Source organism: Nitritalea halalkaliphila LW7, from assembly GCF_000265075.1.
In the GTDB taxonomy this organism is placed as follows: Bacteria; Bacteroidota; Bacteroidia; order Cytophagales; family Cyclobacteriaceae; genus Nitritalea; species Nitritalea halalkaliphila.
In genome coordinates, this window is the sequence record NZ_AJYA01000031.1 from 1 (window position 1) to 51198 (window position 51198).

General features: G+C 46.2%; 47 protein-coding genes and 4 pseudogenes. 34 read left to right on the forward strand and 17 right to left on the reverse strand.

The window, feature by feature from the left end; translation table 11 throughout:
- Positions 1-236: 236 nt before the first annotated feature.
- From A3SI_RS11240 to feoB, 9 genes are all read left to right on the forward strand, one after another.
- Entirely contained in the window at positions 237-839 is a 603-nt protein-coding gene (locus tag A3SI_RS11240) for a hypothetical protein (protein ID WP_156810276.1), read from the forward strand.
- 305 nt (positions 840-1144) lie between these two features.
- Positions 1145-2860, forward strand: a complete 1716-nt coding sequence (locus A3SI_RS11250) for a TonB-dependent receptor (RefSeq protein WP_083836501.1) — start codon at positions 1145-1147, stop codon at positions 2858-2860.
- A gap of 135 nt (positions 2861-2995) precedes the next feature.
- Complete coding sequence (locus A3SI_RS11255) at positions 2996-3886, forward strand: outer membrane beta-barrel protein (protein ID WP_040670760.1); 891 nt, start codon at positions 2996-2998, stop codon at positions 3884-3886.
- 171 nt (positions 3887-4057) lie between these two features.
- Entirely contained in the window at positions 4058-5008 is a 951-nt protein-coding gene (locus A3SI_RS11260; RefSeq protein ID WP_009055945.1) for a leucine-rich repeat domain-containing protein, read from the forward strand.
- A 134-nt stretch (positions 5009-5142) separates the two neighbouring features.
- Complete coding sequence (locus tag A3SI_RS11265; RefSeq protein ID WP_009055947.1) at positions 5143-7935, forward strand: TonB-dependent receptor; 2793 nt, start codon at positions 5143-5145, stop codon at positions 7933-7935.
- Positions 7936-7975: 40 nt separating this feature from the next.
- The gene (locus A3SI_RS11270; protein WP_040670775.1) at positions 7976-9331 is read left to right on the forward strand and encodes a hypothetical protein; all 1356 of its coding nucleotides are present in this window, start codon (positions 7976-7978) and stop codon (positions 9329-9331) included.
- Between the two features lie 53 nt (positions 9332-9384).
- Positions 9385-10359 (forward strand): hypothetical protein, encoded by a 975-nt coding sequence (locus A3SI_RS11275; protein ID WP_156810277.1) that lies wholly within the window; start codon positions 9385-9387, stop codon positions 10357-10359.
- Between the two features lie 160 nt (positions 10360-10519).
- A complete protein-coding gene (locus tag A3SI_RS11280; protein ID WP_009055952.1) occupies positions 10520-10744 on the forward strand; it encodes a ferrous iron transport protein A in 225 nt (74 codons plus the stop codon).
- 191 nt (positions 10745-10935) lie between these two features.
- A complete protein-coding gene (gene feoB / locus A3SI_RS11285; protein WP_050977506.1) occupies positions 10936-13023 on the forward strand; it encodes a ferrous iron transport protein B in 2088 nt (695 codons plus the stop codon).
- Positions 13024-13200: 177 nt separating this feature from the next.
- Here feoB and A3SI_RS11290 read toward each other — a convergent pair whose 3' ends face one another.
- From A3SI_RS11290 to A3SI_RS11325, 10 genes and pseudogenes are all read right to left on the reverse strand, one after another.
- Positions 13201-14982: a sensor histidine kinase gene (locus A3SI_RS11290; RefSeq protein ID WP_009055955.1), complete on the reverse strand. Its 1782-nt coding sequence runs from the start codon at positions 14980-14982 to the stop codon at positions 13201-13203.
- A 23-nt stretch (positions 14983-15005) separates the two neighbouring features.
- On the reverse strand, positions 15006-16199 hold the full coding sequence (locus A3SI_RS11295) for a histidine kinase (protein WP_040670764.1): 1194 nt from the start codon (positions 16197-16199) through the stop codon (positions 15006-15008).
- Positions 16200-16248: 49 nt separating this feature from the next.
- Positions 16249-17337: a porin gene (locus tag A3SI_RS11300; RefSeq protein ID WP_009055959.1), complete on the reverse strand. Its 1089-nt coding sequence runs from the start codon at positions 17335-17337 to the stop codon at positions 16249-16251.
- The gene (gene kdpC, locus A3SI_RS11305) at positions 17334-17906 is read right to left on the reverse strand and encodes a potassium-transporting ATPase subunit KdpC (RefSeq protein WP_009055960.1); all 573 of its coding nucleotides are present in this window, start codon (positions 17904-17906) and stop codon (positions 17334-17336) included. The genes A3SI_RS11300 and kdpC overlap by 4 nt, the downstream gene beginning before the upstream one ends.
- Before the next feature lie 10 nt (positions 17907-17916).
- Positions 17917-19940 (reverse strand): annotated as a pseudogene (gene kdpB / locus A3SI_RS11310) (potassium-transporting ATPase subunit KdpB).
- Positions 19941-19954: 14 nt separating this feature from the next.
- Entirely contained in the window at positions 19955-21652 is a 1698-nt protein-coding gene (gene kdpA, locus A3SI_RS11315; protein WP_009055963.1) for a potassium-transporting ATPase subunit KdpA, read from the reverse strand.
- Positions 21653-21654: 2 nt separating this feature from the next.
- Positions 21655-21732, reverse strand: coding sequence for a potassium-transporting ATPase subunit F (locus tag A3SI_RS23265; protein ID WP_083836502.1), 78 nt, complete (start codon positions 21730-21732; stop codon positions 21655-21657).
- On the reverse strand, positions 21729-21914 hold the full coding sequence (locus A3SI_RS23565; RefSeq protein WP_449406409.1) for a hypothetical protein: 186 nt from the start codon (positions 21912-21914) through the stop codon (positions 21729-21731). The genes A3SI_RS23265 and A3SI_RS23565 overlap by 4 nt, the downstream gene beginning before the upstream one ends.
- A complete protein-coding gene (locus A3SI_RS11320; RefSeq protein ID WP_009055965.1) occupies positions 21880-22104 on the reverse strand; it encodes a hypothetical protein in 225 nt (74 codons plus the stop codon). The genes A3SI_RS23565 and A3SI_RS11320 overlap by 35 nt, the downstream gene beginning before the upstream one ends.
- 283 nt (positions 22105-22387) lie before the next feature.
- The gene (locus tag A3SI_RS11325; RefSeq protein ID WP_009055968.1) at positions 22388-23737 is read right to left on the reverse strand and encodes a sigma-54-dependent transcriptional regulator; all 1350 of its coding nucleotides are present in this window, start codon (positions 23735-23737) and stop codon (positions 22388-22390) included.
- 155 nt (positions 23738-23892) lie between these two features.
- Between A3SI_RS11325 and A3SI_RS11330 the strand changes: the two genes are divergently transcribed.
- Both A3SI_RS11330 and A3SI_RS19715 read left to right on the forward strand, forming a co-directional pair.
- A complete protein-coding gene (locus A3SI_RS11330) occupies positions 23893-24474 on the forward strand; it encodes a hypothetical protein (protein ID WP_009055971.1) in 582 nt (193 codons plus the stop codon).
- The gene (locus tag A3SI_RS19715) at positions 24384-24698 is read left to right on the forward strand and encodes a hypothetical protein (protein ID WP_202946858.1); all 315 of its coding nucleotides are present in this window, start codon (positions 24384-24386) and stop codon (positions 24696-24698) included. Before A3SI_RS11330 ends, A3SI_RS19715 begins: the two co-directional genes overlap by 91 nt.
- Before the next feature lie 80 nt (positions 24699-24778).
- On the opposite strand, the gene A3SI_RS11335 is transcribed toward A3SI_RS19715, so the two are convergent.
- Both A3SI_RS11335 and A3SI_RS11340 read right to left on the reverse strand, forming a co-directional pair.
- Entirely contained in the window at positions 24779-25981 is a 1203-nt protein-coding gene (locus A3SI_RS11335) for a DUF4221 family protein (RefSeq protein ID WP_009055975.1), read from the reverse strand.
- Positions 25982-26103: 122 nt separating this feature from the next.
- A complete protein-coding gene (locus tag A3SI_RS11340) occupies positions 26104-27333 on the reverse strand; it encodes a DUF4221 family protein (protein ID WP_009055977.1) in 1230 nt (409 codons plus the stop codon).
- Positions 27334-27737: 404 nt separating this feature from the next.
- Between A3SI_RS11340 and A3SI_RS11345 the strand changes: the two are divergent.
- The 10 genes and pseudogenes from A3SI_RS11345 to A3SI_RS11365 all read left to right on the forward strand — a co-directional run bounded on the left by A3SI_RS11345 (position 27738) and on the right by A3SI_RS11365 (position 35486).
- A pseudogene (locus tag A3SI_RS11345) lies at positions 27738-28931 on the forward strand (IS256 family transposase).
- Positions 28932-30021: 1090 nt separating this feature from the next.
- Positions 30022-30834: a GLPGLI family protein gene (locus A3SI_RS17565; RefSeq protein WP_009055983.1), complete on the forward strand. Its 813-nt coding sequence runs from the start codon at positions 30022-30024 to the stop codon at positions 30832-30834.
- Positions 30812-31483, forward strand: a complete 672-nt coding sequence (locus A3SI_RS19720) for a carboxypeptidase-like regulatory domain-containing protein (RefSeq protein ID WP_202946859.1) — start codon at positions 30812-30814, stop codon at positions 31481-31483. The genes A3SI_RS17565 and A3SI_RS19720 overlap by 23 nt, the downstream gene beginning before the upstream one ends.
- Complete coding sequence (locus A3SI_RS19725; protein ID WP_202946860.1) at positions 31444-31977, forward strand: hypothetical protein; 534 nt, start codon at positions 31444-31446, stop codon at positions 31975-31977. The genes A3SI_RS19720 and A3SI_RS19725 overlap by 40 nt, the downstream gene beginning before the upstream one ends.
- Positions 31978-32011: 34 nt before the next feature.
- A complete protein-coding gene (locus tag A3SI_RS19730; protein ID WP_202946861.1) occupies positions 32012-32725 on the forward strand; it encodes a hypothetical protein in 714 nt (237 codons plus the stop codon).
- Between the two features lie 485 nt (positions 32726-33210).
- Positions 33211-33480, forward strand: a complete 270-nt coding sequence (locus A3SI_RS23270; protein ID WP_394330372.1) for an outer membrane beta-barrel protein — start codon at positions 33211-33213, stop codon at positions 33478-33480.
- 354 nt (positions 33481-33834) lie between these two features.
- Entirely contained in the window at positions 33835-34074 is a 240-nt protein-coding gene (locus A3SI_RS23275; protein WP_394330373.1) for a GyrI-like domain-containing protein, read from the forward strand.
- Positions 34075-34139: 65 nt separating this feature from the next.
- Positions 34140-34211, forward strand: a pseudogene (locus A3SI_RS23570) (VOC family protein); the annotation flags it as partial.
- 36 nt (positions 34212-34247) lie between these two features.
- Positions 34248-34695, forward strand: a pseudogene (locus tag A3SI_RS20880) (transposase); the annotation flags it as partial.
- 77 nt (positions 34696-34772) lie between these two features.
- On the forward strand, positions 34773-35486 hold the full coding sequence (locus A3SI_RS11365) for a VTT domain-containing protein (RefSeq protein ID WP_009055989.1): 714 nt from the start codon (positions 34773-34775) through the stop codon (positions 35484-35486).
- A gap of 28 nt (positions 35487-35514) precedes the next feature.
- Here A3SI_RS11365 and A3SI_RS11370 read toward each other — a convergent pair whose 3' ends face one another.
- Both A3SI_RS11370 and A3SI_RS17570 read right to left on the reverse strand, forming a co-directional pair.
- Positions 35515-36219 carry a LytR/AlgR family response regulator transcription factor gene (locus A3SI_RS11370; protein ID WP_009055991.1) on the reverse strand — a complete coding sequence of 235 codons (705 nt, stop codon included), beginning with the start codon at positions 36217-36219 and terminating at the stop codon, positions 35515-35517.
- Positions 36216-37613 (reverse strand): sensor histidine kinase, encoded by a 1398-nt coding sequence (locus A3SI_RS17570; RefSeq protein ID WP_009055992.1) that lies wholly within the window; start codon positions 37611-37613, stop codon positions 36216-36218. Before A3SI_RS17570 ends, A3SI_RS11370 begins: the two co-directional genes overlap by 4 nt.
- Positions 37614-37620: 7 nt before the next feature.
- On the opposite strand from A3SI_RS17570, the gene A3SI_RS18955 reads away from it, so the two are divergent.
- The gene (locus tag A3SI_RS18955) at positions 37621-37776 is read left to right on the forward strand and encodes a hypothetical protein (protein WP_156810279.1); all 156 of its coding nucleotides are present in this window, start codon (positions 37621-37623) and stop codon (positions 37774-37776) included.
- A 175-nt stretch (positions 37777-37951) separates the two neighbouring features.
- A complete protein-coding gene (locus tag A3SI_RS11380; protein ID WP_009055994.1) occupies positions 37952-41071 on the forward strand; it encodes a TonB-dependent receptor in 3120 nt (1039 codons plus the stop codon).
- A 38-nt stretch (positions 41072-41109) separates the two neighbouring features.
- Here A3SI_RS11380 and A3SI_RS17575 read toward each other — a convergent pair whose 3' ends face one another.
- The 3 genes from A3SI_RS17575 to A3SI_RS18960 all read right to left on the reverse strand — a co-directional run bounded on the left by A3SI_RS17575 (position 41110) and on the right by A3SI_RS18960 (position 42703).
- Positions 41110-41301: a helix-turn-helix domain-containing protein gene (locus tag A3SI_RS17575; RefSeq protein WP_050977508.1), complete on the reverse strand. Its 192-nt coding sequence runs from the start codon at positions 41299-41301 to the stop codon at positions 41110-41112.
- A gap of 4 nt (positions 41302-41305) precedes the next feature.
- A complete protein-coding gene (locus tag A3SI_RS11385) occupies positions 41306-42439 on the reverse strand; it encodes a sigma-54-dependent transcriptional regulator (protein WP_050977509.1) in 1134 nt (377 codons plus the stop codon).
- 108 nt (positions 42440-42547) lie between these two features.
- Positions 42548-42703 carry a hypothetical protein gene (locus tag A3SI_RS18960; RefSeq protein ID WP_156810280.1) on the reverse strand — a complete coding sequence of 52 codons (156 nt, stop codon included), beginning with the start codon at positions 42701-42703 and terminating at the stop codon, positions 42548-42550.
- A gap of 454 nt (positions 42704-43157) precedes the next feature.
- Between A3SI_RS18960 and A3SI_RS11390 the strand changes: the two genes are divergently transcribed.
- The 11 genes from A3SI_RS11390 (at position 43158) to A3SI_RS11420 (ending at position 50400) form a co-directional block, all read left to right on the forward strand.
- Positions 43158-43526, forward strand: a complete 369-nt coding sequence (locus A3SI_RS11390; RefSeq protein ID WP_009055996.1) for a hypothetical protein — start codon at positions 43158-43160, stop codon at positions 43524-43526.
- A complete protein-coding gene (locus A3SI_RS11395; protein WP_050977510.1) occupies positions 43523-45139 on the forward strand; it encodes a PspC domain-containing protein in 1617 nt (538 codons plus the stop codon). The genes A3SI_RS11390 and A3SI_RS11395 overlap by 4 nt, the downstream gene beginning before the upstream one ends.
- The gene (locus A3SI_RS17580; protein WP_156810281.1) at positions 45057-45434 is read left to right on the forward strand and encodes a hypothetical protein; all 378 of its coding nucleotides are present in this window, start codon (positions 45057-45059) and stop codon (positions 45432-45434) included. The genes A3SI_RS11395 and A3SI_RS17580 overlap by 83 nt, the downstream gene beginning before the upstream one ends.
- Positions 45435-45541: 107 nt before the next feature.
- Positions 45542-45769, forward strand: coding sequence for an MBL fold metallo-hydrolase (locus tag A3SI_RS22740; RefSeq protein ID WP_316929176.1), 228 nt, complete (start codon positions 45542-45544; stop codon positions 45767-45769).
- Positions 45709-46206 (forward strand): MBL fold metallo-hydrolase, encoded by a 498-nt coding sequence (locus A3SI_RS22745; RefSeq protein ID WP_316929178.1) that lies wholly within the window; start codon positions 45709-45711, stop codon positions 46204-46206. Before A3SI_RS22740 ends, A3SI_RS22745 begins: the two co-directional genes overlap by 61 nt.
- An 81-nt stretch (positions 46207-46287) precedes the next feature.
- Complete coding sequence (locus A3SI_RS22750) at positions 46288-46941, forward strand: MBL fold metallo-hydrolase RNA specificity domain-containing protein (RefSeq protein WP_316929177.1); 654 nt, start codon at positions 46288-46290, stop codon at positions 46939-46941.
- 82 nt (positions 46942-47023) lie between these two features.
- Positions 47024-47608 (forward strand): RNA polymerase sigma factor, encoded by a 585-nt coding sequence (locus A3SI_RS11405; protein ID WP_009055997.1) that lies wholly within the window; start codon positions 47024-47026, stop codon positions 47606-47608.
- A gap of 69 nt (positions 47609-47677) precedes the next feature.
- Positions 47678-48409, forward strand: a complete 732-nt coding sequence (locus tag A3SI_RS11410; RefSeq protein WP_009055999.1) for a hypothetical protein — start codon at positions 47678-47680, stop codon at positions 48407-48409.
- 7 nt (positions 48410-48416) lie between these two features.
- Positions 48417-49091: a hypothetical protein gene (locus tag A3SI_RS11415; protein WP_156810282.1), complete on the forward strand. Its 675-nt coding sequence runs from the start codon at positions 48417-48419 to the stop codon at positions 49089-49091.
- Entirely contained in the window at positions 49064-49441 is a 378-nt protein-coding gene (locus tag A3SI_RS17585; protein WP_156810283.1) for a hypothetical protein, read from the forward strand. The genes A3SI_RS11415 and A3SI_RS17585 overlap by 28 nt, the downstream gene beginning before the upstream one ends.
- A gap of 56 nt (positions 49442-49497) precedes the next feature.
- Entirely contained in the window at positions 49498-50400 is a 903-nt protein-coding gene (locus A3SI_RS11420; RefSeq protein ID WP_040670773.1) for a DUF4097 family beta strand repeat-containing protein, read from the forward strand.
- Positions 50401-51198: the final 798 nt, after the last annotated feature.

The window sequence follows — 51198 nt, forward strand, 5'->3', positions numbered from 1 at the left end:
TCAGAAACGATTGCCGGGTTTTTTTTTCGTTAATTTTTAAATCTGCAACAATATTTTGTTTCAGTTTTTGTATTCGTAATGATACGTGTTTATCATTATTGAATTTTTAAATTTATCTGGATTTGCTGACCTTTGTGATGTGGATAAAGGCAAAAATTTGTCAGATTCACAGCACCCAAATAGCCTGCTCTCTGCCTCATTAGAGGTATTTTATTTCACCTAAACCAATTGAAATCATGAGAACAGTGTTAATTACCCTAATCAGCTGCTTTTTTGCAGCTTCAGCTGTCCAAGCCAGTACACAGCTAGAGAAAGAAGAAAAAAAGGATGCTGCTAAGGTGCACGTAAGTGCTACGGCAAGTGAAAATCAGCGCTTACGCCTTCTAGTAGCTCCCGTCTATCCGGCGCCTTACCGTGTTCGCATTTACGATCTGGAGGGTAAGTTGTTATGGAATGAAGTACATAGCAGCTCGCCAGGAAGGCTGCAGTATTATGATCTAAGTCAGACCAGCGTAAACGGGCTCCGCGTTCGTGTGACGCAAGAAAAGGAAGAGCTTTTCGATGAAAAACTAGTTTGGTCTGCAGAAACGATGCCAGCAGTGCTTGCGAAAGTGGATCGTGTCCAGCAGGATCGCGTACGCTTACTCGTTCAAAGTGCCGATAAGGAGTCCGTTAAAATCTCTATTTTAGAGGATAATCGGGTAGTTTTTACCGAAATGCTGCAAGATGCTGGTCAGCTGAAGCGCTATTATGACACGAAGGCGCTATCGGCCACTGCTACAGTGAGCGTGCTCGTGGAAAGCGAAAAAGGTTTCCGTCAGTTGTATGCCGTGCGCTAAGTGTCGAAAACGATTCAAACTAGCTTGATTTACATGTATTTTTTGCCCGTCTCCCTTTGGAGCGGGCTTTTTTCTGTCCCCACCCTTGTTTTTTTTAGCGGCCTCCTCCAACTCTCTTTTCGAAGATTATGTGGCATGGATTCCACGTTTTGAGGTTATTACTCCTCGCATTTTTAAAAAAAAATCCGCTTTCCACGTTTTCATGCCGTTCAGCAAGTTCTCGCATAGGAGGCGGATCATTTTCTTTAATTTTGAATTTAATCGAAAAAAAATTAATGCCATCTATCCATTGATTGGCTCTTTATATGAAAAAATTATCTTTTATAGCTGTCTTTTTTCTTTTGATGGGGTCTGCTTTTGCGCAGCAATTTAGCATCACAGGGAAAATTCAGGAAGTTGGCACAGCAGAGGGCGTTCCCTTCGCGAACCTGTTTTTACTGAAAACTAGTGACTCTACGCAGCTGCAGGGAGCGGTGAGTGATATCGATGGGAATTTCCGTTTTAATAATGTAAGTCAAGGGGAGTACTTGATTCGAATCCAGCTTTTAGGTTACATGAGCCAGGTTTTAGAGGTAGATGTGCAAGAAAATGTGCGCTTAGGCATCATTCCTTTGGCCGAGGAGGCCACCGATCTGTCTGAAGTCGTCGTGCAGGCCCGCAGACCTACGGGCACGGTGCGGGGAGATACGACCGCTTTTAATGCCGATGCATTTAAGACCATGCCTGACGCCTCTGCGCAGACACTTTTGGAGAAAATGCCGGGGATCGATCGGGATGGAGGCTCCCTACAGGCTCAAGGGGAGACGATCGCCCAGATTTTAGTGGATGGAAAACCTTTTTTCGGTACGGACGTGGCCGCCGCGCTGCAAAATTTGCCTGCTGAGGTCATTCAGAGCATCGAAATCTTTGATCAGCAAAGTGAGCTGTCGCAAATGACGGGCTTCGACGACGGGCAGCGCCTAAAGACCATTAATATCATCACCAAACCCGACCGGCGCAAGGGGCAGTTTGGGCGCGGCACTGCGGGCTATGGCAGCGATGAGCGCTACCTGTTAGGGGCGAGTGTGAATTTTTTCGATGAGGACCGCCGCTTTACGCTCACCGGTCTGAGTAATAACATTAACATTCAAAAGTATGCGGCGGATCCGAACACACAGAATGATGGCAATCCACAGCAGGGGATCATCACGACCAACTTGCTCGGGTTTAATTATTCGGATAGCTGGTCGGAGAAGTTAAAAGTGACCGCAAGCTATACCTTTACAGAGACGGAGAATTTCGGGCTGGAGAGCAGGTTTAGGGAGTTTGTGACCGAAGAGGATAATGATCAAACCTATGATGAAAATAGCCGAGATGTGCGGATAAGTCGGCGCCATCAGGCGGATATGCGACTGGAGTATCAGATAAATGAGCGGAATCGGCTCGTCTACATTCCGCGCTTTAGTGCGCGTTTTGAGAATGAAGACTCGGGTTTTGAGGGAATCACGAGAGGGAATATGGGGGTACCCCTGAATACCGTCGAAAACAGCCGCATCGGAAGGTTTAAGGACTTGACGACTTTCCACCGCATGTTTTACAGCCATAAATTCGCGAAAGAGGGCAGGACCTTATCGGCTCGCTTCCGCTTTCGCAAGTCCTTAAATGAGGATGAGTCGAACCGCGTGGCCGTGAATACCTTCTTTATGGAGAACATGAGCACGGAAGAGATTCTGGACCAGCTCATCACACGGGAGCGTGTGGGGACGATGTGGAATACACGCCTTTCCTTTACAGAGCCTCTGGGAGAGAACAGCTTACTCGCCCTCGAATATGGCGTGGGGAACCGCAAAGATGATTCTGAGCAGCTGCTTTTCGATATCCTCTCAGATATCGGCCCTGAGGAAGCCTTGCTCGATACTGCCTTAAGTAATGTGTTTTTTAGCAATTATTTTACACAGCAGTACCAGGCCGGCTACCAGTACAATACAGAAAAGCTTCGCTTTCAGACTGAGCTGCAGTCTTCAGGATGCACTCCTGAATAACGATCAGATTTTCCCCTCCCCGGAACTGATTAACCGCCGCTTCCAAAACGTACTGCCCAGCTTACGCTTCGAGTATCGCTTTACACCGAAAACGAATGTGCAGTTCGATTACGATACCTATACGAATGAGCACAGGTGGAGCAGTTACAGGCAGCCATCAACAATAATAACCCGCTCCAGCTGCGCACAGGAAATCCAGAGCTAGATCAGGCCTTTACCAATCGTATGCGGGTTCGCTTCCGCAGCAATAACCCGGATACGGACCGCAACTGGTTTCTCTTTGCGCAGGCGCGCTTCACGGATGACCTGATTACGAACAGTGTGCTGATCGCCGAGGAGCCGATTATCTTAGATGGTGGCGTGGTGCTGCAGCGGGGCAGTCAGCTGAATAAGCCGGTCAACTTAGACGGCTATCGTGAATTTCGTTCTTGGTTCAGCTACGGGTTCCCGGTGGACTTCATCAAGTCTAACTTGAGTCTGAACTCAGGTTTCAGTGCCATTCGTCGCCCAGGACAGATTAATGAGTTGATCGGATTTAATAATAGCTTGCGCTACAGTGCAGGGTTTTCCCTCAGCAGTAACATTAGCGAGCGCGTAGATTTTAATCTGTGGTCCCGTTCTTCTTTTAACCAAGTGGAAAACAATCTGAATCCGCGGCTAAATAATGATTTCTTTCAGCAGCGCACCCGTTTTAACTTTAACTGGATCATTTGGCAGGGTTTTATTTACCGTTTGGATGTGAACCATCAGATAAATCGCGGTTTAGCGCCGGGCTTTGATGCGGATTTTGTGTTGGTGAATATGAGTTTGGGGAAGAAAATCTTCAAAAACCAGCGGGGCGAGGTCAGTTTGATGGTTTATGACCTTTTCGGTCAAAACGCGAATGTGCGCCGAAATATTACGGAGACGTTTATCGAAGATGTGCAGTCGAATGTGCTGCAGCAGTATGTGATGCTGACGTTCACGTATAATTTGCGCCGTTTTTCGAAGGGCATGAGTGAAAGTGATTTAAAGGAGATGTTTTAGGGCCGTGAAAATAGGGCGGGCTGTTACTTTACTGTTACCTAGGGGTTATGCTTCCGCCAACCTTTTAGCGTATAGATTACCCTTTCTTTACGATAGGGAATAGGGCTTGTCTCCATTTTTTGACTTGTATAGTTTTGGGCATCATTAAAAACAGAACTAAACTAAACAAGTATGAAAAGCCCTGTTCTATCTAGGATTGGTGCGAACTCTTTTTTCGCCCTCTGTCTGTCTGCTCTTTTTCTTATGTCCTCGTGCAGTGATGAGGTAGATCCGATCGTGGAAGATGATCCAGAGCCGGAATTAGTAACGATCACTGATCCAGAACTACTCGACATCGTCCTGGAGACACTTAATCTTAACTCTGCAGCCGCTTTGAATGAGGAAAGTATCAAAGGACTTACCTCTTTAAATCTAAGTAATTCCGTAGTAGCTTCTTTTTCTGGTCTGGAAAAAGCAGAAAACTTAGAGGTCCTGCTTGGTAGAGGCTTAGACGTAGCAGATTATAGTCCACTTTCTGGTCTAGTAAACTTAGAAGAAATCGACTTACGTGATGCTGTACTGCCGACTAGTCTGGAGTGGTTAAGTGCGCTTGAAAATCTACGCGCTTTAGATGTACAAAATACGGCTGTAGCCGATATTTCCGCTCTTTCGGGCAAAACAAATCTGAAAGTGCTCAATCTCAGAGAAACAGATGTCACCGATATCAGTGCACTTGAAGGCATGGTACAGCTAGAGTTTTTGAACTTGAATCGTGCCGGTGGTGGAAATGGTATCGATAATCCTGAGGTAATCATTCCTTTCGAAAATCTCTATTACCTCAGCCTGCGTAACACCAATCTCGGAGACGAACTTTTCGCTGAGCTTATGGCAAATAAAACGCAGTTAGTAGAGTCTAATGTCCGTAACACGGGTATCACATCTGTGGCTCCATTAGTGGCACTGTTCGAAGCTGGCGCTTTTACAGAAGCACTTTCTACGCAGTATGGCAATAAAATTTCTTTGGATCTTCAAAATAATGCGATCACTGATCTTTGTCTGATTAATGCTTGGACAGGAAACTTTCCTGAAGGAGAGTTAGAGTGGTCCGCCGTGGCAGGTGATTTTGAGAACTGCGAAGAGTAGTTGAGTTTTAGTTAAAACCGATAGGTGTATGCTGCAAGGTACACCTATCGGTTTCCTTACCTTCTTTGATTATCCCATTTCTATCCCTAAACTGTACGTCGCGATTTCCCCAGCGGCGCTAATACCTTATTGCCTTGAAACGTTTATTTGGCTTTCTTATCGGCTACCTTTTTTTTGCGCTGGCCGCGCAAGGGCAAGCCGTCCATCCCGTGAAGGGCTTTGTTTTCGATGAAAATAAAGAGCCCATGATCGGAGCTGTAGTCCAACTTATGGCAAGCCCTCAGCTGCACGCTGCTATAGTCGGTTTAGATGGTTCTTTTCAGTTTTCAGCCATTCCAGCAGGCACTTATCGTTTAGAAGTAAGCTATCTCGGTTATAAAACGTATGAAGACCGTGTGACCATTTCGGAAAGCACGAAGCTAGCGAACATCCTTTTGGAGGCCGACAGCCAAACGCTTGGAGAGGTCGTCGTGTTAGGTGAGGCCAACAGAGGTTCGGAGGCACAGGCACGGAAGCTTGAACAGCAAGCGCTTAATACCATTAATGTGGTTTCTGCGAAATCCATAGAGCTTTCTCCAGATATTACTGTCGCGAATGTGGTGCAGCGTGTCTCAGGGCTTTCTATTGAGCGTAATGCCAGCGGTGATCCGCAGTATGCGATTGTGCGTGGAATGGATAAACGCTACAACTATACCTTAGTAAATGGTGTAAAAATTCCTTCTCCTGATAATCGCAACCGTTATGTGCCATTGGATATTTTTCCTGCGCAGATGTTGGAGCGCCTTGAGGTAGCAAAAAGTTTGACCGCAGACATGGAGGGAGATGCTATCGGTGGAAGTGTTAACATGGTCATGAAAAGCGCACCTGAAGAGTTCGAAGTGAATGCAGACTTTCAGATGGGCTATAATACGATTCATTTTAACCGCCCTTTTTACAGCTATGACCGAAGTACAGAGAATCGTTTGTCGCCAGGAGAGCGTTTCGGTTCACGCTATGAGGCCACTATGGCTGATTTTTCCACCCAAAACCTGCTGGTACAATCCAGCCAGCCGCTTCCGGATCTTTTTGGTGGGCTTACGATTGGCAACCGATTTTTAAATAACAAGTTAGGAATTATGGTGGGTGCCTCTGTCCAAAACTCTTTCCGAGGTGCCGACAGAGACTGGTACAAGATCGATGCAGATCCCCTGGGCACTGGCCGCCCTTCTTTATCCAGTTATCAAGAGCGGGAAACGTCCATTCAGCAGTTTCGGTTAGGCGTGCACAGCAAAATCGATTATCGGATTAATTCTGCCCATCAGCTAAGTTTGTATTATGGGGACTTCACCCTTAACGACTTTGAGGTCCGTGAAATGATCAGTAGTGATCGCGACATTTCTCCAGACAATGTGAATGCTACCTATTTGTACCAAACGCGCGTGCGTTCTACCTACAGTGGTATTCGAAACGCGACGCTACAGGGAACCCACGCTTTTTTCTACGATCGTCTGCTAGTCGACTGGTCGGCACTGATGTCTCGCGCGGACTTTGATCGCCCTGATAATGCTATATTCATCCGAAATGGAGGTGTAGAAAATGGTCGCATCATGCCACAAAACATTGAAAGAAGAAATCCGCGACGCTGGGAAAAGCATTACGATGAAGACATTACGGTGCATGTGAATCTGCGCTATAACTTCGCCTTAAGTGGACTAAAGGAAAGTTATGTGAAATTCGGTGGGATGTATCGTGATAAAGAACGGGGCGCTCTCTTTAACCGCTATCGCTTCGACCCTGATCCACCCCTACAGGTGGAAGGTGAGCAGTGGAATGATTTTTCGGAGGTACGCTGGCAGTTGCTTAATCCAACGGGAACATTGGGCCATGCCCTAAACTACAATGCCCTCGAGCAGATCGGAGCCTATTACCTATCTGCACATGGTACGGTAGGGCAAGTGGAGTTTCAGGGTGGCCTTCGCGTAGAACATACGAATCAGGGTTATGTGTCGCGGACGACCAATCAGTTTGAGATTTCGGAGCTTTTTCAGGTGTATACCGACTTCCTGCCGAGTGGTGGATTTAAGTGGAGACCTAAAGAGGATGTAAATGTGCGCGGTAGTTACTATAAGGCCATTAACAGGCCCGGTTATTTTGAAATCGTAGATGGTATTTCTGATGAGGATGATGAGTTTCCTTTTCGTGGAAACCCGAACGTAACACGGGCGATAGCAGATAACTTAGACTTACGCTACGAATATTTTCCACGAGCGAATGAGCAGTTCCTTTTTGGGGCCTTTTATAAGCGGATAGAGGACCCTATCGAGCTTTTACTTGTGCGACAAAACTCCTTGACCACAGGTCCCCGAAACTTAACACCCACGAATTCGGGCACGGCTACTAACTGGGGCTTGGAGATGGATTACAGTAAATTTTGGAATCAGTTTGGGCTCAGGATGAATTATACTTTTACACGTTCATCGCTTACCACGATGAAAAGTGAACGGGTACGTGAAAATCCTGAGGATCCTAGTTCTCAGTTAATTCTTCGTGAATCCTTTCAGACCCGCCCGCTGCAGGGGCAGGCTGATCATATCGGGAATCTTAGCTTGCTGTATAAAAATCAGAGAAGCGGCACGGACATCCAGTTGAGTGCAGTGTATACAGGTGAGCGGATCGAGATCGTATCCCCATGGTTAGGGCTGGACATTTGGTCACGGCCTTTTACCCAGCTAGACTTTTCTGCCGAGCAGCGGATCGGTTCTTGGGTGCTGTTCGTGAAAGCCAACAACCTACTGAATTCGCCTTACGAACTTTTCGTGAAAAAGCCCCGAAAGACAGAGCAGCTTAGCTTTCCTCTGCAAGATCGAGAAGGGCAGACGATCGTTCAGCGCGACTATTTCTGGCAGTCTTTCCGCCTCGGTGTCCGCTATAAATTCAATGCGCTATAAAATCAATATTCATAATCAATTCAATTCTATCATGCGAAACATGAAACGTAAACTAAACTTTATCTACATAGGTGTGCTAGCGCTTTTGCTGGCTTCCTGCGGCGATAATTCCTTTTTTGAGGACAACGATGATCCAAATTTAGGAGAAGAGACGAACGTTCCGGAGGGATTTATCGGGCTAGAAGGAGAAGTAAGTGGTACTTTAGGTCCAGATCAACAGTACTGGGTAACGGGTGATCTGTTTATTCGTGAGGGAGAAAGTCTTACCTTATTGGAAGGGACGACACTTATTATGGATGGAAATGGCCGTCCTGGAGGAAGCCCCGAAATTAATGTGGCAGGTAGCTTGTACAGCTATGGTACAGCCGAAAAACCAAATTATATCGGCGTAGAGGAAAGTAAGCGCTCCGTCGCAAATATTTTCCGTGGATTTTGGGGAGGGGTGATTGGCACCGACACTGCTAAAGACATGGTGTTCGAATATACCAGTATAGAATTCGCCGGTGCTCCAGCTGAGGCGGGTTCCTCTATCGTAGCCGAAGGGGAAATCGATGAAGGAGAGCCGCGCTATGCCGTTTATATGGTGAATCCTGAAGGTAATTTTATCATGTGGCATTCACGTATCGCGTACACCAAAGACGACGCTATCCGCTTAAATGGTGCCAAAACACTTATTGCCTACAGTGAATTTGCTTTTAACGGCGAGACAGGCGGAGAGTCAGTGAATACGAAAAGTGGTGTGGTAGGAGACTTCTGCTACAATATTTTTTATGGTATCGCAACAAACGGTTTGAAAGCGGCCAATTCAAAAGGGCGTCAGCCACAGTGTAACAACAATTATTATAACAATACCATCGTGAACTCAGGCTGGAGAAGGTCTCAAGCAGGTCGTGGAGGTTCTTTAAATTACGAAAATGGGGCTAGAGGTGAGGTGTTTAATAATTTAGTAGTCGATAGCCGTTATGGCTTGCGTCTTTTCCCACCAGATGATGAGCCCGATATGCCAAATATGCGCTGGGGAAATCATTATTATTATGGAAATAACGCAGAATCTGTCGAAGGTTTTCATCCGGAAAATGGTCTAATAGGAATGAACGTACCAGGTTATGAAGATGTAATTATTCCATCTTCCGATGTTTTCGGCGGAATTGGGGAAAATGACCCACTTTTTGTCGATTACAATGTAGGAAGCTTTACGCCAGCTAACTTTCGTGCGCTGAATGACGTCGGGTTTATCACGAATATGTTCGAGAAATTCAAGCTGAGCCCAGAAAGCCCTGCACTAACAGGAGGGAATACAGCATTTTCGCCGATCTTCAGCTCCTATGAGGTGAATGGCAAAACCTACACGACGCCACTGCCAAGTGAGTTTATGGGCGCTTTAGGTGCAAATTAAATCGTATTTAATATAAGCGGGTGCTTCCAAGTGGAGCACCCTTTTTTCTTATCATGAGTTGGAAAACAAGTAAAGCCCTTTTCTTAGCCAGCTGTCTGGCCGCTTGTGCAGCAGGTGAAGAGCCGGTGGCAGAAGCCTTTGACTGGGGAGCAGAAACACCCTTTGAGTTGGACTATACCCTGCCCTTAGGGCTAAATCGTGCGGAAGGACTCTTTGCGCCGGAAGGCGCGGCTATGGGAGAAAGTGACCTTATCGAAGCTTCAGGCATCGTCATGAGTAAGGCGAATCCCGGCTTTCTCTGGACACATGAGGACAAAGGCAACACGAATGAACTCTTTTTACTGGATGCCCAAACAGGGGAAACCGTGAAAAGTGTGCGCTTAGGTACCCTTTTTAATCGCGACTGGGAAGATATCGAGCTTGGCCCCGGACCTGATCCGAATAAACAGTATCTCTACGTCGGAGAGGTCGGAGATAATGATCGGGTGTATCGCGACTATAAGATTTACCGCTTAGAAGAGCCAGAGGTGCTGCTGGATGGATCCGCTGGCCCTCAGGTCATTTCGAATGAACAGATCGAAACTATCTTGTTTACCTATCCCGACCGGCGGCGTCATGATGTGGAAACCTTACTGCTGGACCCCTGGACCAAAGACCTTTTTCTGGTCACCAAGCGGGACTTTTTCTCTATGATCTATGTCTTGCCATACCCACAAGATACAGAGAATGCCCAAGAAGCCATTTTAGTGGGTTCTTTCCCTTTTACACGTGCTGTGGGCGGGAATATCTCCTTCGATGGCCGCGAGATGCTGCTTAAAACGTATGAACATGTCTTGTTTTGGCAGCGTGAGGAAGGGGAGACCATGCGTGAGCTCTTTCAGAAAACACCCCTTTTGGCTCCCTATAATCCTGTGGAACCTCAGGGAGAAGCCATCTGTTTCGATGCTGAAAAGGGGTATTTTACCCTTAGCGAGTTCAGTAATGCGATTACTCCTGTGCTCTACCACTATGAGCGCTTGCGACAGTAAGCGCTTATAATTTGTGTTCTTTTGCGCCACAGCGCAAAGGCCAAGCAAGTCCTGTGGCCCGGATTTTTACCCTCCCGTGAAATCCGGGCTTTTTTTCTAGGAGGGTGGGCGAACATTTCCCGAAGGCATGACGTTAAAATTACGTTTTAGCCTTTACTGCATGAGTTCTACCTTCCTTTCTGCTGCCGAAATGCCTCGGGAGCAAGAGTTCCGTATCAGTGCCCTGCATACTTCTCCTATTCAAGTGCAGCTTCAAGCCCTCGGCGTGCTCGTGGGCAAGCCCATTCGACTGCTCCAGCAGGCCCTTTCGGGGGTGCCATGGCCTTTCAGGTGGGAAGCTCACGCATCTGCATCCGAAAGGAAGAAGCAGCCACCATCGCCGTAGTTCCGCTCCGAGGCTAAAAAAAGGCACTAGCGGAGATGCCTGCGTTTGCTTTGGCGCTAGCCCAAACACCCACGTGAAGGGTCTGACCGCCCACCGTGTCGCTCCTGCTCTTATAAGTAAAATTCTGTACTCTTAAATAATAGTTCTAATGGCCCCACAGCCAACCCTCACCCGCACCCGTACTCGCTCTTATCGGAAATCCGAACGTCGGAAAATCCAGTCTGTTTAATGCGCTTACGGGCTTGTCCCAAAAGGTGGGCAACTATCCCGGTGTGACTGTGGATAAAATGGAGGGCCGGCTGAGCCTCGATGGGGAGACGCTGCGGCTGCTGGACTTGCCCGGAACGTACACGCTGCTGCCTAAGTCGGAAGATGAGTCGGTGGCCTTTCGGGTGCTTAGCGGGCTGGAGGAGCCGGTGGATGGGGTGCTCGTGGTGCTGGATGCCACCCAGCTGGATCGGGGGCTGCTGCTGGCCACGCAGGTGATGGATTTAGGGCTGCCAGTAGGGCTGCTGCTGACCATGAAAGATGTGGCGGAGCGCCAAAACATCCAGCTGAAAACCCATCTGCTTTATCAGCGCTTAGGATTGCCGGTGCTGCTCTGCGATGCGCGGAAAAAGGAGGGTATCGCGGGCGTGAAGGAGCTGCTGGCAGGGGAGGCCCTGCGCGCACAGGAAGCGGTGCAGCTGCCGCTGGAGCAACTGCTACCGACGGAGTTTTTGGCGGCTGTGCAAAGTAAATTTGGCCTTTCCAATCCCTATCAGGCCTACTTGTGGACCTTATTCGCTGCAGCTAATCCCCAGCTCGGTCGGGAGGATTTAGCCTGGCTGCAGGAGAAAATCGACATGTACCAACTGGATCCGGAGACGCTGCAGCAGGAAGAAATGCGCCATCGGGAGGCACAGGTTCAGGCGCTTTTAAGGGATGTGGTGGTGGAGGCAGCTCCGCAAGTGCAGGCTGCTGCGAGCCGCTGGGATCTGGATCGTCTACTCCTACATCCTTTCGGTGGCTACGCCGTATTTTTGGCGTTGATGCTACTCATTTTTCAGGCGATTTTCACCTGGGCGGAAGTGCCTATGGACTGGATCGATGCCGGCATGGCGGAGCTATCGGCCCTGCTGGCGGAGGCGCTGCCCGCAGGTGCGCTGACAGATTTACTGACGGAGGGGCTGCTTCCTGGCATCGCGGGGGTAGTGATTTTTATTCCCCAGATCGCCTTGCTCTTTGGGTTTTTGGCTTTTTTAGAGGACTCGGGCTACCTTTCCCGCGTGGTATTTCTGATGGATCGCTGGATGCGGCCACTGGGGCTGCACGGTAAAAGTGTGGTGCCTCTAATTTCGGGTATGGCCTGCGCGATTCCTGGCGTGATGGCTGCACGTAGCATCTCGAACCGCAAGGAGCGCCTTATTACCATGTTGGTAACCCCTTGGATGAGCTGTTCGGCACGCCTGCCCATTTACATCATTTTGATCGGACTCATCCTGCCGGACACGAGCTTTTTAGGCGTTCGGGTGCAGGCATTGGCCCTGCTGGGCATGTATGTCTTGGGGCTGGTAGCCACCCTGTTAGGGGCATGGGTGCTGCATCGCCTTTTGAAAACGGAGGAGAAAAGCTATTTATTAACCGAGCTTCCGCTGTACCGCTGGCCGCGTCCGGTGGCGGTGCTGCAGGCGATGGTGCAGAAATCCCGCGTTTTCGTGTGGCAGGCCGGGCGCGTTATTTTAAGTATTTCGATCGTCCTCTGGGTGCTGGCTAGCTATGGGCCTACGGCCAAAATGGAGGCATTAGAAGCGGAGCAGGAGCTACAGCTGGCCGCGGCGGAAGGCGAGGAGCAGGTGGAAGAGATTGAGCGTTACTTCGCCTCCCAGCGCCTAGAAAATTCCTATATGGGCATGCTGGGACAGTTTATCGAGCCTGCCATCCGCCCCCTTGGTTATGACTGGAAGATCGGCATCGCGCTCTTGACCTCCTTCGCGGCACGCGAAGTGTTCGTCGCCACGGTCGCTACCATTTACAGCGTGGGAGAGGACGTGGAGGATGTTCGCACCATCCGGGAAAAAATGGGCGAGGCGGTGCATCCCGACACAGGTGAAAAGGTCTACACGACGGCCACAGGTTGGTCGCTGATGCTCTTCTATGCCCTCGCGATGCAGTGTATGAGCACGCTGGCCGTGATGCGGCGTGAAACGAAAACCTGGAAGTGGCCGCTGCTGCAGGCACTGGTGATGACCGTGCTGGCCTATAGTGTGGCGGCCTGCACGTATGCACTTTTAGCTTAAGCAGGATAGGATGGGTGTACAAGAGATTATCGTTTTTCTCCTTTTTGCGGCGGTGCTGCTGCGGTTTGTGTGGAGGTTTTGGCCTCGGCCAAAGGGTACGAAGCCAGATTCCACGCCTGGTGCCTGTGGGAGCTGTGGCTGTGGGCAGAAACCGTAAAAGAGGGTAAATATTGAATACTACGCTTTTGGAAGCGTAAGCCAGAAGCGTGCTCCCTGGCCCTCTTGACTCGATACCCCAATCTGGCCATCCATGGCTTCAATAAATTCTTTGCTAATAGCTAAACCAAGCCCTGTCCCTCTTTTTTTCGATCCCGGTACTTGATAATATTTTTGAAAGAGCTGATCTTGATACTTATCAGGTATTCCTTTCCCATAGTCTTCCACCTCGATCAAAAAGGAGTGCTCAGGTTGTTCTGTGCAGCGCACTGAAATTCGGGTATCCTCGTACGAATACCGAATAGCATTCGATAATAGATTTATAATTACCCAAGTGACTTTATTTTCATCTCCATAAGCTTCTGCTTTTTTGGGAAGAGTTAGTTCAAGGCTTACATTTTTTTCGTCCAGTTGGCGCTGAAGTGCTTCTTGAGCAACTTGTATGCATGAGTGAATGGAAAATATCTCTTTTTCCAACAGTATTTTTCCAGACTCTGCCTGTGTGATGTCTAGAAGTTCACTCGTAATGGAGAGCAGTCTGTTTTTATCTTCTTCAAGTCCTTTTATTAGTTTACGCTGCTCTTCATTTAGCAGGCCTGTTTGCTGATGACGCAAGAGCTGAAGGCCAAGGCCTATGGATGCTATGGGTGTTTTAAGTTCATGCGAAACAGTGGCGATAAAAGCCGTTTTCGCCTTGTCTCGCTCATTAAATTGGGTAATATCTGTTAGCACGATAACACACCCTGCAAGCTGCACTTGCAGTGTGTTTTCCTGTGCTAGAGGAATCGGAATAATTTCCTGAGTAAATGTTTTTTCTTCTTGATTGATAATGATTTGAATCGTTTTTAAAGTCGTTTGACCATCAGTAAATGCGGCTATATCTCTTGCTACAGTAGCTAAAAAATCATTTTTAAGGGCCGTTTCTCGTATCGGAAGGTGCATGACCTCCTCTCTATTTACGTTAGCTATTTCGGCGGCGTATGCATTTAAAAAAATCAAGTGACCATTTTCATCCACTCCAATAACACCCTCATGCATCTGATTTATAATGGCCTCGATGCGTGTTTTTTCAGAATGAAGTTGGGCTATGGAACTGCTTTCATAGTCTTTTAGTTTTGATGCCATTACATTAAACGAATGGGCGATCTCTCCGATTTCGTCCTGCTGGTTTATGGTAAGCTGATGATTGTATTTTTTAGAAGTAATGGCTTTAATTCCTTCATTTAATTTCGTGAGCGGTTCAAAAATAATTTCAGGGAATCCAAAAATAAATAGAAAGCTCAAAAAGGACCCAGTTAGTCCTATAATCGCCATATAAAGCACGTTTCTCTCTGCAGTGGTATTGGCCCTCTCGTTTTTTCTTAATAATGTTTCAGCGTTGAGCGCATAAATCGTAGACGCAGTTTGTTGTATCGCGGCTATTTGTGCGATAATTTCTTCTAAGCTTCCTGTTTCCGTAAGAAGGCCAAGCCCTTTGACCTGCCTTTCTAGTGTTTCTGTTAGTTTATCCTCTCCAGGTTCGGTGATGTTATTGCGCTGAAGCGCAATGAGACCCTCCATTAGAGATAAATAGTCCTCCTGAGTGGAGGTTTTTGGGTTTTCAATAACCACTAAAGAGGCCGTTAACTCGTCTGCAGTTTCTTTCAGCCCTTGCATGTAGTTTAGGGTTCTGTAGTTGTCTTGTATGATGGCCCTAGAATCTGTGGCTAACTGTCGGATAAACAGACTTCCTAGACTTGAAAGCACTACGATAAGTAAAAATAAGAAGCCGAAAGAGAGGTATAGTTTTGTTTTTAAGGACATGAGGGTCTGCAGTAAGTTGAGAGTTAGGTGACTACGATAAGATCGATATCCGTGGTCGCAATATGCTGTAAGAGATTTTGAAAGTGGTTTTTACCTCGTAATTTTCGCCAAAGACTTTGATTGGGTTTACCGATCACGATATTCGTGACATTATGAAACTGTGCCGTTTCATAAAGTACATCTGCTATTTTAGTTTTTGTGCTGTAATAAATCTTCGCTCCATGCTCTTGCTGATGCATAGAACGTTGTTTTTCGATTTCATCCTGTGTACAGTGGCTCTCGTAAATGTAAATTTTAGCTCCAAGTGTACTGGCCAAATGGAGATTTTGTAGTAGCTTGGTTTCCTTTCTGCTGGCTAAACGTTCAGTTGACGTTTGAGGTGTACGTACATAGACCACGAGCCATTCTGCCCGGTAATTGCTGGCCAGACGTGAAGTTTTACGAATTACCTTTCTTGCTTTGACTTCGTCCGTGCTAATGCATGCCATGAACCGCTCGACGATACTTCCTTTTTCTCCTTGTACATGTTGAATTTTGTGTTCTAAATTTTTAGCTACTTCTAACAGCGCCAGCTCTCGGAGCTGTAATATTTTTTCTACTTGGAAAAAATGATTTAATGCTTGCTCAATTTTCTCTTTCTTGTAAATTTTTCCATGTTTAAGACGCTTTATCAAGTCCTCAGCGGGTAAATCGATGCTTACGATTTCATCTGCTTGCCTAAAAAATGTGTCAGGCACCCTTTCGTTTACTGCTACACCGCTTAATTGTTTTACTTTATCATAAAGACTTTCCACATGTTGGACATTACAGGCTGTGATAACGTGAATTCCAGCGTCTATTAATTCGAGCACATCTTCCCACCTTTTTTTGTTTCTACTACCGGGTATGTTGGTATGCGCCAGCTCATCTACTAAAACTATGGTGGGCCTCTGCTCCAGTATAAGGTCTAGATTCAGTTCTTGAAGCGTTTTTCCTTTATAAAAAACTTCTTTCAGCGGAATAACGGGAAGGTTATCTACTAGCTTAGCCGTTTCTACTCTGCCATGCGTTTCTATGTAGCCGATCCTTACGTCTTCCCCTGCCTGTAAGAGTTCATGGGCCTCCTGCAGCATGCGGTAACTTTTACCCACTCCCGCTACCATTCCAAGGTAGATTTTCAACCTTCCTTTTTTGGCCTTTTTTATTAGTTGTAAAAAGTAATCCGGTGTCGTTTTCATAGAAGAAAGGTAAAGCACTACCAGCAGCAGGTAGCGCTTTACAGTATAGTTACGGTATAGTAATGGCTAAAGACCCGATTATATGGGTATTGTTTCGAACCAGTTGATTGTTTTGTTCGAAGATGGGGCTTGCGTTATACAGCTGTCGGGCTTCCATTCGAAACAAGATGTTCTTTGTGATCATTCTGTCTAAGGTAAAAGACGCGCCGGTAGCGCGGATACCATCGGGTGAAATGCTTTCGATAATCACGCCCTCTTTGTCTTGGTAGTATTCCCCCCTAAGCGCTACAGCCCAGCGCTCATTTAGTTCCATACGTAAAATTCCTACTGGGGCTATCCATGTATCCATATTTCTCTCGGCTGCTACATTTTCCGCTGCAGCTTCTTGGAAACCGAAGTCAAACCCTAAGATGAGGTCTAGACGATTGGATAACTGGAAAATCCCATATAAATTATTAAAGTACCGCATACGACGTTCTTCTGTAGGAAAGTCATTCCCGACGAAAGTACTCCAATTTAATGTAAGTTTTTCACTTGGAGTATGTGTGATACGAGAACCGAAAGCAGGGGTGGTATTCCCATCAGGGCGCTGAATGCGCTGCCAACCGTTAAAAACACCAACTTCGAATTCCCAGCGTGTGTTAGGGGTATAGGTGAGCTTAGCTCCAGAAAGGAAATAGGGCGAGTTTTCTGCTAGTAAACTTCTCGTAAGCGTAAAATTTTCAGCAGAAATGGCTGATTCGAAGCCGATGTGCGAGGCGAAAATTCCCGCATCAATCCACAGTTTTCTTTCTTGATCTAAGGCGACTCCCGCATAAGCTTCGAAAACATTTTGAAGCAAGGGCTGCTCAGCGGCCATATTATACTGCGGGAAGGTACCGACCATAAGTCCAAGTCCTCCGCGGTAGTTTGCTCCTTCGAGATTCATTTGAATGAGTCCGAGGTTAAGATTTACTTCATTATGTCGCGAATGGTTGAATAGGAAGTCGGGACGTTCGTTTGTGAAAGGGCGATTGAAATCGAACCCATAATAAACATCTACAAAACCGCTTACGTTAATTTCAGGTCTTTTAGACTCTTGTGCGCTTAGTCTTAGCGATGCAAAGATGAGAAGCAGCAGTAGGGTTACTTTTTTCATGGGTTGGTAAGGGGATATTTTTGATCTAATTCGATATTAAGTTTAAGTACATGAATGGTCTCTTTTGGGCCGAATAGGCCCAAAAGTGCCCCCTGGGTATGCCTTTCCAGCATCTCCATAAGCGTGTTTTCTGAGATTCCTCTTGCCTTCGCGACTCTTTCTAGCTGGAAAATGGCTGCCTGCAAGGAGATGTGAGGATCCAGGCCGCTTCCGGAGCTAGTCACTAAATCCACGGGAATGTCGCTTGCTTTTTTCTCTGGGTGCTGTTCCAGCAAAAAGGCTATGCGACCTTTTACTTGTTCGTGAAACGCCTGGTTAGAGGGGCCAAAATTCGACCCTCCTGTATCTGCTCCATTGTAATCCACATCGGAGGGACGGCTCCAGAAGTAAGGAGCAGAGGTAAACGCTTGCGCGATATTTTCAAATCCTCTCAGTTCCCCATTGATGTAAAGTGGCTTCCCATTTGCCTGATGGGGGAGTAATTGGCCTATGGCCCAAATACTTAGGGGATAAAGTATTCCGAAGAGTACTAATGTAGTGACGATGAGTGTTAAGGTAGTACGTAGCATACCAGTAAGATTAAAGTAGTATAGAGACAGCTAAATCGATAAGTTTAATGCCTAAGAAAGGCAGAAGAATGCCGCCAAGTCCGTAAATGAGAAGATTACGGCTCAGCAAGGCAGAGGCTCCTATGGGCTTATAGGTAGAGCCACTTAGTGCCAGTGGAATCAGCGCAGGAATAATTAGGGCATTAAAGATAACTGCGGATAAGATCGCGGATTCTGGGCTGTGTAGGTTCATAATGTCTAATGCTGCTAGCCCAGGAATGGCTGCCGCGAAGAGTGCAGGCACGATTGCGAAGTATTTTGCCACATCGTTAGCGATAGAAAAGGTGGTGATATTTCCTCTGGTAATGAGCAGCTGTTTGCCTATTTCTACGACCTCTAAAAGTTTCGTAGGGTCAGAGTCTAAATCGACCATATTAGCAGCTTCCTTAGCGGCTTGTGTTCCTGAATTCATCGCTACACCTACATCTGCTTGCGCTAGTGCGGGGGCATCATTAGTGCCATCCCCCATCATGGCGACAAGTTTACCAGCAGCCTGTTCTTGTTTGATGTAGTTCATTTTGTCTTCTGGCTTGGCTTCAGCGATAAAGTCGTCTACACCGGCCAGGTTGGCGATGAATTTTGCGGTTAGAGGATTATCTCCTGTAACCATCACCGTTTTTACGCCCATTTTTCGCAGGCGCTCGAAGCGCTGTTGGATACCCGGTTTAATAATGTCTTCTAGCTGGATGACGCCTATCGCTTTATGGTCTAAGGCGACGACTAAGGCGTCCCACCTTTTTGGGCGACTTTCGTTACCTCTTGTTCCACAGCATTAAGGGTAGTAGCGTCAGAGGCGCTTGCCCAATTTTTTATCGCATCCCATGCGCCCTTGCGAATGGAACTTCCTGTAGCCAGGTCTAGCCCACTCATACGCGTTTCCGCCGAAAAGTCTATAAAAGCCGCACCTTCAGGTTCGTTCAACTGGAAGTTGGGCTTCTGCTTTTTAGCTAGTTCCACTACAGATTTTCCTTCTGGGGTAGTGTCAGCCAAAGAGCTCAAGACAGCTGCTTCGATAAGGAGCTCAAGCGACACATCTGGGGCGGGAATAAAGGCAGTAGCTTTCCGGTTACCGATGGTGATCGTTCCTGTTTTATCTAAAAGCAAGACATCGATGTCTCCAGCAGTTTCTACTGCTTTACCGGATTTCGCGATGATGTTCGCTTTTAATGCTCTATCCATTCCCGCTATACCGATGGCAGATAGAAGACCGCCGATCGTCGTCGGAATAAGACAGACGAAGAGCGCGATTAAAGCGGCTAAGGATAGGCTTATTTGCAGGTAATCTGCAAAGGGTTTTAAGGTAACGGTGACGATGAGAAACACCAATGTAAAGGCAGCCAGTAAAATGGTTAAAGCGATTTCATTAGGTGTTTTTTGTCGATTTGCACCTTCTACCAAAGCGATCATTTTATCCAAAAAGCTTTCACCAGGATGAGAGCTTACGCGGACGACGATGCGATCGCTCAATACGCGTGTACCGCCTATAACGGTGTTCTGATCTGATCCTGCTTCGCGGATAACAGGGGCGGACTCTCCTGTGATAGCGGCTTCATCGATGGCGGCAAGTCCTTCGACCAGTTCACCATCTGCTGGAATGACGTCTCCTGCCTCACAAAGAAAAAGGTCTCCTTTTTTAAGGTCTGAAGAACTTACCGTTTGTTCCACCCCGTCTACCAGGAGTCGAGCGGGAGTTTCAGACCGTGTTTTTCGTAGTGTATCCGCCTGTGCTTTTCCTCTAGCTTCGGCTACGGCCTCAGCAAAGTTCCCCAGAAGAACAGTCAGAAACAGTAAAAGGGTGATGGTCAAATTATACCCAAAGGTTCCTATAAATGTACTGGCCGAGAGGGCCGACAGTACGGTGACACCCACCATAATAAGCGTACCACATCCTACCGTGAACATCACAGGGTTCTGCATCATGTGTGTAGGATGTAATTTTAGAAAGGCGGCTTGTACGCTTTGGCGGAAAGCCAAAGATGCTTTATTCGTTTCCATATACGAGTCTAGAGTTAAAGAGATAGATATTCGGCGATCGGGCCTAAGGCCAATACTGGGAAAAAGGCTAAAGCGGCTACGATAAGAATGACAGCTAACAGAACGGTTCCGAAGGCAGGTGTATCGAGTGGAAGGCTGCCTGCTGATTCAGGAACGGGTTTTTTTAGTGCTAAAGAACCGGCCAAGGCTAGGGGACCTATAATGGGTAAGAAGCGCCCTAAAAGCATGACGATACCGTTTAAGATGTTCCAGAATGGGGTGTCGTCATTTAAGCCTTCAAACCCTGACCCGTTATTCGCCGCCGATGAGGTGAATTCATACAGCATTTCGCTTAAGCCATGAAAACCTGGATTGTGAATCCATTCAGCGGATAGACTGGGGTCTTTTGCTGCGAGGTAGCTAGAAAGTGCCGTACCCGAAAGAATCAGGAAAGGGTGCAAAAGAATGATGAGTGCAGCGATTTTTATTTCCCTAGCCTCGATTTTTTTACCCATGAATTCCGGCGTTCTTCCGATCATGAGGCCAGCGATAAATACGGCCACGATCACATAAATAAAGAAGTTAATAAAACCTACACCCACGCCACCATAAATGGCATTTATGAACATGTCGAGTAGAAAAATACCTCCAGATAACGGAGTATGGCTATCATGCATCGAATTCACTGACCCATTAGAAGTAGCAGTGGTAGATACCCCCCATAAAGAGGATGCTGCGGTCCCAAAACGTATTTCTTTACCTTCCATATTTCGGGATTCTGCTAGGCCTACGCTTTCAAAGAAAGGATTGCCAGCGTGTTCCTGATGGATGGAGATAGCGGTAAAGGCTACAAACAGTAGGGACATCACAGCGAAAAAAAGGAGAGCAAGCTTCTTTCTACCGGTGTAAAACCCGAACGCAAAAACGAGCGCCATAGGAATTAAAAGTATGGCGATGTTTTCCGCGATGTTGGTGAGGTAATTTGGGTTTTCAAAGGGGTGGGTGGAGTTCGGCCCGAAAAAACCTCCTCCATTCGTACCCATTTGCTTAATGGCCACCATGGGAGCTGCAGGACCAGCAGCCACCTGCTGAATCTCCCCCTCTAAAGTTTTCACTTCTTGGATGGCCTCGAAATTTATGGGTGTGCCATTCGCCACTAGAAGGAGTGCTACTACCACAGATAAGGGCAGCAGAATACGCGTGCAGCTTTTTACTAATAGTGTGTAAAAATTACCAAGTACAGCGCTTGATTTATTAATCAGCGCTTGAAAGAGTAAGGCGCAAGCCGCTATACCAGTACCCGCACTGACGAACTGTAACCAGCAGAAAACCAGTAACTGTGTGTAGTAAGAAGCCCCAGACTCACCGCTGTAATGCTGTAGGTTAGTGTTGGTCGTGAAACTGACCGCCGTGTTAAAGGCCAGAGTAGGCTCCCAATTTCCGAAGTCATTTGGATTCCAAAAGGGATGAAAACCTTGGAATGCGAGAAATATAAAAGCAAGGATAAAGAAACCAATGTTTAAAGTTACTAAGGCAAGCATATTTTTCTTCCAGTCCCATTTTTCATCAGGATCTATACCTGAGAGCCGAAAGAGAACACGTTCTAAAGGTGAGAAAACGTCAGACCAGACCTTTTCTCCTTTAAAAACACGGACCATGTATTTTCCTAAGGGCCATGCGAGCAAGCAGGAAAGGGTAAAGATGAGTAATACCCCAAGAATTTCCGTTATCATAATTAAAAGCGTTCAGGTTTTAAGATAGCATAGGTGAGGTAGGTGCCTACCAATAGAGAAAGCATTAGAATGAAGGTCATTTTTCGATGTTATGATGTTCGTAAAGTAAGATGTAAGTCCTGAGTAAGCAGAAAGGTAAAAGCGCTTTCACGTGGCGTCGCATCGGATCATTAGGTTCCAAGTGAAGGTGTGGAAGATAGACATGCTCTATAGCAAGCTTCAAAGCATCATTCCCTTTTTTGTACAATTTTTCCGCCAGCATCAGACACTTTTTTTAAGCTTTTCTTATCTCCTTGAAGCAGTCTTTTTTCTGTATAATCAGCAAACTGCACGATAATGTGAATAAGCTTTTGCTGCTCCTGAAGTGTAGCTTCACTCCGTAACTCAACAGACAGTTCTGGAAGCTGTCTGTCGAACTCGCTGTAGAGCTCTTGATCACAAGTTAATTTCATAGTTTTTCAAAGAATGAAATGGTTTTTAAAATCATAAATAGGATGCTTAGCCCAAGAGTAAGCATGGCTATCAGTAAGAAGAAATCCATAGATGTGTTGCTATTTTGGCTAGGCAATGGCAAAGCGGGGACCTTATTCCATAAAGGAGGATGGGATGTGATGTAACCTATTGATAGTGAATGGAATAAAAAATACAGTGTATGAAAATAAAAAAAGAAGACCATAAAAAAAACTTCGGATTCCGAAGGGTAGTATGCAAAAATGGAAGGATAGCGTATGCAATTTAGCCTAATGCGTAGTCTTGTAACTTTTTATAAAGCGTAGTTAAACCTATTTCAAGGAGCTTCGCAGCTTGTGTCTTGTTTCCATTGGTAAGTGCGAGGACCCGCTGTATCTGTGCTTTTTCTGCAGCTGCAAGACTAAAGTCTGACGGATCCTGTGAAAACGCATCTCTAGGCATCATGGGAAGAAGATCGGCTGTTAACTCGTCTCCTTCACTTAAAATAACAGCCCTTTCAATTACATTTTTCAATTCTCGAATATTCCCTTTAAACGCCATGGATTTCAGGCGATTTAGAAATTCAGGATGCATACGCTTCACACCTACGTTCGATTTCGCGCTGAAGTGTCGGATAAAGTGCTCAGCTAAAAGGGGTATATCCTCCTTCCTTTCCGCTAAAGATGGGAGCCTAAGTTGAATCACCGCTAGTCGATACAACAGATCCTCCCGAAACCTTCCCTCAGTGACTTCTACGGCCAAATCCCTATTCGTAGCGGCGATAATTCTTACATTTACCCGCGTTTCTTTCGTATCACCAACCTTGATAAAACTACCATTTTCCAAGACCCGAAGCAGTTTAGCCTGTAAATCTAAGGGCATTTCGCCTATTTCATCTAGAAAAAGCGTACCCATGTGCGCCTCTTCGAACAATCCTTTTTTTTCTTTCGTGGCACCTGTAAATGCTCCCGCTTTATGCCCAAAAAGCTCGCTCTCCAGAATTTCACCACTAATCGCACTACAATTTATCGCCAGAAATCGCTTTTCCGCCCGTTTTCCCTCGTAGTGAATCGCCTGAGCGAAGACCTCTTTACCAGTTCCGGTCGCCCCTGTTAAAAGAATGGTGGCCTCACTGCCTGCTATTTTCTGAGCTAGTGCTTTGGTGCGCACAAGCACATCACTTTCTCCTAAAATATGTGCAAAAGAGTGCCGATGCATCAGGCTCTTTTTTAACCTGGTGACCTCATGCTGAAGACGTGCCTTTTCCATGGCTTTGGCCATTAAGGGCACTAATTTTTCATTATCATCTCCCTTTACGAGGTAATCAAATACCCCCGCCTTCACAGCCCGAACCCCATCTTGGATTTTTCCATAAGCAGTTAAGAGGATGAACTCTGAATCCGGGAACTCAGATTTAGAGTTCATACAAAAGGCCACACCATCTCCGTCAGGTAGCTTTACATCGCTAAGCACGACCATCGGTGCATCAGCTTTAAGGATTTTTTTGCCCTGTGCCAAATTCTTTGCCCGAAGCACCTCATACCCTTCTAATTCTAGAATTCGAGAAATTAGGGTTAAGAGTTTTAACTCATCATCTATAAGTAATACCTTTTCATTCATAGCTACTAATTCCAAAAACTCGAAGTTAGCCTTTATTTCGGTTCACGAAGTTCTTTTTGTACTTTTAACTTCTTTATAAATTTTAAATAAGGAGGTGCCGCAGGCATTTACGCTGAAAATCAGTTTTTCAGGTAGTACATGATCCCACGCCTCTAACGAAAAATACCTGAATGCCATCAAAAAGAAAAGGAGCCCGCTCGATCGGGCAGATACCTCCCGATATTTTGGACCACCTGAATACGGGCCAAATCTCTTCAGCTAACCTGGTGGAGTGGCTGGCCGTGGACCAGCAAAGGCTCTTAAAGCATGTATTGGAGCAGTTTGGGCGCTCCAGTTATTTGCCTGGCCTATGGGAACAGCTCAGTGGAAAGCAGACAGCGAACGCCCTCCAAAAACAGATCGGGAAGCAGCTCTATCGCCTCGCTACGGAGGCGGGCGACGGTGCATTCGGGCAGCTTCTGGCTCAGCATCCCGCGGACACTATTCGCTGCTGGGCGGCCTATTTTATAACAGAACAAGAGTCACTTAGCGTGCAGGAGATGCTGGATGCCCTGCGACCCTTAGCGGCTGACCCCCATTTTGGCGTGCGTGAGGTGGCTTGGATGGCCCTGCGCCCCCAACTCCTCCCGCGCATTCCTGAGGCTGTGGAGACCCTGCTCCCATGGTCCAAGATCCAGACGAAAACATCCGACGCTTTGCTTGTGAGGCCACCCGTCCCCGAGGGGTTTGGTGTGCACATAGTGCGCTGCTGAAGGCTGAGCCGGCATGGGGACTTCCACTACTGGAACCCCTACATGCTGACCCCTCGCGTTATGTGCAGCTCAGTGTCGGCAACTGGCTGAACGATGCCTCTAAAACCCAGCCGGACTTTGTTCGTGAGCTCTGCGCGGAGTGGTTGGAAAAGAGCCCGGTGCCCGCTACACGCTTTATCTGCCAGAAAGCATTGCGTACGGTGGGGGAAGGCGGGATGCGCTAAAGGCCGAAATTTGCTTTGCGGCGGAGCCGCAAAGGGGCAGACGGCTCCCTTCTACACGCTTTATTTTTCACCTCCTTGCGCTACTCTTCCTCCGTGAGGTCGAATTGGAAACGGAGCCCGATAAGGTCTTCATCGCGGTCGCGAAAGGTGAGGAGCTGACCCTGCCGCGCGAATCCATGTCCCGGGTGCACGTGGAGGCCGTCCAGCCTGCTCTCTGCGATCAGGTTTAAATCTGCATCAAATACACTCACAAATGTTTGCGTCCCCAGACTGCGGTAAAAGCCACCTGAGTCGGGGTCCTGGCTCATTTTATCCCGCGTACTGAGGCGGTAGTAGCGCTGCAGCTGTGGGTCCCAGTTTAAGCGGCCATAGCGGATGGATTCGTCCAGTGCCTTGTAGGTTTCCGCAACTGCCGGCGTGTCTGGTTTCAACTTTTTAGGAGGGATAAATGCGCTTTCGGCACCTACATAGGGGCCATGCCAGCGGAAAAATTGGAGTTGGCCATCCGCAAAAAAATAGCGATAGGCTTCGTTAAAGGCGCTATTTTGAATCAGTAGTTGCTCGTCCGTGTAGCTGACCATGGGGGAGGCACCCATGGAACCCATCCACTGCCCACCATCCCGAATGACAGCCAGCTTTTCGGTCATTTTATTGAGTTCTGGAAATTCTACTCGGTTTAAAAGCTTGCCGTTCGCATCAGAGATGAGGAGAAAGGGAGCATTCCCCTTATCCAGGTTTTGCACTAAGGTGAGGTATTCACCAGTTTTTTTTGGGTTTTCGATAAAGAGCAGGTAGGTGTAGGTCAGGGGTTGGTCCTGATCATTGGCGAACTTCGGGCGCTTGATTTCCTTTTTTAGTCTGCCGTCGAGGTGAAAGTGCCCCTGGCGCGTGGCGGAGGATATCAGCAGGCCGCCATCAGCAGCCAGGGAGATCTTTTTTATCCCAAAGCCGATACCGTCTGGCCCCTCTTCCTGAAAGGGGTGCACGCCGCTCAGCCTTCTGTTTTCTACGTCATAGGCCTCCACGCGGGTTGTTCTCGAATCAAAGCGATAGAGGTGCAGCCCATCCGAAGAAGCTACGGCACTAGAGAAGCCCGTCGTTAAGTTGATCGGCTCCAACATGTCTGGAAAAGTAAGGGTGTCCCAAACCACCTTGACTTCAGGAACAGGCATGGGGCTACTCATTTTTTTTTCTATCGGACGGGCGCAGGCGATGGCCAGCAGAAGGCCTGCCAGGCAGGCCAAAAGGGGGGGGAAGGCGAAAGATACAGGTGCATGTTTCATCTGCACAATTTAGTTCAGAACACCTAAATAAAGCAAGTCTTTTTTCTGAATTAAAGCATTTTTTTAATAAAATATATTCTTTGCAGGGTTATTCGTCATACGTTTATGCTTTTATGAGGTAATTATTCGCTTTTAGGCTGGGCTTGGATACGGATGAAACCCAGTTCATCATCTTCGGTGTGAAACAACCATAATTTATCTTTACGGATAAAAAACTGGCCGAGGTTGGATGGTTTTATGCCCAGTTCAGACTCTCCGATCAACTGTAGTTCTTCGTCGAAGATGCTGAGGAAGAGTAGATGACCTGTAGTTTTGTACCCTCCATAGTCTTCTTTTTCGTCGGAGAAAATCTTCTTATTGGCGAGGCGGTAATACAACTTGCTTTCAGGGGCATAGCTAAGTTTGAGATAGGAAACACCTTCTTCAAAGTTGCGGAGGGCATTCCACATGCCTTCGGAGTCGGGTTCCACTTCTTTAGGCCCTTTATAGGGGTTTTGGCGGCCCACGTAAGGTCCCTCCCAGCTAAAAAACTCTAAGTTTCCAGACTCAAAGTGGTAGCGATAGGCCTCGTTAAATCCTGAGTTTTGGATGAAGAGATGATCGTCGGTGTGGCTGATGAGCGCGGAGGCTCCGAAGGCACCCATCCACTGTCCTTCGTAGCTAATTTTGGTGGCCATTTCTTGCATGCGTTCCAGTTCAGGAAATTCGATGCGTTCCTTTAGGTTCCCTGCTTTGTCGGTTCGTAGTAAAAAAGGTGCACCTCCATTAAATACATCTTGGTACAGGGCAAAGAATTCCTCTGGCTTTTTAGGATTTTCGATAAGTTGGAGCAGGAAAAACTCCCCTTCTTCGCCCTCTTTCGTTTTAGGCATGGGAAGGGTGATGTCCATCAGTTTTTTGCCCTCCGGGCTAAACTTAGCATTTTTATCACGGGCCCAGAAAAGTAGGTTGCCCTCTGGGCTACTGCCAAAGCGTGAGAAGTAAGCCCCTGTACCATTAGGTCCCTCTTTTTCAAAGGGTACTTTTTTAAGCAGTTTCCGATTTTCCAGATCGATATGTTCGATGGCATGTGCGTTTCGATCATAGTTATAGAGTAGGCTTCCATCCGGAGAAAGGCTGGAAAAGAACAGGGCATTTTGGATGAAGAGGAACGCTTCTCCGCCGTCTATAAACAGGGTATCTGTTTGAATACTTAACTCAGGCACTTGGGTGCTGGGGTTGGTTTTTTTTTCTTGCTCGCCGGTACAGGCCAGTAGACAGGTGCCTGCGCTGAGTGCAAGCCACAAAGAGGAGGAGAGAAAACGATTCATGCGCTTCATGTGCAAAAGAAATAGGGTGTAAAAAGAATGCATTTAATAGAAAAATTTTGATAAAAGCAAGTGATAACGTAGCGTTTTTTAGCTGCTTAGTGTAAACGGTCTGCATGCTTTACGCTTTCATCTGCAAAATCTGTAGGGTAGTCGCTTGGTGTAGAGAAAGGTTACATTATTCCTTTTTTTTCTCATTTAGGGCTTATCTTTCATCTACTATTTCAGCAAGCGATATAGGTCCGCTTTCGATGTAGGTTCCTCGACTTCCGTCGTTGCGCATGGGATTCTTTTTTTTGTGTTTTTACCAGCAGTGATTTTGTTTCTAGGGAAACACAGGATACACGGATGAATAGGAAATTTGGAGACTGTTCATTCAAGTGTGTCTACTAACTTTACGAGAATGAAAAAAGAGAAAGACGATTGAGGACCTACTAAAGGATCCAGAGATGGGTGAGCGCATAAAAGCTCAGCTATATGGGAAGAAGCGTTTACTGGAAGAGGGGAGCCCTTTTAGTGAACTTTTGCAGCAGATGGTGAACACTATGCTTGAAGGAGAGATTGAAGATTTTCTTTCAGAAGGTCGAGCCGCCGGCAAGGTGAACAAGCGTAATGGTAGGACAAGCAAGCGTGTTGTTAGTGAATTTGGTCCTTTGGATATTGCGACTCCACGCGACCGTAATGGAGACTTCGAGCCTGAGCTTATAGGTAAACGTCAAAAATCACTTACAAGTGGGCTAGACGATCAAATATTAGCGTTATATGCCCAGGGTAACTCCATAGAAGATGTTAGACGTCTTTTAGCGGATATTTATGGTATTAGTATTTCTTCAGGGCGTATTTCTCAGTTAACAGATAAGGTGCTTCCTGAGATCCAAGAATGACGCTCTAGAAGCCTCCAAAGCTTTTATCCGATTGTTTATTTGGACGCTATCCACTTCAAAGTTCGCGAGGATGGCAAATACAGCAACAGTGCAATTTATACTGTTTTCGCCATTGATATGGATGGCAACAGAGACGTCTTAGGCCTTTACATGAGCTCAGGAGGTGAGAGAGCCAAGAAATGGGGGATGGTTATGGATGATCTGAAAATGCGAGGGGTAGTCGATATTTTAGTTATTTGTACGGATGATTTAAAAGGGTTTTCTGAACAGATTCAAGATTCCTTTCCCTATGCGATTATACAAAAATGTGTTGTCCATCAGATTCGTAACTCATTAAAGCACGTTGACGACAAAGATAAAAAGGAGGTTACCAAAGATTTACGCTATGTTTATACCTCTCCCACGGTAGAAATGGCGGGTACAGCATTGGCGGCATTCGAGGTAAAATGGGGCAAAAAATACGGCTACATCGTCAAGCAATGGAAGACCAATTGGGATGAACTTATGGCTTTTATGGATTTTTCGACCGAAATGCGCCGCATGATTTATACCACCAACCCAGCGGAAGCATTGCATAGAATAATGCGTAGGCTGATCAAAAGTAAGGGGGCTTGGGTATAAGAAACGGCTTTGTTAAAGCAGCTCTATCTGTCGATTAATAGAAACCATAAGTCATGGAAGACTAAAGCGAGAGGATGGAAATCGGCACGAAGGGAATTAATAGAACGCTACCACGAAAGAGTACCCGATAAAATTTAGTTCACGGTTGTCAGGGTAGGAGGCCGGAGGCCGAATGACCCAAACAACACCAACAAAAAGAAAAACCAAGACACAGTTTAATGAACTACACCGCTGTTTTGCGTAAATACGGGGCTTGTACTTAGTTGAAAGTTAAAAGTTTAAATAAAATTAGGTTCTAAATTGAAAATTATGTAAATTTCATTCGCAACTACGCAAAGCCACGAAACATTGATAGACATTTGACCAAACACAGCGTGAAATGCAAACGTTTAAAAATAAGAGGTTAACGTGTAAAAAAACACAAAAAATAACCTAAAAGTCACTCGCTAATAGAGAAAAACCGAAGCAAAATAGCAAAGTGTGGAAGTTAAATTCAATGCCAAACGGGAATAATTCCCACCCCAACTATAAAAAAGTTGGTTAATCATTAAATACAAAAAAGATAAAAAATGTATTTCTTGCTTTAGCTTTTATGCTAATTGGAACGTTTGCTTTTGCAAACTCTAACGAATCAGTTAAAACTTTTTCAAAAACTAGTGCTGAAACATTTAGCTCTTGAAAACTCAAGTGATTATTCACTTAGTTTAAATGAGGTAGTTTTAACTGAATCTGAATTATTAACTCTAAAAGATTGTACATTAAGAGGTAATTTTACTATAACCTTTTCCGATGGCTCTACTTATTCTTGGGAAGGTACTCTTACGATAGTTGGGTAATTTTGTACTGAGTTTTTAAAAGAAATGATGGCTGATTAATTATGAAAAAATTATCAATTCTATTACTCGTTTGCAGTTTTGTAACTTCAAGTTTTGCTTTTAATTTTATTTCATAGAAAAATAACGACAGCGAGCTTGAAGTTGTAAATACAACTGAAAATCCAGCAGAAACTAGCGAAAATTCAATTTTATTAAAAGTTTGTACTGTAAGATTGGATTATGAACTAGAAGATGGTTCCACTATTCAAGGAGAGATTACTTTTGTTGATGTCTCTTGGTGGGATTGCACCAAAATGCAATTAGCAGCTTGGTGGAAGAGAAATTTTTAACATTTTTACAATTATGCTCAGTATTCTGAAATAGAATACTGAACATTTAATTCAAACTATATTATGAAATTCAAATTGATACTAGCGATACTTTGTTTATTGCAAAATTCGTATTTAATTGCTCAAACTAAAGAAAATAAAAATTACGGTAAAGTAACTTATGAGCGTATTCTAAATTTTGAAGGAAATCCAAAAACCACAGATTTTAGTTTATTTTTTAATCCAGATTTTTCAATATTTTACGAAGAAAGAATTGAACCTAAAGAAGAAACTACATTAAAACCAAGTTCTGACAATGAATTTGATCTAGCGTTTGATGTGAAATTTAATGGTAGTAAATATATTGTATTAACAGATTTTATAAAAGACAGCATTCAAAGTCAAGTTTCATTATTCCGAGACGGCAAACAAAAAACCTACATAGTTGAGGAAAAAATTAACAACATAAAATGGAATATTACCCAAGAATTTAAAACAATAAGCGGTTTCAAAGCTCAAAAAGCTGAAGGGTTATTTAGAGGAAGAAGATATATTGCTTGGTTCACTAATGAAATTCCAATTAAATATGGACCTTGGAAATTAAACGGTTTACCTGGTTTAATTTTAAGCGTATTTGATGATAAAAATGAAGTTATGTTTTATGCAAAATCAATAAAAGTACCATTTAATTCAGCTTCAATCTCAAACAATGAATTTTCATTTAGCGATGATTACGATAAAATATCGTTATCTGAGTATATAAAGTTAAAAAATCAACAAGTAGAAGAAGTTAAGAAATTATTTAGTTCAAAACTTCCTAGAGGAGCTAAGATGGAAACAACTAAAAGTAAATCAAATGATATTGAATTAGAATATGAAGAAACAATTAAGGATTAGCCTTTTTGCAATATCCATTGTTTTTTCTTTAAAATCCTTTGGGCAAATTACTATAAGCGGTAAAGTTTATAGTACAGACAGCCTCGAAATACAACAAGCAAGTGTAGTCCTTACAGACATAGCAGAATCTCAAGTTATTGACTACACTTTCACTGATATTAATGAATTTTACAAATTGAAATCTACAAAAATAGGTAAATTTAATTTGAAATTTAGCCACATCGGCTATTCAACTAAAAGTATTGATTTTGGGATTGTAGCAAATGAATACGAAAAGAAGATAGATGCTTTTTTGCTAGAGAAAACAATGGATTTAAATGAGGTTATTATTCAATTCGAAAGACCTTTTTCTATCAAAAAAGATACGATTAATTTTAAAACTAAATATTTTATTGATGGTACAGAACAAACAGTAGAACAATTACTTCAAAAAATACCGGGTTTGCAAATTGATAGCGATGGAACCATAAAAGTAGGTAATCAAGAAATTGAAAAGTTAATGGTAGATGGCGAAGACCTTTTTGAGCGAGGCTATAAAATTCTATCCAAGAATATGCCCGCATATCCGATTGAGGAAGTAGAAGTACTGAAAAATTTTCTAACAACAGGTTGCTTAAAGGTGTTGAGGAAAGTGAAAAGGTCGCTTTAAACTTAAAACTTGACGAGAAATCAAAACGCATTTGGTTTGGAAATATAGAAACAAGTATTGGGTACGACAGTTTTTATCAGTTAAAAAGCAACTTAATGAATTTTGGCAAGATAAATAAATATTACTTTTTAACTAATCTAAACTCTATTGGTTTCAATGCTACGGGCGATATTGAAAATTTAATTCGTCCTTTTCGTATGAATGAGCCAGCAAGTATAGGAGATAACCAAAGTGTAAATTCGTTATTAAATTTTTCGCCCAACCAACTCAATTTCAAGCAAAGCAGAATCAACTTTAATAATGCAGAGTTATTTTCTCTAAACGCTATTTTTAATCCAACAGAAAAATTGAAAGTAAAAACACTCGGCTTTTTCAATTGGGATGAAACAGACTTTTTTAGAAATTCTATAGATGTTGTAGCTGTTAGTGGTACAAATTTTACAAATACTGAAGATTATCAATTACAAAACAAAAAAACTCATCGCTTTTGGTAGGGTAGATGTTATCTATAATATTTCTAAAACCAAAATGATAGAAGCAACCACAAAATATAACATTGGCGACTTTAACGATGGTTCTAATTTAGTATTCAATGGCAATTCGACAATCGAAAGTCTACAGCACCAAAACACACTTTTTGACCAAAAAATAAGCTATACCAATAAGTTTAAAGACAAAAAAGTATTTTTATTGACGGGTCGTTTTATCAATGAAAAAACACCACAGAATTATGCTATAAATCAATTCTTTTATCAAGATTTATTTCCTGCTTTTACCAATGCTAATAATGTAAAACAACAAAGCACAAACCAAATGGAATTTGCTGGTGTAAATGCACATTTATTAGACCGCAAGGTCAATGGACATTTATTAGAATTACAGTTAGGTAACGAGCTTAGAAAAGATGTATTGCAATCTACATTTTCACTTTTAGAAAACAATACGCTTTTAGAACAACCAATTGGCTACCAAAACCAAACAAATTATGTCGTCAATGATTTGTACTTTAAAAGCAAATACAGATTGAGACTTAAAGATTTTGGAATAGTCGGTAAATTAGATATGCATCAGCTTTTTAATCAATTAGAAAACAATACCGCAAGAAGTAATCAAAATCCGTTTTTCATTAATCCAAGCTTAGGTTTTGATTGGAAAATAAATGATAAAAATAAAATTATTTTTTCCTATTCCTACAACACGACCAATGCCAAAATTTTAGACGTTTACAGCGATTTTGTTTAAAATGATTTTCGTTCGTTTTCAAAAGCAACTGGCAACTTTAATCAATTAAATGCTTCGAGTGTGGTTTTTAATTATCAATTGGGTAATTGGAGCGACCGTTTTTTTGCAAACACATTTATCCTTTACAACAAAGATCACGATTTCTTTTCAACAAATACAATAGTAGAGCAAAACTATATACAAGCAGAAAAAATAGTTATAGAAGACCGTGAGTTTATTAGTATTAACTCAAAACTCGATTATTATTTTAAATTCATATCGTCTAACTTAAAGTTAGATTTGGGCTATTCACAAAGTGAATTTAAGAATATCGTAAATGGTTCTGATTTTCGTGAAGTTACGTCAACAAATTACAATTACGGACTGGAACTACGCTCTAGCTTTAAAGGCATCTTTAATTATCACATAGGCACAAAATGGACAACTACAGAAATACAGACGACTATTAATAATTCATTTACAGACAACGTGAGCTTTATGGATTTATCTTTTGTGTTCAACAAAAATTTGATGTTCAAGTACAATCCGAACGTTATTATTTTGGGAACTTACCAAATGACAATACTTATTATTTTTTAGACTTTGATACTCGATATAAACTCATTGAAAACAAACTATCTTTAGGACTTACTGGAAAGAACTTGTTCAATACCGAAAGATTTAGAAGTTTTTCTATCAGCGACATCGGAACATCAACGACTGAATATAGATTGTTGCCAAGGTTTGTGTTATTGAAATTGGAATATAGATTTTAACAATTGAACTGAATAAAAAACGGCTACCAACATTGTATAAAAATAATAGCGGTTTATCGCCAAACGAAAGTGAATTTTTCAAATCAAACAACAATAATAAACCGAAAGGTAAGAGCTTAAAATCCGCTACTATTCTTATACGTTACCGTTGGTGGCAAGTGTAGAACGACACAGCTTAAAAATAAAACCTTAGTTTAAAATATGACAAACGGATTTAAAATAATCGGAATTTCAACCCGAACGACAAATAAAAATAACCAATCAAAAGAAGATTTAGGAAAGCTGTGGGAATGATTTTTTGCTGAGAACATTAATGAAAAAATCTCTAACAAAAGTTCGTTTTAAATTATTTCAATTTACACAGACTATAAAGGTGACTTTACAGACGAATACACGACAATAATCGGAGTTCCTGTTTCGACACTTGATGAAATTCCTAACGGATTAATTGGACGTGAATTTAAATCTGAAAATTTTCAAAAGTTTACAGCAAAAGGAGAAATGCCAAAAGCAGTTTTAGATACTTGGATTGACATTTGGCAACGAGACAGTGAACTCGATAGAAAATATAGCTATGACTTTGAAGTTTATTGAGAAAAATCACAAGATGGAGAAAATTCAGATGTGGAAATTTATTTATCAATTAACAACTAAAACAAATGGTAAAATTTGGATATACAATTCTATACGTTAAAGACGTAACAAAATCAATAGAGTTTTATGAAAAGTCTTTTGGTTTTGAGCGAAAATTTATAACACCCGAAAATGTACACCAAATCAGAAATGCATGTAGATATGTCGTGTGGAAAGACCGTAAAGCCTTTACAAGGGATATGAAAGAAATTTATACCGCCCCTACCCTACTAAGGATGCAGCATGGGCAGCACTCAACGATTTTGCTAAAAAATGGGATTCAAAATACTCGTATGCTATCAAAAGTTGGAGGGACAATTGGGATGAACTCACAGTTTTCTTTGATTACCCGGTTGAAATCCGAAAAATTATCTATACCACAAATCTGATTGAAAATCTAAATGGGGAAATCAGAAAATACACCAAAAATAAGCTCTCTTTCCCAACAGATGATGCTGTTATGAAGTCTGTTTTCCTCGCTGCAAGAGAAGCATCGAAAAATACACCTTTCGAGACTGGGGTACTATTCTTAACAGTTTCCTGCTTATATTTGGTGATAGGGTCAGGCTTCTTCAAACCTGACCATAAAATCATATTTTAAAGTTTACACACTTATCGGGATAGTGTCCGAAAACGAAAATCCCGTATCTTGCCCCCACATGCAAGCTCTTACTTCTCTTTTAAACGCCTGGCGCAAGCGCTTCCAAGGACAAAAACAGCTCTTTTTCGCCTTCCTCTGGGTCAGTACCATCCCCTTCCTTGGCAGTGCCCTACTCAGCGCCTACTTCCTACGTGATCCAGAATACCTACTTCAAATCACCGAAAATAGCTCCCCTCTTCTATTTTTTCCCGCGCTAAGCCTAAGCATGGGATTCGCCCTGCTGCCCACCACCTTCGTCGCCATCTCCTGCGGCTTTTTGTTCGGCTGGCAAGCATTCCCGCTCCTTGCCGCCGCCTATCTCTTGGCCTCCGCGATCGGCTATGCGCTCGGTCTCCGACTGGACACCAAAAAAGACCAGCAAGGATTCCTCCAAGCATTCCCGCGCTTAGAAACGCTACTGCAGCAGCGCGCTGCACGCATGGGAGATCTCGTTTTCTTCGTCCGCATAAGCCCCATCATCCCCTTCGCACTTTCTAACGTACTCTTCGCCACCCTCCGCGCCGGCTGGAAACCCTCCTCCTTTGGGATTCCTCGCATGCTCCCCCGCACCCTGCTCGCCTTTACCTCTGGCTACTTGGCAGCAGACATCTACAGCGCACTAGCCGGAGGTGATGCCGCCTGGGAAATCAGCCTTATACTACTCTTCTTACTCCTTTCCGGCTGGGGCATACTGCGTTTTTTTAGGGGCTCCACGCCCCAAAAAAATTCCTGAAAATTAGCATCCCCTAATACAAAACCCGCTAACTCTCTAAAAGCCGCTTGACAGCTTGCTCATAACGCGCACTCAAGGGAACCTGTACACCCCCTTTTAACGTCAACTGATGCCGCTCCACACGTAACACATACGCCTGATTCACCATAAAGGAGCGGTGGACACGGAGAATAGAAGCAGGGATATCCTGTTCTAACTCCGTCAGCGTCATTCGAGCGCTCCACTCCTCACCACTGTGCAAAAAAAAGTGTACATAGTTTCCACGTACCTCCACATAAAGTAACTCCTCCCAAACAATGCGTACATGCTCCGCACCCACCTTCAGAAACCGCGCCTCCACCACGTCCGCTTCCAGCAGACGCTGATAATCACGCGCCTTCTGACATGCCCTTAAAAAGCGAGGCAAACCAAAAGGTTTTAACAAATAATCCAAGGCATCCAGCTCAAAACTACGCAAGGCATGCTCCGAGTACGCCGTCGTAAAAATAAGCAAGCAATGCCCCGGCAGCAAACTCGCCAAATCCAAGCCATTCAAGTCAGGCATCTTGATATCCAAAAACACGACAAGGGGCCGCCGAGAGGTAGACTGACGTAAAAAATCCAACCCCTTGATAGCATCCGTAAACGTGGCCTCTAACTGTAAAAAAGGTACCTTGGCAGCATGCGCCTTGATGATTTCGATCGCCATCGGCTCATCGTCGATGACGACGGCACGAAGATTTCCACTACTCATACGATAAAGATACTCAAATGCACAAAAAACGCATCGCCCGCCTCATAAATCTTCAATTCATGCCGCTTCGGATACAGGAGCGCCAGTCGCTGCCGCACATTTTCTACCCCCACTCCATGCGAATGCCCCTCCGGATCCTCTCCCTGACCCGCATGCACACTGTTGGTCACATGAAAATGCAGCACCTCACCCTCCCCTTTCACATGCACCTTAATCCACGATTTATGGTGTACGCTAACGCCATGCTTAAAAGCATTTTCGACAAAAGGAATGAGCAGCATCGGTGCGATCGTACCTTTCCAGCCCTCCTCTAACTGCACCTGCAGGCTAATCTCAGGATTATCATCCTGCTGAAAACGTAAACGCTGCAAGCTCACAAAATTCTCGATATAACTCAGCTCCTCCTCTACAGGAATCTTTGCCTTTTCATGCTGGGTAAACATGTAGCGCATCAGCTCTCCTAACTTGGTAATCGCTTCCCCCGTACGCTCCGCCCCCTCCTGGAGTGCCGTGCCATAGATACTGTTCAGGGTATTGAAAATAAAGTGCGGATTGATCTGACTTTCTAAAAAAGCCAACTGCGCAGCATTCCTATTCACCTGTACATGCAGCCGAGTCAGCTGCTGCAAGTTGTCCTCATAGCGGGTAAACAGCAGGTCGCTTATCGGAATGATGAGCACGACCACGACGAAAAGCAGCCAGACAGCAGAGATAAATACCGCAAATGGATTACCAATCCACAGCAGCAGCCCCCCCAGAAGGATAGCCGAGACGAGGAAAATATAATTGCGCGTCGCCTTTGCGGGGTTACCCGCGCGCTTCTCCCCATAGATAAAAAAGAAATTCACATAGCTGACCACAGCCACGAATGGCAGGTAAAAAGCAAATAGACGGGTGAGCAGCGTAAAACGACCGTCGGAAAACTGAAACAGATACAGGGTCAAAAAGAGGTAAAAAAGTGCCAATCGGACACCGTTATACCAGCGCAGGTCCTGACTCTCCCGCTGCTGGGCGATCTGATCGAGCAGGAGAACAAAGGCCCCATAAAGCCCAAAAAGCAGGAGGATGCGGAAGTAAATCGGCGCCGGCCCCATACTTCCATGGACGATTTCGGCGAATAGGAGGTGCAGCCCAAAGCCAAAAGTAAGCAGCAGCAGGCTCAGCAACCCAAATTTCCACTTTTTTCCATCCTGCCGTAACTGTACCCACAGGCGCATGCGCAAAAAATAAAACAAGCCCAAAAAGAGGGTTCCCGAGGCTGACCAAATAAAAAAAGGTGCGTTCTCAAAAGGATAAATAAAATTAAGGAAGCTGATGGCGATCAGTAGGAACGTGGCCGCAGAAAAGCCCCACCATTCGATTTGGCGAAAATTAAGTTTGGTCTTGCTGAGCATAGGTCTTGTGTTTTGTTTTCACAAGGCTACGACATGTTCGGCCTTCGGCCAAAACCCTGGGACGGATACCCCGATTTCAGGGATGAATAGCTGTGGAAAGGTGCGCATGGTCAGCAACAGTATGGGAGTCTACACCCACAACCTCATCGATAAAATAGGCTAAAAAAGCAGATTTTAGGAAAGGCATACCTTTGGCAAAGGATTTTTTGTACAAAATCCAATAACCATGCGAAATTTTACGATTTTAACCATTTACAGTCTACTCTTTTTGGTCTTTGCGGCGCAGGGTCAAGGCGTAACAAGTGCCGGACTGACAGGTCTCATTGAAGATGACTTGAATGATCACTGCCGGAGCCGACTATCCAAGCCATACCCACCTCCCTTCTGGAACCACCTATTCGATGGTTACGCAGCCAAATGGTCGCTTTACCATTCCAAACATGCGTACCGGAGGGCCTTACCGGGTAGAAGTCAGTTTTATCGGGTTCGAGACGCAAGTCTTCGAGAATATTTCCCTGCGCCTCGGACAGCGCTACGTGCTAAATGTACAGATGCAAGATGGAGACATGGAATTAGAAACGGTAACGATCTCTGGATTTAAAGATAACATTCTAAATGATGAACGTACAGGAGCGGCTACGACCATCAACAAAGAAGCACTAAACACGATGCCCACTTTAAGTCGAAGCGTACAAGATTTTACACGACTTACCCCCCAGTCGAATGGAGAGTCCTTCGCCGGCCAGGACCCGAAGGCCATAAATTTCTCCTTAGATGGAAGTGTTTTTAATAATGCCTTCGGACTTTCCGGATCCATCCCAGGAGCGCCTACGAATGCTACGCCTATTTCACTGGATGCGATAGAAGAAATTCAAGTAAACATCGCACCCTACGATGTGACGCAGGGTGGCTTCACTGGCGCCGCTATTAATGCCATCACCCGCTCTGGTGACAATGAGTGGAGAGGTTCTGCCTTCTATAACACACGAAATGAATCCTTCGTGGGTACGCGAGCCAGAGGTACCGAAGTGGTCACGTCTGATTTCAATGTCGAACAATACGGCTTCCGTGTAGGTGGCCCTATCATCAAAGATAAGCTTTTCGTCTTCTTCTCGGCAGAATCTGAAAGGCGATCTGATCCTAACTCCCCCTTTGTGGCAGCGGCTGAAGGGCGAACGGGCGCAAATGTCACACGTGTTCAAAAAACTGATATGAATGCGGTAAGAAGCTTTCTAGTCGAAAACTTCAATTATGACCCAGGACTTTTTGAAGACTATAATTTAAATTCAGTCTCCGATAAATTCCTAATCAAGTTCGATTATAACATCAGCCAGCAGCATCGCTTGAGTTTTCGCTTTAACACCCTGATTTCCTCCGCAGAGCGACCTGTAGCCCGAACCTCTCTGGGTTTCGGAGGTAGAAATCAAAATCTTTTTTCCCTTAATTTCCAAAATTCAAACTACACACTTCAGGATAATATATACTCCGGCATCTTGGAGTTAAACTCCACCTTTGGAAGTCGGTTTTCAAACGAGCTGCGCTTCGGTTTGACAGCGAACAGGAACTTTAGAACATGGGAAGGGGGTAATTTTCCCGCCGTGGATATTCTCCAAGATGGCCGTAACTATATTTCTTTCGGCACAGACCTGCTCTCGCCAAACCGCGCGCTAGACTCGGATATATGGCAGTTTCAAAACAACTTTACCGCTTTTCTCGGCAATCATACGGTAACGGCTGGAGTGAATTTTGAAATGTTTGATTTCGCCTATACGTTTACACCCACTTTCTTCGGCCACTACGTGTACAACAGCCTAGACGATTTCTTCCAGCATGCCAGCGGTCAAGAAGTGGAACTTCGACGCTTTCAGCGGCAATTCTCAGCACTTCCTGATGGAAGAGTGCCCACTGCAGATACACGAGCCTATATCGCCAGCGCATACATTCAAGATGAATATGCGGTTACCCCTCAGCTGAAAGTCACGTATGGCCTACGCCTTGACGTTCCCTTCTATGCACAAACCGCCCTCTTTAACCCAGAGGTCGCGACTCTGGATTTTCGCCGCCCCGACGGTAGTCCCATCACTATAGAAACGGATAGACTACCCGAACCGCAGTTTATGTGGAGTCCCAGAATGGGTTTCAACTGGGATGTCCTCGGTGATCGGACTTTCCAAATTAGAGGTGGAACAGGACTATTTTCAGGAAGACCCATCTACATCAACATTTCCAACATGGTCAATACCAATGGCATGCTACAAGGACAAATCCGAGCAGATAATACACGCGATTTTGCCTTTTCACCCGATGTAAATGCGCATATTCCAGCCGTCGTCGGACGTCCTGAAACCTACGATGTCGCTTACATCGACCCTAATTTCAGAAACCCACAAGTCTGGAGATCCAACATCGGTATCGATAAGGAGCTGTTTGGTGGTATCGTAGCCACATTTGAAGGGATCTACACCGCACAAGTATCTGATTTACTTTTTTACGATGCCAACTTAAACAACCCTACCCGAAACCTGAATGGTCCTGATAACCGTCCGCTTTATGGCTTTAGCGATGAGCAGAATAGGAGAAATCAGCAAATCACGAATGCCGTGGTCTTAGACAATACCAGTAAGGGGTACAGTTATAGCCTCACGGCACAGCTTACAAAATACTTCGAAAATGGCCTACAGGCGATGGCAGCCTACACCTATGCCGTAGCAAAAAACATGGTAGATGGAAACACCCAGCACTTTTTATCCTTTGAAAACATCCATAGCGTAAGGGGAGGGAACTTTCCGGAACTGGGATTTTCACTCGATGATCAGCGCCATCGCCTTATAGGAGCACTTGGATATCGAAAAACCTTCGGAGAACGTTTCGCAAGTAACATTTCACTCTTCTATGAGCTGCGTAATCAAGGCGTCGAGTCCTTCGTCTATAATACCGATGTTAATGGAGACTTGATCGTAGGTAACGACCTCATCTTCGTGCCTACCTCATCTCAGCTACAAGAGATGGCTTTCGATCCGCTCACCTTTAACGGCCGGGTGTTTAGTCCAGAGGAACAGCGCGCCATTTTCGATCAGTTCATCGAACAAGACGCGCATCTGCGAACGCGAAGAGGAGGTTATGCTATGCGAAATGCCGTACAATTCCCTATGGTAGGTCGCTTAGACTTTTCCTTCGTGCAGGATGTCTTCTTGAACCTGAAAGGAAAAAAGAATGTACTCCAATTTCGTATGGACATCTTTAACATCACGAACATGATCAATAGCAACTGGGGGGTGGGAAGCATTATCGCGAACGAAAGCCCTATAGCGATATCGCGTATAGAACCAGATAACCTGACTCCCGTCTACCAGCTTAACCCAAGCCGAGGAGAGTTGCCTACTAACACCTTTGTACGCACAGCGAACATCGGCGATGTTTGGCAAATGCAGTTAGGACTGCGCTATATTTTCAACTAAAAGCAAAAAAGGGTAGTCGTTTGGACTACCCTTCAATTTCATATTTTTTTTAATCGCTGATAAAGTGTTTTCCGATCTATCCCTAAAAATTCAGCCGTTTTGGACTTGTTGTATTTAAAACGCTGAAGCGTTTCCACGATAAGCTTTTTCTCTATAGCCTCCTGCTGCTCTTTCACACCTTCCATATCCTGCACAGATGGCTTAGACTCCTCTGGCAGGAGCTGATCCAACTCCCTAAACGTGGAAGCCTTCGGGAAATAAATCCGGTGTTAGGAAGGGTCCCTTTGCCATTAAAACAGCGCGACGAACCAAGTTTTTTAATTCCCGTAAATTCCCCGGCCATGAATAATTTTGAAAAAGTGCTAGGGTTTCAGGCGCTAGACCTTCCACTTGCTTATGAAACTGTCTATTACTTCTCTCTATAAAATAAGTGGCATAGGGCAAAATATCTTCTTTACGCTTACGCAAAGGGGGTACATCGATTCTAAACTCACTCAGCCTATGATAGAGATCCAAGCGGAAATTCCGCTCTCCTCGAATGTCCAGCGCCTCATTAGTCGCGGCTATGATGCGAATATCCAGTGGAATAGAGGCCTGTGAACCGACTTTCTGAATAACGCGTTCCTGAATGGCTCGCAGCATCTTCGCCTGAACATCTGGATGTAGATTGCCGATTTCATCTAGAAACAAAGTGCCTCCCTGCGCCTCCTCCAAGTAGCCCTGACGGTCTGTAATTGCTCCAGTAAAAGCTCCTTTTACATGACCAAAAAGCTCTGAAGCCGCTAACTCTAAAGATAAAGAACCACAGTCCACAGCCACGAAAGGTGCAGCCTGACGAGCGGAGAGTGCATGAATTTTTCTCGCAAAAAACTCTTTTCCCGTTCCTGACTCTCCCATGAGTAAAACCGTCAGTTCGGTAGGTGCCACCACCTCCACCAAAGCATAGGTCTCCTGGAATCCTTGACTTTCACCGGGGTAAAATGTGGGACTAGACTGCTGCTCAGGTGACTTAATCTGACAAACTTCTTTAACTACTTGCAGTAGCTCCTCAGGATTAACGGGTTTCGTGATGTAATCCTTCGCACCCAGTTTAATGGCCTGAACGGCTATCCTTACCTCGGTATAGTTGGATAAAAACACCACAGGAAGGTGTTTGTTTTTCGTAAAAAGCTCTTCCAATAACTCTAGGCCATTGCCATCAGGTAGCCAATAATCCAACAAAACAAGCTCAAATCGCCTCTCGCGAACCCAACGTAAAGCATCCGATTTCGTGGCCGCTACTTCAACTTCAAACCCATGTTTTTCTAAAAATTTTTTAAGTAAACGCTGGTAACTAAAATCATCTTCCACTAAAAGAATAGGAGGCATAGGTTTTTTCGGCTTAGTTTTTAAATTACGTCGAACTTTCAATAACAAATTAAACGAAATAGTTCTCAATTTGCTAATGGAAGCACGAATTCCAAGTGGAGCTACCTTTTACGGCACATAAAAATGACGCTCCAGGCGCTGCGCCTGATATTGCTCTAACTGACTCGTACAGGTACCCGGCTGCTTGTTGACCAAAGCCCGGACCCCCAAGACCACCAAGAGTACATTGAGTAGTAAAGCGATATAAATCATCATTTTTTTCATGCCTGTCCTAGTTCAGAATTTAGGCCAAAAATTTAAACAAAGCAAATAACAGGAATTCACCCACATAAACCAAATAAAAGTAACAATAAAATCCATTTATACAAAACCTGATTCTGCTTATACACATAAATACCTCGACAACTGTAGCAGCCATTCCCCAAAAACTGTGGAAACTTCTCCCCAAATTATCACCTACCCTGAATAGTGCAGGCAGCGAACACCGAATGGAGCATACCGTACGATTTCGAACACTTTTTATACTCCCCCACCGCTGTCTCTAAGGCCTAAACTATCCCCATGAAATTAAGCCTACGAGAAAAAAACAGCCCCTAAACGCTGGAAAGGCCCTTTTTTCCCTTGGTCAGCCGGCAGGAAAGCCTCAGCACCTCGGCAGCAGCCACAGGTCGGGGCTTTTGGTACACTTTTTCCCTTACACCTCCCAAATGAAGCAAGTATGCATCGAATACCTACCCCCTTACTCCCCTGCCACTGGCACTGGATCGCCAGCAGCACCCTGGAACTGCTCGAAAAAGGAGCTTTGGCGCAGGCCCAACTCCTAGCCATCTTCGAAAAAGCACCCCTCCCCATCAAGGAAGGCGGATACCTGCTCCTGCTCCACCGTCTGGAAAAAGGACAGTACCTCGAACGACGCCCCGCCGCGGTGGTGTCCGCTACCCTCAGCGCGAAAGAAAGGGAGGAATTTCCGGCAGAAACACGCTATTTTATCAGCGAAAAAGGGAAAAACGCCCTAAAAAGAGTAACATTGCAGCGGCAGCTGCTCCAAGCATTCCTTCAGCCATACCTAAGCTCCGATCAGCCATGAAGAAAACGATCAGCATCAATATCTCCGGTATCCTCTTCCACATCGAAGAAGATGCCTACAGCCAGCTCAAGCGCTACCTAGAGAATATCCAGCGCCACTTTAGCAGCTACCCCGACGGCAGCACGGTCATTCAGGACATCGAAACGCGCATCGCAGAAATCTTTCTGTCGAAGTTGAAAAACAACAAACAAGTCATCACGGCAGAGGATGTGCGCCTCCTGATCGAAAAAATGGGAAACATCGCCGATTTCCAAAGCGTGGAGCGCCTACATGAAACGGAGGACCTCGGCCTCGGTGCAGACAGCGAAAAGGAAGCACCGAAAAACGCCGAGGACTACCGCTACGTGACCCCCGACCCGAAAGACCAGAAGGGCTATAAAAAACTCAGCCGCCTCCACCATGGAAAAGTCATCGCAGGTGTCTGCGCCGGCATCGCCCATTATGTGAAAATGGACCCCCTCTGGGTGCGGCTCATAGCGATTTTGCTGCTCTTCAGTGGCCGCATCACCTTCCTGAATGTAGACTCCTTCACCGGCTGGGGCTGGCCAAATGTTCATGTGTATTTTGGAAATTTCGGGCTGCTGGCCTACATCATCCTCTGGGTGCTACTGCCGGTGAGCTACGAGCTTCCCGAGGATAAAACCATAAAAAAACTCTATCGAGATCCTGACGACAAGGTCATCGGCGGGGTGGCAGGCGGTCTGGCAGCCTACTTCCAGCTTGATGTTATGATCGTGCGCGTAGGCTTTCTGCTCCTCGCCTTCGTAGGAGGTACCGGCGTAGTGCTCTACCTCATCCTATGGATCATCACGCCCAGTGCCGCCAGCATCACCGACCGAATCCGCATGAAGGGGGAAGCTGTGACGCTGACTAAAATCGACGATACGCTGAAGCAAAACTTAGGTGCTCAGCCCGCACAGCAGCAGCCAAGCAGCCCGCTTCTGCAGCCATTTCGCTGGCTGGGAAGGGGCCTACAGGCGCTCGGACAGGCATTAGGACCCCTGGGACTCGTGCTGGTTCTCATCCTACGCATCTTTCTGGGACTCGTCCTCATGCTGGTAGGCATCGCCCTGATCTTCGCCTCCTTCGCCCTTATCATCTCTTACTTTGGCCTGCAAGGCCCCTGGTCCGAAGGAGTCCTCTACGACTGGCCTATCCGCGAAATTAACGACATGCTGAACCCTATTAGCCATCAGCCTGATGCTAGCGGTCTTTATTCCGGGCCTGGCCATCTTCCTAGCGGGGGTGAGCGTCCTGATCCGAAAAAGCATCATAAATGGCAAGCTGGCCTGATGCTCTTTGGGCTTTGGCTGCTGAGCGTACTCCTTTCGGGCCTGAATATCGGCTTTATCGCCAAGGACTACCGCCAGCAGGCTACCGTGGAAGAAACGTTTCGCTACACGGCTGAGGCAGTGCCCAGTCTTTCGGTTTCAGGGGGAAGAAAGGCGCGAACGGGCCTTCGGCCAAAGGGACCGCGTCACCCTCAGCCTCCTCCCCCGACCAGAAATTACCGAGCCCGAGCTGCGACTGGTGAAGCGCTCTTCTGGCCCGGATCGGGAGCGTGCGCGGCAGGCCGCAAAAGCCCTTCCCTACGCCCCCCTGCTGGCAGATAGTGTGTGGACCTTTCCTACGCACTTTGAACAGCAAAACCCCCTCCGGCAGGAGCAGCTGCGCCTCGAACTGCAGCTGCCCCATGAGCGCCCCTTCCGCATGGACCGCAGCATGAGCCGCGCCCTCCGCCAAACCCTCTATGCGAATGGCTACCGCCTACGGGACCTGCAAGCAGAAAATGTCTGGGTCTTCAACCGGGAGGGCTTGCTCTGCCTAAACTGCCCCGAAAGCCATAAAAACAGCCCCGCCGACTCACTTTCGCGGCAGCGGCACGAAAAGGCCTATTTTATGCGCTAAAGGCGTAGACTTTCTGGACGAAAAGCTGTAATTTTCAACTAATTCGGGCTTTTTCTGCTCCTGCTGGGCGGAAAAAGCCTTTTCTCACTGCAAATAACTAAACCGCTATGGATGTAAAAGTAAAGTTTTTAGGAGGTGCAGGGGGCACCGTCACAGGTTCTAAGTTTCTTTTAGAAGTAGATAATTTCCGCATCTTAGTGGACTGCGGCCTTTTTCAGGGACTGAAAGAACTGCGCCAGCGCAACTGGGCCTCCTTCCCCGTGGCCCGAAAAGCATCGACTGCGTACTCCTCACCCATGCGCATATCGACCACAGCGGCTACCTCCCACGCCTAGTGCGCGAGGGCTTTCGAGGCCCTGTGTACTGCACCTCAGCCACCGCCGAGCTGACCCGAATACTGCTTTTAGATTCAGCTAAGCTTCAAGAGGAGGAGGCTGCCTACGCCCAGAAAAAGGGCTATTCCAAGCATGAAAAGCCCGAACCTCTTTACCGCGTGGAGGACGTAGAAAAAACGCTGCCCCTGCTGCAGCCCTACCCCTTCCAGCAGGCAGTGGACATTGGCCCTGGGGCCAAAATCACCTTCTATCAGGCGGGCCATATCCTAGGTGCCGCTAGCATTAAGCTAGTCGTTCGAGGGGAACAGCAAGAGAAGAAAATTGTCTTTTCGGGCGATTTAGGGCGCTTTCATGATCCGGTGCTCTATCCTCCAGCATGGTGCCTTCGCAGACATCCTGTTTTTAGAGGCCACGTATGGCAATCGCCGCGCCCCTGAGACTGGGCCAGAGGAAGCCTTAGCCGCTGCCATCCGGCGTACCTACCGAGCAGGTGGGGTAGCATCCTCCCTTCCTTTGCGGTGGGCCGCACCCAGTTACTCCTTTACTACCTCTTCCGCCTGCAGCAGCAAGGTCGCATTCCGGACATTCCCATCTACGTGGACAGCCCCATGGCCATCGATGTCACCCGGCTCTATAAATCCTTCGGGGAGCAGCATCGCCTCGGCGCCATGATCGAGGAAGATAATTGCAATCCCTTTCGGCATAAGCGCCTCCACTATGTCAGCAGCCAGGAGGGTTCTATCGGCCTAAATCAGCTGCGAGGCGATGCTATCATCGTGTCAGCCAGCGGGATGGCTTCAGGAGGGCGTGTGCTCCATCACTTGTACCACCGCCTACCCCAGCCGCAGGATGCCGTGATTTTCGTGGGCCATCAGGCGCAGGGGACACGCGGGAGGCGCCTGGTGGATGGAGAGGAATCGGTGCGCATGTATGGCATCGATGTGCCGGTGCGGGCTAAAATTTACCAGATAGAGGGCCTCTCCGCCCATGCCGATCAGCGGGAACTGCTGCAGTGGGCAGCGGGATTTGTGAGTAAGCCGAAGCGCTGTTTTCTCGTACATGGAGAGCAGGAGGCGCTGGAAACCCTGCGTGCGCAACTGGAAACGGAGTTAGGCTGGCAGGCACAGCTCCCCGCCTACCTGGAAAGTGTGGCGCTCTTCGAGGGGCTTTGAAAATTTTTTTTAACGTTTTTTAAACCCCCATGCAACCCTTTCGCTTCTGACTGCATCTACCTTATAAACACGAACCGCTCACATGTTTTTTAGAAAGGATTATAGCGACGAGACTTTTTTAGTCAAGCAGTGCCTGAAGGGGGATGCCCAAGCACAGCGCTACCTGTATGAGAAACATGCCCCGCGTTTTTTGAGCATCTGCCAGCGCTATCTGCGGCAGGAGGCTGCGGCAGAAGACGCCCTGATGGAAGGGTTCACCCGAATCTTCGCTCGGCTGGCTGACTTTAAGGGAGCAGGCAGCTTCGAGGGGTGGATGCGGAAGATCATCGTGAATGCCGCTTTGATGCAGCTGCGGAAGGAACGCCAGCTGCTGCTCGAAGTGCTTCCCGAGGATACCGAAGCCATCGACCCCGCAGGAGCCCTCCCCACTCCTGATCTAAGCGAACTGGCCTGCGCGGATATCCTTCGCCTGATCGACAGCCTACCGGTAGGCTATCGAACCGTATTTAACCTATACGCGATCGAAGGCTATAGCCACGCGGAAATCAGTACCCTGCTGGGCATCTCCACGGGAACCAGCAAGTCACAGTTGAACCGCGCACGCACCTGGCTGCAGCAGAAAGTGCGCGCTCAAGAACAACCTTTAAAACAACGTGCTCATGGATAAGCGACACGAATGGGAAAATGCCTGGCGGCAAAAGTTATCCGAAGCCACACACCATCCAAGCCCTGAACTTTGGGAGCGGCTGGAGGCAGGACTGCCTACAGCACAAAAAAACAGCAAAAGGAGCCTCCCGCTTTATCGAATGGTGGCCGCTGGGCTTTTGATCCTGCTGGCTGGGGCGACCTGGATGCTGGTAGGACCCTCTGGAAGGGGCTTTTGCCGCAGGCAGAGGAAGGCCAAGCGCTCGCCACTCGGACGGCTGCGGATGAGGCCGGGGGCCAAAAGGCACTTCTCCCTCCTCCCCTCATCCAACCAGCGCCTGATAGTTCGGAAGATCCTGCTACACAGGCGCAAGCAGCAGCGGCAGTCCCTTCGGCTCAAGACCTGAAGGTCGCTGAAAGGGAAGTGGCGGAAAAGGAGCCTCAGCGTACGGCGAGCCCGTCTATTCGTACCGAGGTAGTGCGTCCTTCGCAGCCGCTACCCGTATCAGCTCCCAAGCGCACACTTCCGGAGCAAGAAATGTTTCGCGTTGATTTAAACGGTTCTCTGGTAGCAGACAGCAAGGCGGGGAATGGATTAGGCGGCAGGATGGCGGAGACTCGTTCAGAAAAACGTTCCGGCTTTCGCTTAATCGAAGAAGAAATGGATGGGGATGTTCGGGTATTACGCATCCCTGGCATCGGGGAGCGTATCCAGCAGGCCATCGCCCAAGCAGAACCACGGCCGCGGCCGCTAGGACTGCGCAGTCTCCAAGAAGCGAAAAACGAGTTTTTGGAGGGATTATTTGAAAAAAACATGGAATAACATCGTCATGAAAAAAACAGGATACTTCATTCTATTGGCCTTTTGGCTGGTGATGCAGGCAGTAGAAGCCCGCGCGCACACCTTCGAAGCAGCAGCAGCAGCTGATTCGGTAATCATTCAGTACCGCAACAGTGGCCGAGTGGCTGTGGCCATCCCGGAGGAAACCGATCGGGAGGCGCTGAAAAACATGTCTATAAATGAGCTCTTTCGCGCTTTAAACTTAGATGAAAAAAGCCTCAGCGATTTAGACAATGTCAATTTTACCCCAGCAGAAGGCGGTGAAGCGCCTATGTTCGGGGTAAAGGAAACTCCCGGCGTAACAGAGGTCCGTGTAGGCGGCATCGTGGTCACTGTAGATGAGACCAAGGGCAATACGCAAGTCAATGTGGTCCGCCGACGCCATCGAGAGCCAGCATTTCGCACCTACTTCCACGTTGATTTCGGCATCAATTCCTTCCTCGACGAAGACGGTGGATTCGTCTCCAGCCAGGAGGACTTCTCGACGCGCGGATGGGGAAGTTGGAACTTAGGCCTAAACTGGTGGGCTTCTCAGCGGCTTGTACGAGGCCTGAATCTGAACGCCTCCCTCGGGGCCCAGCTGATGCGCTTTAACTTTGACAGCCGGAACACGCAGGTCGTACGCGGCCTGATGGGGTGGAGTTCATTCAACGCACGGACGTGAATGCCCTGCGCAGCAGACTCTTCGCCTCCTATCTGACGGCTCAGACACTGGTGGAGCTGGATTTCGGGCGCATGCTCTATGGACAGTCTGGCTTGGCAGTAGCCCTAGGCCCCTATGCAGGATACCGTTTGGGCGGCAGCTCTACCTTCGTCTCCCGCCCCTTCGACGGGGGCTCGCGTAACCGAGACCGTGTGCGTGATGGCCTTTCCCTAAATAATTTCCGCTACGGTATCCGCGGCGAGGTGGACATCAAGTATTTCCGCATCTATGTGATGTATGACTTAAATCCCCTATTTGAAAGCGGAGTAGACCCCGTAATTACACCCATAAGCTTTGGAATTGTCCTTTAAAATCGCGAACTATGAGAACGATAAATTATTTGAGTATCTTTTTAGCTTGTTGTTTCATGACCCTTTTTAACGCAGCACTACAAGCACAGACGCCCATTATTGACGTAAAGCGTCAGTTTACGGGCATCCACACACTGGAAATCGAAAGCGCCTGGCTGGAGGTCAGCTATGAAGGCGTTGCGGGACAGGAAACGCTGGAGGCACATGCCTTCTTGAAAGGTAATTTCCAAGATGTAGACATTGTGTTCGTGGAAGTGGAGGGCGTCTTAAAGGTAGCCTATCGGCAAAAATCTGGTCGCACCACGGTAATCAATAGCCGAGATCAGGGATTTATTCGCATGAAAGGTCCTGAGAAGCTGGAAATGCGCTTGACCTCAGGGTCTGGTAAGGTACAGGTGAGCGGCATATCGGGAAAAGCATTTCAAGCGGAGATCGGCTCCGGAAATTTTAGAGCAGAGAAAATCCATGTGCAAACGCTGGAGCTCGTCGGACGCTCCGGTAACTTAGAGCTAAGCGACACTCGGGGGGACTTATCGGGTAAAGTTTCCAGCGGCAGCTTGCGTCTCAATCGCCACACAGGAGATGCTGATCTTCAGGCCTCTAGCGGCAACTTGCGCGGTACGGAAATCAATGGCGTTTTAGAACTTAGTTTGAGCTCTGGCTCTGCTAACTTCTCCAATGTGGATAAGCTGCAAGCAGCCAAAGTAAGCTCCGGCCTGATGACATTCTCCGATACGGGCTTGCTGCCTTCTACTACACTTTCATCTAGTTCAGGAAATATCCGCATCCAGACGAACGATGATCTGCGCGCCTACCGCTACGACTTAAAAGCCGGTAGCGGACGTATCCGCATAGGCGACCTGTACAGCGGCTCCTCTATTCGCGTCTCGCCGCAGGAAGAAGGGGAAGCATTTATTAGTGCTACCGTGTCTTCTGGACTTATTCAGGTGGTCAACTAAGCGAAATACACTTTTGGGGCCTGGTGAAGGACCCTTCGGATCCACTTTCCTATACGCCTGGCTGAGAGTCAGCTTTTTCCTGAAATCGACATTGGAACACCTTAAATCAAAAAAAATATTTTTAATAGCTTTTGCTGACTTTCGTTTAAAAACAGTTTTTTTAGCCTCTCTCCTGTTGACTAGAGTTAGATTTCTACAGTGTAAACTATACGTTCAAATAACTACGTATTCGATTTAAAATTGGCCTCTGTACTTGAGCTGTTCAGAAGGCAGTTGCTTGAAAAAATCTTTATGCTTGCTTCCCTGTACGCGATCACCAACATCACCTAACCGCCTAACATATAACGATGCGGACTTCGTTTCTAGCACTTCAGTCAGTTCTTCTCCGATAACGACGGATCCCTCCGCAGACTCAGTAGGCTTTGCTATAAAAATCTTCACTGCCTAGTGTTTCAGGAAGCCTGGTGCCTGAATGTCCTAGGGCCTACCGTCGGCTGTTCGTACAGAAAAAGCCTACCTTTAATTAAAACTAACCCATTCCCGTTAAAGCTCCTAGTAAAATTCTTTATCTCTTCTTCCCATTCCGCAAGTCTACAAAACCTAACGTCTATAAAAAATATGGGATTCGTCGAGCGGATATGGATTGTCGAAGTCAGGTTTTTTTATTCCAAAGTGTCTGCTGGAGACTGAAGAAAGGTCGGGGGTGTTGGTCCAAAATTGGTTTTTTAGGTTCAATATTTTTCTACAGTGCGAGACATTGCTTAGTGCATTTGTATTTTTATTATTTTGTTTTTTTAC

Coding starts and splice junctions, on each gene's coding strand:
- A3SI_RS11240 (WP_156810276.1), top strand. CDS start 237: ATGAGAACAGTGTTAATTACCCTAATCAGCTGCTTTTTTGCAGCTTCA.
- A3SI_RS11250 (WP_083836501.1), top strand. CDS start 1,145: ATGAAAAAATTATCTTTTATAGCTGTCTTTTTTCTTTTGATGGGGTCT.
- A3SI_RS11260 (WP_009055945.1), top strand. CDS start 4,058: ATGAAAAGCCCTGTTCTATCTAGGATTGGTGCGAACTCTTTTTTCGCC.
- A3SI_RS11270 (WP_040670775.1), top strand. CDS start 7,976: ATGAAACGTAAACTAAACTTTATCTACATAGGTGTGCTAGCGCTTTTG.
- A3SI_RS11275 (WP_156810277.1), top strand. CDS start 9,385: ATGAGTTGGAAAACAAGTAAAGCCCTTTTCTTAGCCAGCTGTCTGGCC.
- A3SI_RS11280 (WP_009055952.1), top strand. CDS start 10,520: ATGAGTTCTACCTTCCTTTCTGCTGCCGAAATGCCTCGGGAGCAAGAG.
- A3SI_RS11290 (WP_009055955.1), bottom strand. CDS start 14,982: ATGTCCTTAAAAACAAAACTATACCTCTCTTTCGGCTTCTTATTTTTA.
- A3SI_RS11295 (WP_040670764.1), bottom strand. CDS start 16,199: ATGAAAACGACACCGGATTACTTTTTACAACTAATAAAAAAGGCCAAA.
- A3SI_RS11300 (WP_009055959.1), bottom strand. CDS start 17,337: ATGAAAAAAGTAACCCTACTGCTGCTTCTCATCTTTGCATCGCTAAGA.
- kdpC (WP_009055960.1), bottom strand. CDS start 17,906: ATGCTACGTACTACCTTAACACTCATCGTCACTACATTAGTACTCTTC.
- kdpA (WP_009055963.1), bottom strand. CDS start 21,652: ATGATAACGGAAATTCTTGGGGTATTACTCATCTTTACCCTTTCCTGC.
- A3SI_RS23265 (WP_083836502.1), bottom strand. CDS start 21,732: ATGACCTTCATTCTAATGCTTTCTCTATTGGTAGGCACCTACCTCACC.
- A3SI_RS23565 (WP_449406409.1), bottom strand. CDS start 21,914: ATGCTGGCGGAAAAATTGTACAAAAAAGGGAATGATGCTTTGAAGCTT.
- A3SI_RS11320 (WP_009055965.1), bottom strand. CDS start 22,104: ATGAAATTAACTTGTGATCAAGAGCTCTACAGCGAGTTCGACAGACAG.
- A3SI_RS11330 (WP_009055971.1), top strand. CDS start 23,893: ATGCCATCAAAAAGAAAAGGAGCCCGCTCGATCGGGCAGATACCTCCC.
- A3SI_RS19715 (WP_202946858.1), top strand. CDS start 24,384: ATGGTCCAAGATCCAGACGAAAACATCCGACGCTTTGCTTGTGAGGCC.
- A3SI_RS11335 (WP_009055975.1), bottom strand. CDS start 25,981: ATGAAACATGCACCTGTATCTTTCGCCTTCCCCCCCCTTTTGGCCTGC.
- A3SI_RS11340 (WP_009055977.1), bottom strand. CDS start 27,333: ATGCATTCTTTTTACACCCTATTTCTTTTGCACATGAAGCGCATGAAT.
- A3SI_RS17565 (WP_009055983.1), top strand. CDS start 30,022: ATGAAATTCAAATTGATACTAGCGATACTTTGTTTATTGCAAAATTCG.
- A3SI_RS19720 (WP_202946859.1), top strand. CDS start 30,812: ATGAAGAAACAATTAAGGATTAGCCTTTTTGCAATATCCATTGTTTTT.
- A3SI_RS19730 (WP_202946861.1), top strand. CDS start 32,012: ATGATAGAAGCAACCACAAAATATAACATTGGCGACTTTAACGATGGT.
- A3SI_RS11365 (WP_009055989.1), top strand. CDS start 34,773: ATGCAAGCTCTTACTTCTCTTTTAAACGCCTGGCGCAAGCGCTTCCAA.
- A3SI_RS11370 (WP_009055991.1), bottom strand. CDS start 36,219: ATGAGTAGTGGAAATCTTCGTGCCGTCGTCATCGACGATGAGCCGATG.
- A3SI_RS17570 (WP_009055992.1), bottom strand. CDS start 37,613: ATGCTCAGCAAGACCAAACTTAATTTTCGCCAAATCGAATGGTGGGGC.
- A3SI_RS11380 (WP_009055994.1), top strand. CDS start 37,952: ATGATCACTGCCGGAGCCGACTATCCAAGCCATACCCACCTCCCTTCT.
- A3SI_RS11385 (WP_050977509.1), bottom strand. CDS start 42,439: ATGCCTCCTATTCTTTTAGTGGAAGATGATTTTAGTTACCAGCGTTTA.
- A3SI_RS18960 (WP_156810280.1), bottom strand. CDS start 42,703: ATGAAAAAAATGATGATTTATATCGCTTTACTACTCAATGTACTCTTG.
- A3SI_RS11390 (WP_009055996.1), top strand. CDS start 43,158: ATGCATCGAATACCTACCCCCTTACTCCCCTGCCACTGGCACTGGATC.
- A3SI_RS11395 (WP_050977510.1), top strand. CDS start 43,523: ATGAAGAAAACGATCAGCATCAATATCTCCGGTATCCTCTTCCACATC.
- A3SI_RS22740 (WP_316929176.1), top strand. CDS start 45,542: ATGGATGTAAAAGTAAAGTTTTTAGGAGGTGCAGGGGGCACCGTCACA.
- A3SI_RS11405 (WP_009055997.1), top strand. CDS start 47,024: ATGTTTTTTAGAAAGGATTATAGCGACGAGACTTTTTTAGTCAAGCAG.
- A3SI_RS11415 (WP_156810282.1), top strand. CDS start 48,417: ATGAAAAAAACAGGATACTTCATTCTATTGGCCTTTTGGCTGGTGATG.
- A3SI_RS11420 (WP_040670773.1), top strand. CDS start 49,498: ATGACCCTTTTTAACGCAGCACTACAAGCACAGACGCCCATTATTGAC.